We start from the raw sequence: 49,363 nt of genomic DNA, 5'->3' as shown, positions 1-49,363 counted from the left end.
AAAATCAGAATCCTAAATTCAAAACCTAATTAACTTTTAAGAAAATGTCCGCAAAAACTGAAGAAATTCTTGAATCATTAAAATCTCTATCACTTTTAGAAGCATCTGAGCTTGTAAAGCAAATTGAAGAGGCTTTTGGTGTATCTGCTGCAGCTTCTGCAGGTGTAGTAATGGCAGCTCCAGGAGCAGCTGGCGGTGAGGCAGATGGTGGCGCTGCTGAAGAAAAAACTGAATTTGATGTAGTTCTCGAAAGCTTTGATGCAGCTGCAAAGATTAAAGTCCTTAAAGTTGTAAGAAATGCAACTGGTCTAGGTCTTGGCGATGCAAAAGCACTTGTTGAATCAGCACCAAAAACAGTTAAAGAAGGAATTGCCAAAGCAGATGCTGAAGCTTTAAAGAAAGAGATTGAAGAAGCTGGCGGTAAAGTTACACTGAAGTAAGAATAGATTTTTTTAAGCCGATAACCTTTATGTCGGCTTCAAAAATTATGAATAGTGATAGTATTGCAATTGAAGCTGCAACAGATGGAGCCTGCAGTGGTAATCCAGGTCCAGGTGGTTGGGGTGGTCTAATAATTTTTGATGACTACAGTCAATTAGAAATAGGTGGTTCCGAGCAAAATACCACTAATAATAGAATGGAACTCACTGCGGCTATAAAAACTCTTGAGAAATTAAAAAGCTACAAATTAAAAGAGAAGTTTAAATTAAGAACTGATAGTAAATATGTAATAGAGGGTTATACAAAATGGATTATTAATTGGAAGAAGAATGGATGGAAAACAAGTTCAGGGAAACCAGTTCAAAATCTTGATCTATGGCAAAAAATTGATCAATTAAGAATTAATGGCCTAATAATGGAATATGTTAAAGGTCATAGTGGGGATAAACAAAATGATAGGGTTGATAAAATTGCAACTAATTACAGCAAAGGTATATCTTTAGAAAGTAACTTAAAAAAAATAGAATCCTCAGTTGATTTTTTTGAAAAAAATGCACCTGTAGAAATTCAGGAATTATTTTCCCGCAATGAATTAATTCAAAAATTTGCAGAAAAAAAGTACTTGTTAAGTTCACCTGAACTAGAAACCTTATTAGGTGATGAAAACCACTTAAAGATAAAACAATATTCACTTTTTGAATGGCGTAATTGGAGATTGATTCCTAAAGATAAAAAATATTGGATAATAGAAAAAAAAGAAGCCTAATTTTTTATGAATGATAAGAAGGGGGGATTTAAAAATCTTTATAAAAACTTGATTACCCCTGTATTAAAAAAAGACTCTGGCATTGATGCAGAATACTTAACTAATTTATCTCTTAGTCTCCTATCATTCAGTTCAAGAAAATATAATTGGCCTATAGTATCTTCTATCTTAAAAAATCTAAATGAAGAATTTTCTGTAGTTGATAAAAGGTTAACTCAGAACATATGTGGAATAAATTTTTGTAATCCAGTTGGTTTAGCTGCGGGTTTTGACAAAAATGGAAATGCCGCAAATATATGGAAAGATTTTGGTTTTGGATTTGCTGAGCTTGGTACAGTAACTAAATTTGCTCAGAATGGGAATCCCAAACCAAGGTTATTTAGATTGGCAGAAGAAGAAGCAGCATTAAATAGAATGGGTTTCAATAATAATGGTGCTGAAAATCTAGTTAAAAACTTTGTCGAACAAGGTATTGAGTTTAAAAAAAACAGGGAGAATATTTGTTTAGGGATAAATTTCGGGAAGTCAAAAATTACAGGTTTATCTCAAGCAAAAGATGATTATTTAACTTCTCTAAAATTATTAATTCCATATTGTGATTACGCAGCAATAAACGTTAGTTCTCCAAATACTGAAGGACTAAGAAAATTACAAGATCCAATTCTTCTAAAAGAACTTCTTAGAGAAATTAAAAACTTACCTAATTGTCCACCATTATTTGTAAAAATTGCGCCAGATTTAGGCCTTAAAGATATTGAAGATATTTGCCAATTAATAATCGAGGAAAACATCGATGGAATAATTGCTACAAACACCAGCATTGATAGATTAGGTCTTGAAAATAGAAAAATCAGGCAAACTGGATTATTACTCTCTCAAGAGAATGGAGGATTAAGTGGGAGGCCTCTCCAAACAAAAGCAAATCAAATAATAAAATATATACATAATATTGATAAAAAGATTATTTTAATTGGGGTTGGTGGAATAGATAGTCCTGAGTCAGCTTGGGAAAGAATTTGTTCTGGAGCATCATTAATTCAACTTTATACAGGATGGATATATAAAGGTCCACAATTAGTACCAGATATACTTGAGGGAATTATAAAGCAACTCAATAGCCATCAATTATCTAGTATAAAAGATGCAATTGGATCAGAATTAAAATGGGTTGAATAAAATTAGAGCATGAATAATGAACCTGATGATTACTCAACGTTAGCCATACAAGGATCAAACTTGAAGCACGGTGGAAATGTATATGCAATTGCGAAAAAATTAAATTTATTACCATCCGAAATCATTGATGCAAGTGCATCATTAGTACCCTTTGATCCCCCTCAAATACTAATAGATTCAATAAATGCGGAAATTAAGAATCTTGGCTTTAGATATTACCCAGAAAGAAACTTGAGTGATCTGAAAGAAATAATCGGCAAATTTCATGGGATAAATCCAGAGAATATATTGCCTGGGAATGGAGCTTCTGAATTAATAACATGGGCAGGTTATGAAGCATCCAAATTCGGAATAAGTTGTATTCCTTCTCCATCATTTGTTGATTATGAAAGATCTTTAAATTGTTGGAATAGCAATTTTATACATTGCGAATTACCAAAAAACTGGAGTGATATTTTTCCTCAATCATTTCCGCTTCATCCAAAAGGTGATGTTATTTGGATAACAAATCCACATAACCCTACCGGCCAATTATGGGAAAAGAATTCATTGGAGGAAGTTGTGAAAAAATATAAATTAGTTATCTGCGATGAAGCTTTTTTATCCATAACACCTAATGGAGACAAAGAATCTTTAATACCATTAACCAAAAGATTTGATAATTTACTAGTCTTGAGAAGCTTGACCAAAATCTTCAATATTCCAGGGCTTAGATTAGGGTACGTTATTGGCTCATCGAAAAAACTTAAACAATGGGAAATAAATAGAGATCCTTGGCCTTTAAATTCATTTTCTATTAAAGCAGGGATTGATCTACTAAGTAATAAGAAATTCTATGAACAGTGGACAAAACAGATTCACAGCTGGATAAATATTGAAAAAAAGAGAGTATTTGAAAAATTATTAAAAATAGAGAACCTTAAAATTCATAACTCTTCAACCAACTTTTTTTTAATAGAAAGTGAAACATCCTTGTCGCCAAATATAAAATACTTAGAAAATAAGGGAATATTGCTTAGAGAATGCACTTCATTTAGATTTCTTGACGAAAAGTGGGCAAGAATAAGTCTACAGAATAGAAAAAATAACACTCTTTTATGTGAAGAAATTCAGAATTCCTTTAAAAAATAATCAATATACTTTTTAATCTCATTTTTAGATTTAATTTTATTATTATTTTCCATATTCTTCTTCATGAGATCTAATATTTCATAATGTTTTTTTCCCTTTTTTGATTTTATTTTAAAAATTCTTTCTAGAGTTTCTTCAAAAACTTCTTTAGACATATTATTCTGATTGATTAAAACTGAGCCTCCACTTGCAGCAAGAATCATGGCATTTTTCTCCTGATGATTATTTTTAGAATATGGATATGGAATTAAAATTGAAGGTTTTTCAGCCTCCATTAATTCATTGATTGTTCCTGCGCCAGATCTCGATATTACAAGATCACAGTTTTGAATTAAAGCTGCTATTTCATTAGTAAATTTCTTTTGTATATAATTTTTGGAGTTTTTTACATGAAAAGGTTTTAGATTAGATTCGCCAACAATATGAACTATCCGAAATTGTTTTTTTATTAAAAACGCTAAAGATTCATAAAGAATTTGATTTATAGCTTTTGCTCCTTGACTACCTCCCATAACAATCAAAAGAGGTCCATTTCCTTTTGGAACCCATTCTGGCAATAAATTAAATTTATAGAATTGCTCTCTTAAAGGTGTCCCAGTGAAAATAGTTTTACAATTTTTTAAATAAGAATTTGTTTCTTTAAATCCTAAAAGAACATAGTTACATAAAAAACCAAAATATTTCGTGACCATTCCAGGAACTACATTTGATTCATGAATAATGATAGGTATCTTTAGAAGTTTTGAAGCAACAATAGTAGGGGCAGATATATAACCTCCAGTCGTAAAAACCAAGTTAATTTTTTTTTCTTTTAAGATCCTAATTATTTGGAAAGTTGACATTAAAATTTTTATATATTGATAAAACAAAAAAATATTTTTTCTTGGTGTCTTTAAATTCAAAGTCTTCAAATTATATTTTTGGGGAATCAAATGCGCATCAAGTCTTTGCTGAATACCCAACCAATGAATATTCCACTCATCTTCCACCTCTTTAGAAACTGCTAAAGCTGGAAAAATATGGCCTCCTGTTCCACTAGCTGCAACTAATAAATTATTTTTTTTAGACATAAAAACTTAAATTAGTAGAATGAAAATAATAAATAATAAATATGTTGAATTTAAACTTATTCAGAAATATAGGATTCCCTCTCTACTTATTTATTTATCTCATTCTCCCCTATTCAGCAATAACGCAAACTTTAAAAGTTGATTTTATAAGAAATTTAGAAACCTCATTAAATAAGCGAGACTTAGAGTTTATTAAAAAAAATTTTAGAAATGATGAAAACCAAAATATTCCAAAACAATTTTCAAAGATTATTAATGATTTCCCGAACAGCAAATGGAAGATCAAAAGATTAAAATCTAATATTCCAGATGAAGATATTTTGCGAATAAAAGTTTCTGGGGAAAAAATAGTTAACGGAGAAATATATATACTCGAATCCAAATTTGATTATTTATTTTCAATCGTGAATGGAAAAATAAGTGAAGGGATTATCAAAAATTTATTCACCACAATAAGAAACGATAATAAAAAAATAGATATTAGTTTTAAAATTCCTGATAGAGTTCTTACTGGTTCAAAATACGATATCGATATAATTCTAAATAAGCCTCTTGAAGAAGTGATTATTGCTGGAGCTATAAAACCTCATCAATTTAATTCATTGTTTGAACAAGAAATATCATTGGAACCATTGGCGTCTGGAGGGATTTTTAAAATTACAAGAGCCCCTTCAAAACCAGGGATGCAAATTTGGTCAGGAATCATAGCTCATCCCGAGGGAATGATTACTTTCACAAAGAGCATTAATATTGTTGATGAGATATAGCCTAAGCGTCGTTTAACGCAGCTACACCTGGTAAAGTTTTACCTTCTAAAAGTTCCAAACTAGCCCCACCTCCGGTAGATATATGAGACATTTTCTCAGCTAATCCTGCTTTTTCAACTGCTGCAACTGAATCTCCCCCACCAATTATTGTACAAACTTCTGAAAAAGCACTTAAGTCCGCAAGAGTCGTAGCTATTGCATTTGTACCATCTGCAAATTTATCAAATTCAAAAACTCCCATTGGACCATTCCAAATAATTGTCTTACATTCTGCAAGAGCATTCTGAAAAACTTTAATGGAATCTGGACCAATATCTAGCCCCATCCAATTCCCACTAATTGCATCAATTTGAGATATTTTACTATTGGCGTCAGGAGAAAATTCATCAGCCAAAACAACATCGGTGGGTAATAATAACTCTACTCCTTTTGCTTTTGCTTTTGCTTCTAAATCTTTAGCAAGCTCGAGTTTATCTTCTTCTACAAGGCTCTTGCCGACATCTAAACCTCTAGCTTTATAAAAAGTGAAAATCATACCTCCACCAATCATGATTTTGTCACACTTATCTAGTAAAGAATCAAGTACTCCTATTTTGCTACTAACCTTTGACCCTCCAACTATTGCTGCCAATGGACGATTTGGGGAATCTACTGCTCCTTGTAGGTATTTCAATTCTTTTTCTAAAAGGAATCCAGCTACTGAGGGACTTAAATAATTTGTAACACCCTGAGTTGAAGCATGCGCTCTATGAGCAGCACCGAAAGCATCATTTACATACATATCTGCATGTGATGCTAATTTTTCAGCAAACTCCGGGTCGTTCTTTTCCTCTTCACCAAAAAAACGAACATTCTCAAGTAACAGAACATCTCCATTAGATAAGCTATTTGATTGTGCAACTGCTTCATCACCAATACAACTGTTAGTAAGAGCAACATTTTGCCCTAACAATTCACTTAATCTTGCTGCTACTGGAGTTAATCTCATTTTTTCATTTACCTGACCCTTCGGTCTACCAAAATGAGCAGCTAAAATGACTTTTGCAGAATGATTAATAAGATATTCAATAGTTGGGATCGCTGCACGAATACGCGTATCGTCTGTTATTTGACCGTCTTCATTTAATGGAACATTAAAATCTACTCTTACAAGAACTTTTTTTCCTTCTAAATTTGTCTTATCAAGACTGGAAAGAGATAATTTTGACATTAAACAAGCTATATTTATAATCTCAAGACCCTAACGTTAATTTGGGCTTATTGGGTTAAAAAGTAGTTACTGTTACCTATGCCTTAATAAATTTTAAGAATTAACGACTATAAAAATTTTTAGTTATGAAATTTATACTAAAATTTAGAAGTAAATACTTTTGAAACTTATAAAAACTAAAGGAATACAAAATTTTATTTGATTTATTGAAGTGGACATACCCAAAATCCAATGGTACCCAGGCCATATCGCAAAAGCAGAAAAGAAATTATCTGAAGTTATCAATAAAGTAGATTTAGTTATCGAAGTGAGAGATGCACGAATTCCTTTGTCAACAGGACATCCACACTTGAATAAATGGATAAATAATAAAAAACATATTCTTGTCATTAACAGATCAGATATGATCTCCCCGAATACAATCAATAGTTGGAATAAATGGTTTAATTCTAAAGATCAATATCCTCTTTGGTGTGATGCTAAAAGAGGAATAGGGATTAAAGAAATTTGTAAGTCAGCTAAAGATTCTAGGTCGTCAATCGACGATAGAAGACTCTCTAGAGGAATGCGAATTAGGCCAATTAGAGCCCTTACACTTGGTTTTCCAAACGTAGGGAAGTCGGCTTTAATTAATAGAATCGCAAAAAAAAGAGTTGTAGATAGCGCTAGGAAAGCAGGCGTGACCCGTAATTTAAGATGGATAAAATTAGAAAGTGGTATAGATCTGCTAGACGCTCCTGGTGTTATACCTCCAAATTTAGAAGATCAAAAATCAGCACTTAATCTTGCACTGTGTGACGATATTGGAGAAGCTGCTTATGAAATAGAGAGTGTCGCAATTGGATTTATCAAAATTATATCCACTCTCAACAAAGATAAGAATGCGAATATCTCAATTAAACAAATATCTAATAGATATGGAGTTGATATTACTAAAGGCTTTAAGAGTCCTTCTGCTTGGATCGACGAAGCAGCTTCAAAACATACCTCTGGCGATAAAAGGAGAATGTCTCATAAGTTATTGGAAGATTATAGAAATCAAATGCTGGGTAAAATTGCTTTAGAAGTCCCACTATGGAATTAAATAATCAAAATTCTTTCGGCATTGGAGAAGGTGAGCTTATAGAAATTATTTATGAGCTACCTCTTCCTATGAGGCTAGACAGATGGTTGGTAAGTAAAAGGCCAGAACAAAGTAGAGCAAGAATTCAACATTTTATAAATTCAGGTTTAGTACTTGTAAACTATAAGACTGCGAAAGCAAAGACCCCATTAAAAAATGGCGACAATATTCAAATATGGATGCCTCCTCCAGAACCTCTTATTTATTTGAAACCTGAAAAAATGGATTTAAATATCCTTTTTGAAGACGAGCACATCATAGTAATTAATAAACAATCAGGACTAATTGTTCATCCAGCCCCTGGCCACAAGTCTGGAACTTTAGTGAATGGATTACTTTTTCACTGTAAAGATCTACCTGGAATTAATGGGAAACTAAGACCTGGGATTGTTCACAGATTAGATAAAGATACCTCCGGATGTATGGTTGTTGCAAAAAGCCAAGAGGCATTAGTAAATCTCCAGAAACAAATTAAAGAAAAAATAGCATCACGCGAATATATTGCAGTAATTCATGGAGCACCTAATTCTGAAGAAGGCCAAATAGTGGGAAATATTGGCAGAGATAAAGTAAATAGATTGAAATATAAAGTAGTTGAAGAAACTTCAGGAAGGTATGCCTGTACCTATTGGAAATTAGAAGAAAGATTTGGCAATTACTCATTAATGAGTTTCAAACTAGATACCGGGCGAACGCATCAAATAAGAGTACATTGCGCTCATATTAATCATCCAATTGTGGGTGATCCGTTATATGGAAGATGTAAAAAACTACCATGTAAATTAGATGGCCAAGCTTTACACGCCATTAAGCTTGGACTTATACATCCAATAAAAGGTAAAGAAATGATATTTGAATCAGAATTACCATTAGATTTTCAAAAATTACTAGGTGTTCTTAAAGTTAAATAAGATTTAAAGAGGAATTTAGAAGCGATTTTGTATACGTGTTTTGAGTTTTATTGAATATTGTAGAACTTTCTCCTTCCTCAACTATCTTTCCATGATTCATAACTAGCAACCTATCACAAAATCTTTTAGCAATGCCTAAATCATGAGTAATAAAGATAATCGTTAAATTCATTTTTTCTTGCAAGACTCTAATTAATTCAAGAATCTCTATTTTTACTGAAGCATCCAACATATTAACACTCTCATCACAAATCAAAATTTTTGGTTTCAACAATAGCGCTCTGGCTAATGAAATTCTTTGCAATTGACCACCAGATAATTGGCTAGGATAAGAATTAAAAAAATCATTATTTAAGGGAAGATTTAAATTTCCCAACATTAATTTTATTTCTTTTTCGATTTTTCTTTTATCTGAAATTTTTTGAATAAAAAATATATCTTCCAAAATATTTTTAATTGTCATTTTCGGATTCAAACTTGAAAACGGATCTTGAAAAATTATTTGCACATTATTGTTCTTTTTAAAAGATTTATTTTTTTTCAATGCATGATTTTTATCATAGATCTTTATTTCACCACCTCTTACTTTAAGCAGTCCAATTAAAGCCCTACATAATGTACTTTTACCGCTTCCTGAAGAACCAACAATTCCGAGAGTCTCATTCTTATATAACTTGAAACTAACTTCATTTAAAGCCTTATTCCATTTATTAATGAAAATTGAAGAATTTAATTTATACCAATGTCTTAGGTTATTCACCTCTAGAACGACCTGATCTCGAGCATTATTCTTAGTATTTGGCTCTAATAATATTTTTGAAGCATTTACTAACTTTTTCCCGATATCTGATTTTGGTGATTGAAAAATATCTAATATATTCCCTTTTTCAACAATCGATCCCTTTTCAATAATTGCGACTTTTTTACACCACTTTGCTGCAAGATTAATATCATGACTAATTAAAATTAAAGTAGTATCAAATTCATCACATAGATGAATTATTTCTTGCATAATCTCAAAACTTGTTTTGGTATCTAAGCTTGTTGTAGGTTCATCAGCTATTAATAATTTAGGTTTTAAAGCAAGTGCCATTGCTATAGAAACTCTCTGTCTCATTCCACCGCTAAATTGATGTGGGAAAGAATCAAGTCTACTTTCTTCAATTCCTACTTTTTGAAAAACTTCTCTTACTAATTTTTTAATAGCTGTAGATGATTTAGTTTGATCATGTGTTTTAAATAATTCATATAAATGATCCCCAACTCTCATTAACGGATTAAGTTTTTTTATAGAGTCTTGATAAATAAATCCAAAATTCTTTCTTCTAAATAATTGTGCATCTTTGTTATTTATTTTCCTAGGATCTACACTAGAAATCGATAGATACCCTTTAGAAGTAGCCTTTTCAGGCAATATATTTACTAATGTTTTTGCAAAAGTGGTCTTTCCACATCCAGAAGGTCCTATTATGGCCAAATGATCGCCACTATCTATTTCCAAATTAAAATTTTTGATAATAGGTTGCTGTTTTAGACCATATTTAACAGTAAGATTTTTAACTACAATAATTTTTTTTTTATTTTTTTCCATGATTTATAGCCAATTTTTCTAGACCTAAATAAAATATATCTAAAGCAATATAAAATGTCCGAGGCAGCTGCAAATTCAAAAGAAAAAAACGAAATTGAAGTTTCCAAAACTATTTTGCCTGAAAATAAAAAATATGAAAGTGAATCTTTGAATAATCAAATAAACATTCCCGATTGGCTTCTTAAAGATATTCATAATTTTGAAAAATCAAATAAAGAAAATGATGAGAATCAAAACCTCATAGCAAAGGCTTTTAAACTTGCATATAAAGCTCATGATGGACAATTCCGCGCGAGCGGCGAGCCATACATTATCCACCCGGTCGCTGTTGCAAATCTCCTCAAAGAAATAGGTGCTAGTTCATCTGTTATTGCTGCAGGCCTTTTACATGATGTTGTTGAAGATACTGGCATTGATTTAACCGAAATAGAAACAAATTTTGGATTAGAAGTAAAAATACTTGTAGAGGGCGTAACAAAATTAGGCGGCATCCACTTTAACAACAGGACTGAAGCACAAGCTGAAAATCTTAGGAAAATGTTTTTGGCTATGGCTAGCGATATCAGAGTTGTCTTAGTAAAACTTGCAGATCGACTTCATAACATGAGAACAATTGAATGGCTAAATGATGAGAAAAAACTAAGAATAGCGAGAGAAACAAGAGAAATTTATGCACCATTAGCTAATCGACTAGGAATAAACAGATTTAAATGGGAATTAGAAGATTTAGCTTTTAAATTCCTAGAGCCTAAAGAATATCTAAATCTTAAAGATCAAATCGCTGTTAAAAGAAGTGATAGAGAAAAAAGATTAAAAGTAACTTTGAATCTTATGAAGGAAAACTTGGTTTCAGCCGGTTTGAAAAATTTTGAAATAACAGGAAGGCCAAAACATCTTTATGGCATCTGGAGCAAAATGGAAAGACAGCAAAAGCATTTTCACGAGATTTATGATGTTGCTGCCCTAAGAATTATCGTGGATAATTCAGATAGTTGTTATCGGGCTTTAGCAGTCGTTCATGATACTTTCAAACCAATTCCAGGTCGATTTAAAGACTATATAGGATTACCAAAACCCAATGGATACCAGTCCTTACACACTTCTGTGATTGGAAGACATCGACCTATTGAAGTTCAAATTAGAACTACTTCGATGCATCAAATTGCTGAATATGGTATTGCCGCTCATTGGCAATACAAAGAGGGTGGTTCTCCCGCCAAAAGTAATGCCGAGAGATTTAATTGGCTAAGACAATTAGTAGAATGGCAACAAGAAGGTAATGAAAGGGATCATAATGATTATTTAGCTTCAATTAAAGAAGACTTATTTGATGAAGAAGTATTTGTGATCACTCCAAAAGGAGATGTTGTTGGTTTAAGGAAAGGATCTACCGCGATAGATTTCGCCTACAGAATTCATTCTGAAGTTGGAAATCACTGTAATGGAATAAGAATTAATGAAAAGCTTTCTCCATTATCTACAGCACTTCAAAATGGTGACTTCATAGAAATTTTGACAAGTAATAATGCTACTCCAAGCTTGGATTGGCTGAACTTTGTAGTTACGCCAACTGCTAAAAATAGAATTCGCCAATGGTATAAGAAAAGCCATCGTGATGAAACGATTAAAAGAGGTAGAGATTTACTTGAAAAAGAAGTAGGTAGGAACGGTTTTGAAGCATTACTTTCTAGTGAAGCCATGAAAAAAGTTGCAAATCGATGCAATTTAAAAACTACTGAAGACCTTCTTGCATCTCTTGGTTTTGGTGGTTTAACTTTGCATCAAGTATTAAACAGACTAAGAGAAGAAATAAAATTACAGACAGAAGATGTAAAAAATGATTCTGACTCTGAAATAGCAAAATCTCTTAAAAGTAATTCTAATTTATCCACTAATCAATCTAATACAGCAGCTAAATCGCCAATTTCCGGGATAGAAGGCCTTGATTACAGAATAGGTAAATGCTGTAGCCCGCTGCCAGGCGAGGATATTATCGGAACTGTGTCGCTCGGCAACCATGGGATAACTATACATAGGGAAGATTGCGAAAATGTAATACCGATTCCAATAGAGAGAAGATTACCTGTCGGTTGGAATCAAGATAATAAAACTGGCGATAATAAGTTTCCAATTCAGCTAAGAATAGAAGTAATTGATAGAGTTGGAGTCCTTAAAGATATTCTTATGCGGTTATCTGACAAAGGTATAAATGTTAGCGATGCCAATGTTAAAACTGCTTATGGTAAACCAGCTATTATAAATCTTTGTGTAGGTCTTGAAAGTTATAATCAACTTCACAAAACAATTGAACAAATTAAATCAATGGCAGATGTTTTAGATATTGCCAGAGTTGGACAAAGTTAATTTTAAAATCAGATCAATTTATTTTTTTTTTATCTTGTAGATAAAGAAAACAATACTGCCGCAAATTAAAGCTAGTAAAATACCCACACAAGATGAACCTAAGAGTAATTTTAAAGAAAAAACTCTACCTTGTTTCCATAAGTCATCAATATCTAAACTTTTTTCAAGAATTTTATTAGAAGAATTATTTAAAAAAAACGAACCAACTTTATAGTTAAAATAATAAAGTGGAATATAAGTAAAAGGGTTGCTTATCCAGGTACCGATTGCAGCTAGAACAATATTTCCATTGGCTATTTTTGCAAAAAAAACCCCTATTAAAGTCTGAAACCCAAAAAAAGGAAAGCAGCCACTAAATACCCCTATAGCTAAACCTTTAGCATTAAAGAAAGGACTTCCATTCTGATTCCTAAATAATGATAGAATTTTCTTATAGGTAATATCTCTTTTAAATCTCATTCAGAAAGAAAATTTCAAAATTCTTGATAATCTTACTTAATTATCCATAACAAAGCGAGAGATGGATTCAATATTTACTACAGAAGATACGATAGCCGCAATTGCATCAGCTATAAGTGTAGGGAAAGGAGGAGTTGCGATAATAAGAGTATCAGGGCAAGACGCAATAAATTCTTGCAAAAAGATTGTTCAAACTAAATCTAAATATGCATGGGAATCACATAGAGTTTTTCATGGTTTTATTCAGGAAAATAAACAAAATAAATTTATAGATGAGGTTTTAATTTTAGTAATGAAATCACCAAATAGCTTTACAGGAGAGGATGTTGTTGAACTTCATTGCCATGGCGGAATTATCATAGTGAATAAAGTTCTTCAGAGATTATTATCTAGTAATTCTAGAGTTAGACTTGCAAACCCAGGAGAATTTAGTCAAAGAGCTTTTCTTAATGGAAAAATAGACCTCACTCAAGCCGAGTCGATTAATCAATTAATTAATGCAAGCAATACAAGATCAGCAGAGTTAGCTTTTAGTGGGATTCAAGGAGAAATTAAGAAAACAATTAATGATATTAAAAATGACCTTATAAATCAACTTTGCGAAATAGAAGCGAGAGTTGATTTTGAAGAAGACTTCACAGATTTTGATTACACCAAATATCTAAAAAACATTAAAAAAGTAAAAGAAAAAATAGAATTACTAATAGAAAATGCAAAAAGAAATTCATATATTCACAATGGAATATCCATTGCACTTATAGGTAAAACAAATGTTGGTAAAAGCTCTTTACTAAATTTGCTTGCTAAAAAAGAGAAAGCAATCGTAACTAATATTCCTGGAACAACTAGAGATGTTATTGAAGTTAATTTAACTATTAATGATATGCCAATGAAAATAATTGATACTGCTGGCATAAGAGAAACTTATGAACAAATTGAAAGTATTGGAATTAAAAAAAGTTTTGAGAAAATTAAAGAGTCAGATTTTATAATTTATATTTATAGTCTTGAAGAAGGATTTAATGAAGAAGACAAAAAAATAATAGAAGAAATCCCCAAAGAAAAATTAATTACTATTTTGGGCAATAAAAAAGATTTAATTGATTGCAAAAATATTAATTCAAATGAATTAAACAATACAATTCTTATGAGCATTAAGAATAATGATGGTGAAAGATTATTAATCGACACAATCATAAAAAAGTGTGGATTAAAACAAGTAGAAAATATCAATATATTTTTAAACGAAAGACATCTTACAAATTTGTCTGCTTGCCTATCTAATTTAAATGATACTGATGAAATCATTAAAAATAAATTGCCATTTGATTTGTTATCAATAGAACTAAGAGATGGAATACAAAACTTATCTAAAATAACTGGTCAAGAATTAACGGAGGAACTTCTAGATAATATTTTTTCAAAGTTTTGTATTGGTAAATAAATTTGAGTTAAATTACATAGTGATATATAGTTGGGTCTCTAACTTCAGTTGAATTTTTATTAATTAATTTTTTTTAGTTTAGTGAATTTAAATACTCCAATAATAAGTAAGATCATTGATACTTGGATCGATGAAGATATAGGAAGGGGAGATCTTACAAGTCCTTCTATAACGAAAGAGAATGGTAATGCATATTGGATTGCAAAAGAAAGTGGTATATTTTGCGGTGTCGCAGTTATAAAAGAAATTTTTAAAAAAATTGATTTAAAACTCAGTGCAAAATTTAATATCTCTGATGGAGATCAATTTGTTAAAGATCAAAAACTCCTGGAAATATATGGACCCTCAAAAAGTTTGCTAGCTAGCGAAAGAATAGGCTTAAATATAGCAATGCATTTATCTGGAATATCTACATATACAAAGAATCTGGTAAATAAGTTAGAAGGTACAAATATTAAATTAGTAGATACTAGGAAAACTACTCCTGGCTTAAGAATATTTGAAAAATATGCATTCAAATGCGGAGGTGGAGTGAATCATAGAATGGGCTTATATGATGCGGCTATGATAAAAGAAAATCACATTGCATGGACAGATAATCTTAATAATGCAGTAAAAAAAATTCGACTAAATTCGCCTTTTACAACTCATATCATAATTGAAGCTGAGAATATCGAACAGGCAAAAGAAGCAATATTAGCAGGAGCAGATAGTATCTTATTGGATGAACTTAGCCCTGAAATAATAAAAAAAAACGTACAAGAATTAAGAGATTTATCAATGAATACCTTAAAGAGAGAAGTCAATAAAAATTTGATAATAGAAGTTTCTGGAATTAACCCTGAAGAAATTAGTAAATATCTAATAAAGGGTATTGATTTGATTTCAACAAGTTCTGCGATCACCAAAAGTAATTGGATTGATTTGAGTATGCGTTATATTAATTAACTATATAGATAAATAATTCCATAATTAATGCTAATCATTTTTAAAGAATTAACAAAACAATTTGAACAAGCTCTTTTAGATAGTCTTGAAAAAAATGATCAAAAAGGAGAATTCAAAATTCTTAGAAAAAATTTAATTACACAATCATCAAAAGAGGAATTTGGTGATTATCAATGTAATGTTTGTTTAAGTTTATCTAAAATATATAAAAAGAAACCAAGAGATATTTCTAATGAATTTATTAACCTTTTAAATAAAAATGAAAGCATAGCAAACTTATGTAAAAGTCTAGAAATAGCTGGACCTGGATTTATAAATATAAAATTAAAAGATGAAGTTCTAATAAATGAAATTAAATCAAATATTCAATGTCAAAGGGGTGGAATACCTCAAATTCAAGAAGATTTAGATAGTGGCTTATCAAATAAAGTAATTGTAGATTTTTCTAGTCCTAATATTGCCAAAGAAATGCATGTAGGGCATTTAAGATCAACAATAATAGGAGATTCAATATCCAGAATTTTCGAGTTAAGAGGTTATCAAGTATTAAGACTAAATCATGTTGGCGATTGGGGAACGCAATTTGGAATGCTGATTACTCAGCTCAAAGATTTATATTCAAATGATTTAGAGGAGATAAGCAAAATTAAGATAAGTGATTTAGTTGAATTTTATAAAGAATCAAAAAAAAGATTTGATAATGAATCTGAATTCCAAAAAAGATCTAGACAGGAAGTAGTTAAGTTACAAAGTGGAGATATAAAATCGATTAAAGCTTGGCAATTATTATGCGATCAATCTAGAAAAGAATTTGATGAAATCTATAAAAATTTAAAAATAAAAATAGAAGAAAGAGGAGAATCTTTTTATAATCCATTCTTAAAATCCGTCATTGAGGATTTAAATTTAAAAAAAATATTAGTAGAAGATCAAGGAGCAAAATGTGTATTTTTAGATGGGATGACTAATAAAGAAGGCAAACCTTTACCGCTAATTATTCAAAAAAAAGATGGAGGTTTTAACTATGCCACGACAGATCTTGCTGCTATAAGATACAGATTCAATAAACCTCCGAATGGGGATAATGCTTCGAGAATTATTTATGTGACTGATCATGGACAAGCAAATCATTTTGCTGGAGTTTTTCAAGTTGCAAAAAAAGCGAAATGGATCCCAGACAATTGTCAAGTAGACCATGTTCCTTTTGGTTTAGTTCAAGGAATTGATGGCAAAAAGCTAAAAACGAGAGAAGGTGAAACAATACGTTTAAAAGATTTATTAGAAGAAGCAGTTAGAAGAGCAAAAGAAGATTTATTAAATAGATTAAAAAATGAAAATCGTTATGAGACAGAAGATTTTATTTCAAATACTTCAAGAATCATTGGATTAGGAGCTGTTAAGTATGCAGATTTAAGCCAAAATAGGATTACTAATTATCAATTTAGCTTTGATAAAATGCTTTCTCTAAATGGTAATACGGCTCCTTATTTGTTATATACACTTGTAAGAATTGCAGGAATTAAAAGAAAAAATGATTTTGTATATGACTTTGAAGATTTTCAATATTTCAATTATGAACATAAATCTGAGTGGAAACTCATCAGAAAATTACTTAAGTTCGATGAAGTCATAATTTCTATTGAAAAGGACTTAATGCCAAATAGATTATGCAATTATCTGTTCGAGCTATGTCAGACTTTTAATAGATTCTATGATCAAGTTCCAATCCTCAAAGAAGAAAAAAATATAAAAATTTCTAGGCTTAATTTATGTGACCTAACTGCAAAAACACTAAAATTAAGCTTAGAGCTTTTAGGAATTGAAACTTTAGAAAGAATGTAATGAATGATTTTGATCCATTAAATAATCTTTTCCCCAAACCGAGAGAAGAAATAATAAATATGCAATCTTACTCTGCACCTTTAGAAAATAGAAGAAGTTTACTCCGCTTAGACTTTAATGAAAATACTTTAGGTCCAAGTCCTATGGTTTTAGAGGCATTACGAGCGATAAAATTAGATGAGATTTCAATTTATCCAGAATATAATTTTTTAAAAAAATTTTTATGTGATAAATATCTTGATTCAAGAAAATTTGGTAATGATGAAATTGGAATTTTCAATGGAGCAGATGCAGCAATAAATGCAATTTTCAATTGCTTTGGAGAAAAAGATCAAATATTTTTAACCACAAATCCAACTTTTGGTTACTATTCTCCTTGTGCAGAAATCCGAGGAATGAAAAAAATAAGTTGTTCTTACATTGGAGAAAATTTTCTATTCCCCATCGAAGAATTTAGGGAAAAAATAATAAAATATAATCCAAAGTTGATATTCATTTGTAATCCAAATAATCCAACAGGAACTGTTCTAAGTTCTCACGAAATAATTAATTTAGCCAATATCAATAAAGATTCATTAATAGTCGTTGATGAACTATATGAAAAATTTAATGGAGATAGTCTTCTTGAATCTATAGATTTTGAAAAGAATCAAAATATAATAATAATCCAATCTCTCTCAAAAACTGCAGGTCTAGCTGGTTTAAGAATAGGTTTTACTTTTGGCAATAAAAGTTTAATTCAGTACATTAATAAAGTTACAGGACCATATGATGTAAATAGCTTTGCTATAACAGCTGCTTTAGCAGCACTTAAAGACAAATCATATATTGATAATTATGTTTTAGAAGTAAAAAAGGCGAGGGAATGGATTTTAAATAAATTTAAACCAACAAAAATCAGAACTCACTTTAGTGGAGGTAATTATTTCTTAATTTGGCCCAAAAAAGAGCCTAAAATCTTAATACAACAGATGAGAGAAAAAGGTATTCTTATTAGAAGTATGGAAAACAAAAAAGATATCGGTAATTCAATAAGAGTTAGTATTGGAACTAAAGAACAAATGATCTTTTTCTGGGACAATTACAAGACATTAGATTTAAAAAATTAATTACTGAAAATATAAATTGTATTTTGATCGATTCTTTTAGGTTTTATTTGAAAATCATTTCCAACATACTTCACTTTAAAATCTTTCATATTTTCGATAAATAAATCAGCATTTGAGAAATCACATTCTTTACTAATTTGTTTGCCGCGTTGAAAGTGAACAGGAATAACTACTTTAGGTTTTAAGATCTTAACTATTTTTGAGGCTTCTTTACCATTGTAAGATTTTATTCCTCCTCCAATTGAAATAAATAATATATCTGGACTAGACAAAATAATTTGACTATTTATATCAATATCACCAGCAGCTCCTCCCATATGAACAATTTTAAGATCATTCTGCTCCCAACTCCAAACAGTTGCCATCCCAAATCTTCTTCCATCTACTCTGTCATGTGGTACAGAAATTCCATTTAATAAAATATCCTCAAATTGATAGATTCCTGGCTCAACGAACATTAATTGATCATTAGGGTTATATCCTTCATCTAGAAGCCTAGAACTAGCCAAAATAAAATCTACATTAACTTCTTTTGGCTCCTTTAAATTACTTGCACAACCTATTGATTTAAAGGGATTTACAAGAATAGATTTATCTGCACTTGTAATTAAAAAACTACTATGTCCCAAACTTTTTATTAATAAATTCCTTGCCAATAATGAGGTAGGTAAAAAAAAGCTAACTAGTATCAAAAATAAAAGGTTTTTAATTTGAGAAATCATAATATTAATTTTTTTTTATTTTACTTTTGTTCAGCCATTTTTAGAAAATTACTAATTAATTTATGACCAAATTGCGTCAACACACTTTCAGGATGAAACTGTACGCCATGTAAATGTTTATATTCTTTATGAGAGATAGCCATAATTGTTGAGTCTTCTAAAGTCGCAGTTACGTCGAAACAAGATGGTAAAGAACTTGAATCAACTATAAGACTATGGTATCTAGTAGCCACAAATGGAGTCTCAATATCTTTAAACAATCCTTTTTGATTATGAAATATTTTGGATGTCTTACCATGCATAAGTTCTTTCCCAACTATAACCTTACCTCCAAAAGCTTGGGCCAAAGCTTGATGACCTAAACAAACTCCCAATGTCGGAATATTTTTAGATAATTTTTTTAGTATTGGCAGACAAATTCCAGATTGATCTGGATTGCCTGGACCTGGAGATAATAAAATTCCTCCAGGATTTAGTTTGATAATTTCTTCTAAAGTAATTTCATCATTTCTTTTAACTATTAATTCTTTAGTTATTTCATGCTCAACTGAAAGTTCTCCTAAATATTGAACAAGGTTATAAGTAAAACTATCGTAATTATCAATAACAAGAAACATATTTGTATGGATTTAAAATAACAACTTTATTTTAGGAACAAAGATATATAGAGCAATAATAACAGAATTAATGGAAGCTAATAATACTGCTCCAGCAGAAGTATCTTTTGAAATTTTAGCCAAAATACTAAATTCTTTTTTTACTAATAAATCAACGATTGATTCAATAGATGTGTTAATCATTTCTAATATTAAAACAGACATTATTGTTGCAATCAAAATAACATAATTACTTAGGCTAATTTTGAGTAAAAAACCAATTATTAAACTTGTAACTGCAAAAATTAATTGAATTTTAAAATTTCTTGAAGTTTTTAATACATAACTAATGCCATTGAAAGCATACTTAAAACTTATAAATACATTACTGGAAGTTTTGTATGATTCTTTTCTATTTTCTAAATAGTTTATTTTTTTTTTCATTGATTTTTAATCTAATCGAGTAATTAAATATTCTTGGAAATTTAACATATTTTCTAAATCACGCTCATTATTATGTTCCCATCCCAAAAGATGTAAAAATCCATGACTAGCCAACCAGATCATCTCTCTATAGATTGAATGTTTATATTCAAAAGATTGCTCAAGTGCCATCTCTAATGATATAAATATATCTCCCAACTCTATATGATCTAAATTATTTAGAGATTCATCAGAAATAATTGGAAAAGATAGAACATCTGTTGGACCATTTTTTTGCATCCATTTCTTATTCAAAGAAGCAATTTCTTGATTAGATATTATTTGTAAGCCTAATGAAAAAGATTTTTTTTCAAAAATATAATTTGGTAATTCATAATCCTTTTTTTTTAATATAGTATTTATCCAAGATAAAAAAACTTTCTCCCAAAAAATAGATTCAAAAATAAGCTTTGTTTTAGTATCTTTTAACTTATTTGAAAATTGCGAAAAATCATTAAATTGAAAAACCAAATCTAAATTTATTTCAGAAATAATTTTTTCTTTCATACATTCTTAAACTGGAATATTGGGCTTACCTATCGTGGCCACAAGTATTAATATCCCAATTAAAACTAGAAAGGTTATTGAAAAATGAGAAATACTTTTTGAGCCTTTCCTTACCATATTTCTCATAGCAAGCTTTATAAAGCTTGGAGGAGAAACTTTTTTTTCTAAAATTTCGTTTTTATTTTCCATTAGTTATTCAATAGATTCCTTAGAAGAAATATTCATACGTAATAATTGATGAATAAATGGATCAAGTCCACCATCTAAAACACTATCTAACTCGTTAGTCTCCTGCATAGTCCTAAGATCTTTTACCATTTGATAGGGATGGAAAACATAATTTCTGATTTGATTGCCCCATGCTGCTTCCACGATATCACCTTTAATATCAGCGACTTCTGCAGCTCGTTGTTCTTTAGCAATTACTAATAGTTTAGACTTTAGAAGTAACATAGCTTTTTCTTTATTTTGTAATTGAGATCTTTCTTGAGTACATCTTACTGAAATCCCTGAAGGCAAATGAACAATTCTCACTGCTGTTTCTACTTTATTAACATTTTGACCTCCAGCCCCACCGGATCTACTCGTTGTAATTTCTAAATCTTTTTCAGGAATATCAAGCGAAATATTATCATCTAATTTTGGCATAACCTCTACCCCAGCAAAGCTGGTTTGCCTTTTGCCATTGGCATTAAAAGGGGAAATTCTTACTAATCTATGAGTTCCTTTTTCATGTTGCAGATAGCCGTATGCATATTTACCATCAATTTCAAACGTTACACTTTTAATACCTGCTTCTTCTCCTTGAGATAATTCATTAATAACAAGGCTCATTTGATTATTATCGGCCCATCTTGAGTACATTCTTAATAATATTTCTACCCAATCCTGCGCATCTGTTCCACCCGCACCTGCGTTAATAGAAACTACTGCTCCCTCCTTATCGTATTCACCACATAACAATCTTTCAAATTCCCATTTATCTAAATTCTCTCTTAATTTCTTCAATCCCTCCTGGGATTCTAAAATCATGTCCTCTTCAGGTTCTAATGAATAAAGCTCAAGAGAGGCATTAGCATCAGAAATAAAAGTTTTCCATTTATCTAACAATTCTAGTTGTGCTTTGACATCATCAAGGATTAACATTTGCTTTTTAGCTTCTCCCTGATTTTCCCAAAATTCAGGCTGAGCAGAAACTTGCTCTAACTCTTTTCTTTTCGCTTTTAACCTTGGAACGTCAAAGACAATCCTGGGCATTACCCAGGCGCTCTGTTAGTTCCGAAAGATCTTTTTTGAAATCTGTAATATCTATCAAAATAGAATTTAATCGTTATTTATAATCTAACAAGCACTTTTGTTTAATAGTATAAACTAAGTATTATTTTAAAAAAATGTCCAAAGTTGAAATTTATACTTGGCAATATTGCCCATTCTGTATTCGAGCAAAATCATTACTCAAGAAAAAAAATATAAATTTTACAGAATATAAAATAGATGGCGACGAAGATGCCAGAGCATTGATGATTGAAAGAGCTGATGGTAGAAGAACATTACCACAAATATTTATAAATAATGAGGGTATCGGAGGCTGCGATGATCTCTACGCACTAGAAAATGAAAATAAATTAGAAGCATTATTAAACTAGATCTTATGAAATTTCTATTCGTAATAGATCCAATTAAAAATATAAATCCCTTAAAAGATTCAACTGCTGCTTTAATGCAAGCATCATCAAAAAAAAATATTGAAATCTGGAGTTGTACTCCCCAAGACCTTGAAGCTAGAGGTGATGAAGTATGGGCATCTTCCGTAAATGTTGAAGTAAATCCCTGGATTTCTTTCAAAGAAAATGATTGCATACCTCTCGCCGAATTTAATTGCATTTGGATGAGAAAAGATCCTCCTGTAAATGAGGCTTATTTATATGCAACCCATCTTTTAGAAGTTGCAGAAAGAAAAGGAGTAAAAGTAATTAACAAACCCTCATCGTTAAGAGCATGGAATGAAAAGCTAGGTGCTTTAAGATACAGCCACCTAATGGCACCTACAATAGTTGCGAGTAAGGTAAAAGATCTTATTAATTTTGCAAATATAAATAATGAAGTAGTTATAAAACCTCTTGGAGGAAAAGGTGGTCAAGGTGTTATTAGGATAAATAAAAATTCTCCAGGAATTAAATCAATCATTGAATTAATCACTTCTCAAGAAGAATTACCCGTTATGATGCAAAAATTTATTCCTGAAGTCATAGAGGGTGATAAAAGAATAATTATCGTAAACGGAGAAGCGATTGGATCTATAAATAGGATTCCTCAAGGAGGCGATTTTAGGAGTAATTTAGCGATGGGAGGGAAGGCTGAACCCACATTATTAACAGAAAAAGAAAAAAGTATATGTTCAGAATTATCTCAACACTTCAAAGATGAAGGTTTATTTTTTGTGGGAATTGATGTAATAAATGGAATGCTTAGCGAGATTAATGTAACCAGCCCAACAGGTTTAAGAGAAATAGAAAATTTATCCAATAAGAATGTTTCAGTGGAAGTTATTGAAAAATTAGTAGAAATTATCTAGGATTTTTAGCGCAAAATATCTGTTTTACTATAGATTCAAATTTTAATTTAATCTCATCTATTTCTTTCTCTAAAACGGAGCCTGAAACTATACCTGAACCTGCAGTAAATTCAATATTTTCTTCAATACACCTTGCACCTCTTATTGCTAAAAGAAATGAAGAATTACCTGATGAATCAACCCAACCCATTGGAGAAGCATAATTTCCTCTTGGAAAAGACTCAAGAGTATTTATCCAATCCAATGCTGCATTTTTTGGATATCCACAAACAGCCGGAGATGGATGTATGTTTTTAAGCAATTCAAAAGGACAAATATTTTCAACTTTAGAGAAAATAAGTGTTTGCAAATGAGAAATATCTCCAAATGAATTTACCTTGATATCACTTTTTTTAAAGTTTGTTATTTTTGAAATTTCTAAAGATTTAATTAGATACTGAATTACATAATTATGTTCCTTTAAGTCTTTAGTACTTTTTAGTAGTTTCTTAAAATTTGAATTAGTAGAGATAGTTCCAGCAAGAGCCTCTAAAGTTAAATTAGGTTTAGAAAAAGAAAATAATTTTTCTGGAGATGCTCCAAACAAAATATCCTTACTATTCCTTTTCCAAACGTATCTACATGTATTTGGTTGCTTCTTTTTAAATCTTTTTAAAATTTCTAATAAATCTAATTTATTTTTAAGTTTTATTTTAATCCTATTTGCTAAAACTATCTTTTCGAGGATACCTTTCTCCACTAATTGAATTCCTCTATTTACTACTTTTTTCATATCTGTTTTAGAGGTCTCTAAGGAGCGTGAGAAATCATCAATAAAAGGGGAATCAAAACTAGTTTTTAAGCCAGATGATTTTATTAATTCTGAGCCAGAATTAATAACTTGATTTCTAATTGTCCATATTTCTTCAATTAATGTTCTTAATGATGATTTACCCTCAACATGACCATTGATTCTTAACCAGCAATTATTATCACTTTTAGTAATTAATATTTTTGGCAAGATGGCTTCCAAGCTAGGTACATCTGAAGGTAAATTCTTATTATTCAAATTTTCAGAGAAAGAAAATAAATAAATTATTTTTGAAAATGCAGAATTATGAGATTCATTAGTTAAGTTAATTAAATTTTTAAAATTCTCAGAATTAAACTCTTTTGCTACTTCAAATCTTTTTGGACCATCCAGAGTAACATATTTACACTTCTCGAAGGCTATATATGAAATGCCATCAGATTCCTCCCAAAATGAAGAAAACGAATATTTATTTATTAACAATTCATAAACTTGAAATAAATCAATACAAGGAATCTCAACACAAATACTTACTAATCCAGAATTTTCTACTTTCTTATCGAAAGAGGAAAATACATCTTTTAAAAAATCTGTTAAGTTTAAATCATTTTTCATCACTTATTGAAAATAACTAAAAATCATGCAATAAAGTAAAAAATGTAACTCAATTTATAAACTACATTAAATAATTATCTAATTTTAAGTATTAATTAAAAATGGACGAAGATAAAAAAAAATTATGGAAACAAGCAATAAAATGGCCTCTTTATTCAGTTGCCATACTTCCAGTTTTCATAACAGGGGCTTATTTACTCAATAAATATGAAAAGGTAAAAATTTATAATTTGATTGCATTTACTTTGGCTGCAATATTGATATTACTTTGGGAAAATCTAACTAATGATTTATTCGACGCAGAAACAGGAATCGATGAATTTAAATTCCATTCAATTGTAAATCTTGTAAAAAATAAAGAAATAATTTCATTTATTGCATATTCATCTTTAGTTATTGGTTTATTAATAATTTCAATTATTTCAGTATCAACAAGTATAAACATTTTGATTTTGGTAGCAGCTTGCTGCTTCTTAGGATATTTATATCAAGGTCCTCCTTTTAGATTTGGCTATCAAGGTTTAGGAGAACCATTATGCTGGCTTGCATTTGGACCTTTTGCTTACTCTGCAGTCTTAATTGCGTTAAATCCATCTAATATTTTCTTTGAAGATATTCCCTGGAAAGTTTCTTTATTACTTGGTTCAGGACCTTCCTTGGCAACAACTCTTGTATTATTTTGTTCTCATTTTCATCAAATTTCTGAAGATAAAAAGCATGGGAAAAATTCACCTTTAGTTCGCTTAGGGGCAAAAAAAGGTTCTCAATTTGTGCCGTGGATAATTTTTACAATATATAGTTTTCAACTATTCACTATAGTTAATGGATTTATTCCAGTATTTTGTATCCTTTATTTGATTAGTTTTCCTCAAGCAATAAGACTTATAAATTTATTAAGATCTTCATATAAAAACCCTAGTGCAATAAAAAATTGTAAATTCATCGCAATAAAATTTCAAACTCTTAATGGAGTTGGCTTAATCACAGGATTAATATTTAATTACTTGCTTAATAAATGAACTTAATATTTCAAAAAAAATCTTATAGCTTTAAGTTATCCGCCAAAGTAAAAAATTCTAAAACCACTTACCATACAAAATCGGGTTGGATAATTAAATTAACAAGTAATGAGAATAAAATTGGGTTTGGAGAAGTTTCACCTCTTCATAAAGAAGACTCAAAAAAGTGTGCGAAACAACTAGATATGATCCCTTCGTATGTAGAGTTATTTAATTTATCTGAGCAAATAAATATTTTACACCCATGCATTCAATCAGCAATAAATTCTGCATTAGCCGAAATAAATGGAAAAATAATTTTTAAAGAAAACTACTACTTTGATGAAATTGATAAAACCGCCATATTGTTAAATCATAAAAATGTAGTTTCAGATATAAATGAAATTAAAAAAATACAATTTAATATTGGAAAACCATTAACCATAAAATGGAAAGTAGCATTAAAAAATAATCATGAGGAAGAAGCAACTTTAGAAGAAATTTTAAGCCATTTAGACAATAATATTAAGTTAAGAATAGATGCTAATGGTTCTTGGACAAGAGCGATAGCTAATAGATGGGCTGATATTTTGAAGGATAACAAAAATTTAGATTGGTTAGAACAACCTCTCTGTGTTGATGATATTGATGGACTGACAGAACTCAACAAAAAAGTCCCTATAGCCTTAGACGAATCACTTTTAAAATTTCCAAATTTGATTGATGAGTGGAAAGGTTGGCAAATTAGAAGGCCTTCTCAAGAAAATAATCCAGTTAAGCTTTTAAGAGAATTAGAAAATAAAAAAGCTTTAATATCTATAAGTACGTCATTTGAAACTGGTATAGGGAAGAGATGGCTGTATCATTTATCGTCTCTACAATTACAAGGACCAACTCCAAAAGTTCCTGGTATAGCAATGAATAAATTCCCTAATTCGTTTCTATTTTTAAATGAAGCAAAAAAGATATGGGATCAACTATGAAAAATAAAATTTATATTATTGAAGTTGAAAATAACGAAACTCAATCCGTAGAGAAAATTATTAAAAAAATTAGAGAGAATAAAATTATTTATGTAAAAAACAAATTTTATCAAGACAAAGATGTATTAGATTCAATTAATGAAAATGGTCCAGCAATTATCTTAAACAGTAGTGGGAGTTCTGGAAAACCGAGACAATGTTTTCACCATTTAGATAATATTAAATTGTCTGCGGCTACATCAGGTCAATGGCTAATGGAGCAAGGATTTGAATTGCAAAACTGCTTAATTTTAAATACTTTACCCCTGAACCATATAAGTGGATTAATGCCAATTTTTAGAAGTCAAACTTGGGGATGTGATTGTATTAATATTTCTCCGAATTTGATTAAAAAAACTCGAGAACTTTTACTTTTTACAATTAAATTTAAAAAAAACAAAAAACACTTAATTACGTCATTAGTACCTACCCAATTACAAAGACTTTTAGCTCAAAAAGATGGAATTAGTTGGCTAAAAATTTTTGATCTAATTTGGGTAGGTGGAGCTGCAATTTCAGATGAAACTGCAAAACAATGTATAAAAGAAAAAATAAAATTAGCGCCTTGCTACGGCTCAACTGAAACAGCAGCAATGGTTACGAGTTTAAAACCAAAAGAATTCTTAATGGGTTTTAAAAATGTTGGAGAAATTCTACCTGATACAAAAATAAGAATTAACGCACAAGGATTAATCGAGATAAAATCAGCTAGAATCGGGACTGAAATAATAGACTCTTTAAAAACTGAAAATTTCAAAAATAAAAATGGGTGGTGGCAAACATCTGATTTAGGTGAAATTCATCAAATCAATAATTCTTTGTATTTAAACTTTGTTGGAAGAAGTGATAATGCCTTTAATTCAGGAGGAGAAATCGTTTTCCCTGAAGTAATTGAATCTAGATTAAATGATTTCATCATGAAAGAAAATATCCCAATTAATACATTCAATATTTCAAAAGTATCTAACAAATTATGGGGTAATAAAATTAAAATAATAGTTGAATTTAGAGAACTTACAAATAATAAAAATATTGAAATTTCTTTAAATTTATTAAAAAAATTTTCTCAAAGTTGGCCTAAACATGAAAAGCCTGAAAAGTGGATTGTTAAAAACAAAAATAGCATTACAGAAAAAACAAACTATAAATTTAAAAAATAATAATTAGCATTCTTTTAAATTTGTACTTACATTAGAAGCCTCTATCCATCTTTCTAACTGATCGGGAAGTTCAATTTTGTTTCTCGAATCAACATCTAAAGAACAATGTATAATTTTGCCTTCAGCTACTTTATTTCCATTTTTTATAAAAAAGCTATTTACTTGAAACAAATGAGTATTAATTTTATGAGGGGCGATTTTTACTTTTAATAAATCTCCAATTTTTATAGGCGCAATAAAGTTTGCTTCGCAATTAACTATTGGAAAAATAATTTGACTTTTACGTATAGAAAAATCTGGAAAAATATCTTGAGAAGGAATCCCATAAATTTCAATACTTTCTTCCCAAGCTTCATGCGACCATTTTAATAAGTTATGAAAATGAATTACACCTGCAGAATCACAATCACCAAATCTTACCTTCTTCTGCAATATTAACCAATCAGCAGGTTTCATTTAAAGAAATTATCTATCAACAGATCCCATAATGACATCTATTGAACCAAGGATTGCCATAATATCAGCGATTTTGGCACCTTTAAGAATATGAGGCAATATTTGCAGATTATTTAAATCAGCTGCTCTGATTTTAAATCTCCATGGGGTAACTTCATTATTTCCTTGAATAAATACACCTATTTCTCCTTTACCGGACTCTAATCTTGTATATAATTCTCCGTTAGGAATTTTAAAAGTTGGAGCAACCTTCTTAGCTACATATTGATAATCAATACCAAATATTTCACTTTTCTTATCTTCAGTCGCCATTCTTTGAGCTTCTAAATTTTCTGTTGGACCTCCTGGAATCATTTTGCAGGCTTGACGAATGATGCTTAGTGATTGTCGCATCTCTTCAACTCTTACTCGATATCTCGCATAACAGTCTCCTTCTTTTTCTGAAGCAATCTGCCAATCAAAATCGTCATAACATTCATAACTATCGACTTTCCTTAAATCCCAGGAAACTCCCGAAGCTCTAAGCATTGGACCAGACAAAGACCAATTAATTGCCTGGTCCTTTTGTATTGTCCCAAGACCTTCAATTCTTTTTCTAAAGATTGGATTATTTGTTATTAATTTTTCGTATTCATCTATCTTAGGGCCGAACCAATCGCAAAAGTCTATACATTTTTCTAACCATCCGTATGGGAGATCACATGCGACACCTCCTATCCTAAAGAAATTATTATTTATTAGCCTTTGCCCAGTAGCAGCTTCCCAGAGATCATAGATCATCTCTCTTTCTCTAAAAATATAGAAAAATGGAGTTTGAGCTCCTACGTCTGCTAAAAAGGGGCCAAGCCATAAAAGATGATTAGCAATACGATTAAGTTCGAGCATAAGAACTCTGATGTAACTAGCTCTTTTGGGAACTGGAATATTAGCTAATCTTTCAGGAGCATTTACTACAATAGCTTCATAAAACATTCCTGCTGCATAATCCATTCTGCTTACATAAGGGACATACATTACATTTGTCCTATTTTCAGCTATCTTTTCCATTCCTCTATGTAAATATCCAATTACTGGCTCACAATCAATGACATTCTCCCCATCAAGAGTTACAACTAACCTTAAAACCCCATGCATTGAGGGATGGTGAGGGCCAAAATTGACCACCATTGGTTCTGTTCTAGTCTCTAGCTGAGCCATTCGAAATTTAACTTCTAAATAAATCTTAGTCGAAAGTTATGCAAACTGACCCATCTGATTCATCTTTTTTCAATCATCAATCGGTTATGACAGATGAGATTATGGCCTCATTAGAGAATTACCCACTTATACATAACAATCAACTTAAGGGAATAGACGCAACTTTAGGCGGAGGCGGGCACTCTTATCATTTATTGAGAAAATATTCGGATTTAAATATAATTGGACTTGATCAAGATCCATTCGCAAGAAAATCAGCATCAAAAAAACTTGATGAGTTTAAAAGTAGGATTGATATAAGGGCTTCAAATTTTGCGGATTTTGTACCAAAAGAAAAAGTTTCTTTTGTGATTGCAGATCTTGGAGTAAATAGCAACCAAATTGATGACCCTAAAAGAGGATTTAGTTTCCAAAAAGATGGTCCGCTTGATATGCGCATGAATCCTTATCTTGATGTTAATGCAGAGAAATTAATTGAGGCTTTAAATGAAAAAGATCTAGCTAACCTAATTTATAAATATGGAGATGAGAGATTATCAAGAAAGATTGCTAGGAAAATAAAATTGGATTTGAAGGAAAATGGAAAATATTCTGGGACAAAAGAGTTAGCTTATTCTATTGCAGGCTGCTTCCCACCAAAACAAAGATATAAAAAAATACATCCAGCAACAAGAACATTTCAAGCACTAAGAATTGCTGTTAATAAAGAAATTGAAGTATTAGAAAAATTTTTGCAAGTTGTACCTGAATGGCTTTTGCCAGGGGGTATTATTTCTATTATTAGTTTTCATTCCCTTGAAGATAGGTTAGTTAAAAGTTGTTTTAAGAATGATCCAAGACTTAAAAGCCTTACAAAAAAGCCAATAACTCCTTCCGAACAAGAAGTCGAACTAAATAAAAGAGCTAGAAGTGGAAAATTAAGAATTGCTCAATTAAATTAAAAGCCAATAACTTCTATCTTAATGATCTGATCGTATCTGTAAGAATATGAATTGCTTGTTTTATATCTTTTGAATTAGTACTTAATCCAATACTTAACCTTATTGAAGATTCTGCTTCTTTAATAGATCTACCTAAGGCTAGTAAAACATGAGATGGTTCGCCATTACTACATGCAGATCCAGTAGAACAAATTATTTTAGATTTTAAAAGTTTATGAAACTTTGTTCCGTTTAAATCCAATACAGTCAAATTTAAATTGTGAGGTAATCTTTTTTCTATTGAGCCATTAATTAATAAACCAGAATTATTTTTTAACAACCCTTCTAAAAGATTATTTCTATAAAAAAGTAATTTCTCAGCATTATTTTTTTGATTAAAAACTGCTATCTCTATTGCTTTAGCAAAGCCAACTACTAAAGGAAGAGGTAATGTGCCAGACCTAAGACCATATTCCTGACCTCCTCCAACAATTAAAGGCTCAAGATTAATTTCTTCATCAATCAAAAGAAGTCCTATCCCTTTAGGACCATATATTTTGTGAGAACTTATCGTTGTCATGTTTACATCTGATAAAAGATTGTCTAACGCCATATAACCTAAACATTGTGCAAAATCAGAGTGAAATGTTATTCCTCTCGATTTACATATTTTTGAAATATTTTCTATTGGCTGAATAACTCCTATTTCGTTATTTGCCAACATGACACTAACCAGAAATGTATCTTCTCTTATATTTTTTTTGAATTGTTCTTCTGAAATTAAGCCATCTTTCTCAGGATTAATTTCTGTAACCATAAATCCCTCTTTTTTTAGTTGGTTTAAAGGCTCCAAAACAGCTTTATGCTCCGTTTTTAAGGTAATAATATGTCCAAAATTTCCTGTTTTCTTATAGAAATTTCTAGCAAAACCTAGTAAGGCTAAGTTATTAGATTCAGTTGCTCCACTTGTAAAAATAACTTTTTTATTCTTAAGAAATAAACTTTGTTCTATTTTTTCTCTTGAGGCTTCCAATATAGCGCTTGCGTTAATCCCCGCCAAATTAGATTTGCTTGCAGGATTAGAAAATATCTCACTCCAAAAAGGTTTCATAGAATCAACGACATCTTTAGAGCAAGGAGTCGAAGATTGATAGTCTAGTAGTATTGGAGTTGATAGCATTATATTTAGTATATAAAATTCTGTTTATTACTAGAAAATCAAATTAAAGAATTAAAAAAAATGAATGCAATTAATCAAATAAATAATGAACCGGTAAAAAAATCAAGAATTTTATTAGTTGATGATGAGCCTGGTTTAAGAACAGCTGTTAAAACATTTCTAGAAGATGAAGGCTTTGAAATATTTATTGCTGTTGATGGAGAGGATGGTTGGGAAAAAGCTCAAACAATTTTCCCCGATTTGATAATTAGCGATATTATGATGCCCCGAGCCAACGGTTATGCTTTATTAGAAAAAATTAGAGAGGATGAAAAATTAGGAGGAACTCCAGTTATTTTTCTAACTGCAAAAGGGATGACACTAGACAGAACAGAAGGTTATCTTGCAGGAGTTGATGATTATATTTCCAAACCTTTCGATCCCGATGAATTAGCTGCAAGAGTTAAAAATGTAATCAACAGACAAGAACGATTATTAAAAGAAGCTGCACGATTCGCAGATATTGACGTAAGCAAAATGGCGAAGCAAATTACTGAAATAAAATCTATGCTCACAGACCAAAATCCGACTGATACAGAAAATAAAATAAATATTCCTAGTTTTACTCCAAGAGAAGCAAGTGTACTTCAACTAGTAGCAGAGGGTCTAATGAACAAGGAAATTGCAAGACAGCTTGAAACATCTATTAGAAATGTTGAAAAATATGTAAGTAGACTTTTTATCAAGACAGGTACATCAAGCCGAACCGAATTAGTTCGTTATGCACTTGAAAATCATTTAGTAAAGTAAGTTATTTAATTTTTTCGAATTCAATTAGTTTTGAAAAATAAAAAGGAGCTTGATTTAATTTCTTTTTAACAACTTTAAATCCTCTTTTTTTAGCAGCATCAATAATACCCTTTTCTTTCAATGTATATGCTCTTGTAGTTTTACTTGGCCCCGGAAATAATTTTCCAATATTTTTTAGAACAGCAAGAACTGGAGTATAAGGAGCAAAGCTAACGATTAGTTTTTCTTTACTTAAATCACATAAATGTTGAACCATTTCTTCTGCGACCAGTTGAGGATAATGAATAAATACATCTAAACAAACTACAACATCAAATAATCCTTTTAATTTTTCGAGATCACAGACTTCATATTTAACTTTACCTTGATTCAAACCCAATTCATGAATGCGTTTTTTTGTTTCTTTAATCATTTCAGAAGAAATATCGCTCATCTGCAGTTCTTTTATACCGAGTCTTAGTAAAGGTATGGAAAGACTTCCTACACCACAGCCTGCATCACAATAACTTTTTTTTGTTAGTTCAGGATAATTTTTAATGTATGAGATTACATCATCTACAGTTTTTTGATGTCCTTTCCTAATATTTTTCTGAACTGTATTAATTTCATCAGATTTGCTATAAATTTTATTCCATCTTTCAAAGCCAGTTCCATTAAAATACTCTCTGACTTCACTTTTTTCGATAATCTTATTTGACTTCATAATATTCTATGAAAATTTATTCATTTCATATTAACTAACTGGCGCCAAATTAATTGCGCGCCATTATAGGAAAGAATTGATTTGTTATTTTGTCAGAATTGAATTCTAAAGATATTTATAAAATTGCTGTCGTAATGGGTAGTGATTCAGATCTAAATACATTAAAACCAGCCGTTGATATTTTAAGAGAATTTGGGATAAAAACTGAAGTTTGTATACTTTCTGCTCATCGTACACCTATCGAAATGATGGAATATGCAAAAAATGCAGAATCAGAAAACATAAAAGTAATAATTGCCGGTGCTGGTGGTGCTGCTCATCTTCCTGGAATGCTAGCATCCATAACTTGCATTCCTGTAATTGGAGTACCAGTAGAGAGTAAGACACTGAAGGGAATTGACTCTCTTTTATCAATCGTTCAAATGCCCGCTGGAATTCCAGTTGCAACAGTTGCAATTAATGGAGGACAGAATGCTGGGTTATTAGCAATAGAGATGATCAGTTTATTTGATGAGTCCATAAAGAAAAATTTAAAAGAATTCAGAGAAAATCTACATACAAATGTAAGAAATAAAAATAATAAGTTATCAACTATTGGACCTGACAATTATCTTCGTAATTAATAAACTAATATTTTTCTATTAGACCTTATCAAGAAGGTTTTCTTTTTTAAGGTAGTTAATAACTTTTTCAACGGAATCATTTAAATCTAACGAACCTGTATCAACAACAAGTTCGGGATTATGAGGAGCTTCATATGGACTAGAAATCCCTGTAAATTCCTTAATTTCACCCAAACGAGCTTTCTTATAAAGACCTTTAGTATCCCTATTTTCGCAAACTTTGATATCAGCAGAACAATAAACTTCAATAAAATCCTTGGATCCAATAATTTTTCTCACCTTATCTCTATCGCTAATAAATGGCGAAACGAAAGCTGTAATAGTTATTATCCCAGCATTCATAAATAAATTCGCGACTTCGCCAATTCTTCTTATATTTTCTTCTCTATCTTCATCCGAAAAACCAAGATCTTTACATAAACCGTGTCTAATATTATCTCCATCCAACACATAAGTTGAAAAACCATCTAAGTGTAAAATTTCATTTAAAGCGTTGGCTAAAGTACTTTTACCAGAACCAGATAAACCTGTAAACCAGATAACCATACCTTTATGACCTCTCATTTTCTCTAACTTTTCTCTGTCAATAGTTAAGTTATGCCACTTTATATTGGTTGACTTTGTTTGATCTTGTTCTTTCATTTTTTGCATCATCAAAATTAAAAACCTATCCTAACCTTTGCTTCATAAATTATGAAATCCTTCTTTACGAAGAAACTCAATTGATTTCGATACCATATCACCCTGTAACTGGATATTTCTATCAATCAATGTTCCACCAGTCCCACAAAAAACTTTAATTTTTTTTAGTAATTCTTTTAATAAGATTTCATCCTCAGTGCCTAAACCTCTAATTAAAGTTACAGTCTTTCCCTTTTTACCTTTTTTTTGTTTTGAAATATTTATTTTTGATCTTTTATTAACAGTATCTACCTTGGCTACTTCTTCAGATTTTTTTTCTTGATTATCAAATTCTATCCAATTCCCTTTTCCCATTATTTTAAATATAATCTATAGTTAGTTAATACTTATTCTATAGAAAAAGTGGTAAGTACATTTTCTCGCAATGATCAAAACTATAAAAATGACGATTTAAATCAACCCTCCAAAGAGGGAAGATTTGGAAAATATGGTGGTCAATATGTTCCTGAAACGCTAATGCCTGCTCTTTTTGAGCTTGAAACAGCTGCATCTAATGCATGGAAAGATAAACTTTTTGTAGAAGAATTAAATCATCTACTTAAGACTTATGTAGGAAGAGAAACACCACTTTATGAAGCCAAAAGACTTACTGAACATTATAAAACTAAACAAGCAACTCCTAGAATATGGCTTAAAAGAGAAGATTTAAATCATACTGGGGCTCACAAAATTAATAATGCCCTTGGACAAGCATTACTGGCAATAAGAATGGGCAAAAAAAGAATAATTGCAGAAACTGGAGCAGGTCAGCATGGAGTTGCTACTGCTACTGTTTGTGCGAGATTTGGCTTGAAATGTATTATTTACATGGGTGCTGAAGACATGAAAAGGCAATCCCTTAACGTTTTCAGAATGAAACTTCTAGGAGCTGAAGTTAAAGTTGTAAATTCTGGAACTGCAACACTTAAGGATGCCACTAGTGAAGCCATTAGAGATTGGGTTTCTAATGTTGAAACCACACACTACATTTTAGGATCTGTTGCAGGTCCACACCCTTTTCCAAAGATTGTGCGAGATTTTCATGCAGTTATAGGTGAAGAAACTAAAAAACAATGTTTGGAATCATTTGGATCTTTTCCCGATATTTTGCTTGCTTGTGTAGGTGGGGGATCAAATGCAATGGGGCTTTTCCATCCTTTTGTTAAAGAAACTTCTGTGCGTCTTATTGGAGTTGAAGCCGCAGGAAGCGGAGTTGATACTGACAAACATGCTGCCACTATCACTAAAGGTTCAGTTGGAATTTTGCATGGATCAATGAGTCTTCTCTTACAAGATAATAATGGTCAAGTGCAAGAAGCTCACTCAATAAGTGCAGGTTTAGATTACCCTGGAGTAGGTCCTGAACATAGCCATTTAAAAGATATAGGTAGAGCAGAGTATGGGTCAGTTACAGATCAAGAAGCATTAGATGCTTTAAGACTGGTAAGTGAATTAGAGGGAATTATACCTGCACTTGAAACTTCCCATGCCTTTGCTTGGTTAGATAAATTATGCCCTACTCTTGAAAAAGATACTCATATAGTTATCAATTGCTCTGGCAGAGGAGACAAAGATGTTAATACTGTTGCATCTTTATTAGATATTTAATCAGTACCTTGGAATCGATGGGTCAATATATTTACTCCATCCATCAATACCCTCCTCTAAATTCCATATTTCGCTCACAATATTATTATCCAAGCACCATTGAGAAAAGTTATAACTTCTGATTCCTGCATGACACGCAACTACAATTTCTCTATCTAATAAACTTGCAAATATTTCTTTAACATATTCAGATGTGACTTTACTAATTGGTATATGTAAAAATTGTTTTGAGAAACGAGCTATTTCAAGCTCTGACTGTTCTCTTACATCAATCAAGACTGGATCTTCTTTCTCAGAATTAAACCAATCATTGAGACTAGAAGCATTTATAGATTTAGGATAACTTCCCAATTTGTAGGATAAATTATGTGTTATTTACAATTTAATAAATTAAGTTGCAGTAGAAAGTTTATTGTTAAAAATAAAAATAAACATTGATAATGAAATTTAGAGTAGTAGCAATAATACTGTTATTATCTTTATTACTTTTTTTGGGTTTTAAAAAAGTTTATATTAATAAAAATAAGGAGCAAAGTACAAGTATTGAGCAACTAAATATCCTAAAATACATACCTGAAAAAAATAAATTATTATTTATTTCAAGTTTAGATAATTTTAATATTTTTAATAATAATGAAAAAGTAAAAAATCGAATAAGTCAAGATAAATTTGTTTTAATAAAAGACTCTATATTAGATTACTTAGGTATAGATCTAGGCAACAATAAATTAGAAGATATCTATGATAATGAAATTATAATCTCAACTTTTGAAAATAATAAAAAGCTTAAAGATGATATTTTGATAGTTTTTAAAATTAAGCCAGAAAAAACAATAGATGATTTATTAAATTTGCCTAATAAAATTGATCAGATTGATGAAATAATTTCAATTAATAGAGAAAACAAAATAAATTTCCTTAACTTTATATACCGAACCAATGATAACTATATAATTGCTTCATCAGAAAAAACATTGATCAAGAATATTATTAACCCTAGTAATGATTTTAAAGAAAAAAAATTTCAATATGAAGGAGAACTTTTTGGACTCAAAAATCAAAAAAATATTTTATTCACAAAGAAATTTGGAGACAGTATATTTTTTGATAAAGAAATTTTTACTGAGAAAAATGAGGATATTGTAGCTACAACATTTGACTTAAAAAATAAACATCTAATTTTAAAATCATATTTACTAAATAATAAAAAGAATATTGATATTCTTGCTTATGATAAGTTTATAAATAAAGAAAATACGAATAAAGATAACCCTCAAGTTTCAATTTTTAGTGAAATTAAAAATTTTGAAAAATATCTTAAACCTTTTATAAACAATTTTGAACTAAGTTTTCTTGAAGATTTCAACCAAAATACAAATCAAAACATTTTAATTATCAATTCAAAAAAAGATTGGCTTTTTACATTTGAAAAGAATGCTGAAAATCAATTTGATTTAAGTGATTTAAAAAAACTAAAAGATTTCAACAAATATACTTTGCAGCAGAATGAAGATATTTACTCAATATATTCCAAAGATATTCTTGAAGAAAAAAATGATGCAATACAACAATTAACTTTTGACAATATCTATTCAATAGAGTCAAGAGGTTTGCAATTCATTAGTAATTTTTTAATAGATAGTAAAAAACTAGAAAAAATCTCAAAAAAATTTTTCAACCTAAAAAGTAATAAAGAGAAATCTACTTTCCTTTATGCAAAAGTTAATATCAAAGATGAAACTTCCAATAAAATCAGATATTTACCTGATTTGGAAGATCTTAATTTCCTCATTAAAAATATTTTAAAAATATCAAATGAAGAATATCTAGAAATCATAAGTCAATCTATTCCAGAAAAAAATCCAATTCTCTACACAGAAACAAGTTTAAAAATACATTAATAAAGTTATTCAAATAAGCTTCAAAGACAATCATTTGAAATTTTTATGAAGTTGATAACTTGTGGTTAATTAAAAATTATTTGACTATCTTTAATCTATAAGTATTTGATATTGAATTAAGCAATTGGATAGTAAGAAACTTGTTTTAAAACCAGGCTTAGAAGGTGTCCCAGTTACTAATTCATCCATCTGTGATATTGACGGCAACAAAGGTAAATTACTATATAGGGGGTACTCCATTGAGGAACTATCCAAAAAAAGCAGTTTTTTAGAAACTGCTTACCTATTGATTTGGGGCGAATTACCCACGGCTATTCAACTAAGAGATTTTGAACAAGAAGTTCAGATGCATCGAAGATTAAGTTTTAGAGTCAGAGATATGATGAAATGTTTCCCTGCGACAGGTCATCCTATGGATGCTCTTCAGTCTAGTGCAGCTTCTTTAGGACTCTTCTATTCGCGTAGGGCAATAGATGATCCTAATTACATCTACAACGCAGTCATAAGACTTATAGCAAAAATACCCACAATGATTGCTGCATTTCAACTTATTAGAAAAGGGCAAGACCCAATTCAACCAAGAGATGATTTAACTTACTCATCAAATTTTCTTTACATGCTGACTGAAAAAGAACAAGATCCTATAGCTGCAAAAGTTTTTGATAGGTGTCTAATTCTACATGCCGAACATAGTTTAAACGCAAGTACATTTAGCGCTAGAGTTACTGCAAGTACTCTTACAGACCCATATGCTGTTATCGCCTCTGCAGTAGGAACCCTGGCTGGCCCTCTGCATGGAGGAGCAAATGAAGATGTGATCGCAATGTTAGAAGATATTAAAACCCCTGAAAATGCTGGGTCTTTTTTAGATAATGCAATAAAAAATAAACGTAAGATAATGGGCTTCGGCCACAGAGAATATAAAGTTAAAGATCCAAGAGCAATAATTCTTCAAAAACTAGCCGAAGAGCTTTTTATTAGATTTGGAGCAGATGAAATGTATGAAGTTGCTAAATCACTTGAGGCAGAGGCGATACCAAGACTTGGACCTAAGGGTATATTCCCTAACGTGGATTTTTATTCTGGTCTTGTCTATAGAAAACTTGGTATTCCTCGTGATTTATTTACTCCAATTTTTGCTATATCACGAGTGGCTGGTTGGTTAGCGCATTGGAGAGAGCAACTTGGAGCAAATAGAATTTTTAGACCATCGCAAATCTATACAGGTTCGGCACCTAGAGATTGGATTATCTTAGAAAATAGAGAGTAATATTTGCAGCTTTTCCAAAAAAAAACACACATATCGTTTACGAAGAGTTAATCTATTAAGTAAATAACTTAAAAAACTTTGGAATACGGTTTAGATCTCGAATATAGTTTTAATGAATTCTTAAAAGGTTTCGGCCTTTCTAGTGAGATCGCTCATATAATTTGGCTCCCTCTACCTATGCTTTTGGTATTAGTAGCAGCAGTTGTTGGAGTTTTAGTAACAGTTTGGCTTGAAAGAAAAATATCTGCTGCTGCTCAACAAAGAATAGGCCCCGAATATGCAGGTGCGCTTGGAGTACTCCAACCAATTGCAGATGGTCTTAAGCTACTTGTGAAAGAGGACATTATTCCCGCCAAAGCTGACGGTATTCTCTTCACTGCAGGGCCTATTTTAGTTCTTGTCCCAGTGATTCTATCCTGGCTAATTGTCCCTTTTGGTCAAAACCTCTTAATAAGTAATGTTGGTATTGGAATTTTCTTATGGATCGCTTTAAGCAGTATCCAGCCAATTGGACTTCTTATGAGCGGATATGCATCAAATAATAAATATTCATTATTAGGTGGATTAAGAGCAGCAGCTCAATCTATTAGTTACGAAATACCTTTGGCTTTATCTGTACTGGCTATCGTACTAATGACAAATTCTCTAAGTACTATTGACATTGTTAACCAACAAAGCGGTGCGGGAATCTTAAGTTGGAATATTTGGAGGCAACCAGTTGGTTTTATAGTCTTTTGGATTTGTGCTCTTGCAGAATGTGAAAGACTTCCATTTGACTTACCTGAAGCTGAAGAAGAATTAGTTGCAGGATATCAAACTGAATATGCAGGGATGAAATTCGCTTTGTTCTATCTTGGTAGTTACATCAATTTAATACTTTCAGCATTATTAGTATCAATACTTTATTTGGGAGGATGGGGTTTTCCTATTCCAGTTGAATTAATAGCTAAGTTTCTGAATTTACCTGTTAATGCGCCCCTCATACAGGTTTTCACTGCATCAATTGGAATTGCAATGACTGTATTGAAGGCATATCTTTTAGTTTTCATTGCAATATTATTACGTTGGACAACCCCTAGAGTAAGAATAGATCAACTTTTAGATCTTGGTTGGAAGTTTCTTCTTCCAATTTCTCTTGCTAATCTTTTGATAACTGCAGGATTAAAACTTGCTTTTCCCCAATTCTTTGGTGGTTAAATTTAAGTAAAAATACTTAAATTTAAAATTAATCCACTAAAATAAAATAACTGAGTAAATTCTTCAAAATGAAAAATTTCCTTCAACAAATTAATAGCTATATTAAGGAGGCATTTAATGCTGGCAAATATTTATACAATGGCCTATCTGTAACGTTTGATCATCTTCGAAGAAGACCTGTTACAGTCCAATATCCCTATGAAAAATTAATACCTTCTGAAAGATATAGAGGAAGGATACATTATGAATTCGATAAATGTATTGCTTGTGAAGTTTGCGTAAGAGTTTGTCCCATAAATCTACCAGTAGTTGATTGGGTGATGAATAAAGAAACCAAAAAAAAAGAACTTAGAAATTATTCAATTGACTTTGGAGTATGTATATTTTGCGGAAATTGTGTTGAATACTGTCCAACTAATTGTCTATCAATGACCGAAGAATATGAGTTAGCTTCCTTTGACAGACACAATCTAAACTTCGATAACGTTGCACTTGGTAGACTACCTACAAACGTAACAACAGATCCTTCAGTAAAACCTTTAAGAGAACTTGCTTATCTTCCTAAAGGAGTCATGGACCCACATGAAATCCCAGCTTCCGATACGAGAGTTGGTAAATTACCTGAAGAAGTTTATGATTGGATGAGACCTGAATCCAATGAAAATAAAGATAAAGTTTCTAATCCAAATAATTAATTTCAACTAATTTATGTCCATTGCAATAACAACTCAAATTATTTGTTTTACAATTCTCTCTCTTATCATTCTTATTGGAGCACTTGGTGTTGTATTGCTAGAAAGCATTGTCTATTCAGCCTTTCTTCTAGGAGGAGTTTTCATGAGTGTGGCAGGATTATATCTTCTTTTAAATGCAAGTTTTGTTGCTGCAGCTCAAGTTTTAGTTTATGTGGGTGCAGTTAATGTACTAATAATTTTTGCAATAATGCTAGTCAATAAAAAAGAAGACTTAAAGCCAATAAATGACATTAAATCGAGAAGAATCATATCAACGTCGATATGTTTAACCTTATTAAGCCTTTTAATAAGAGTTGACTTGACCAATGTATGGAGCCTATCAAGTCCTCAAAACTCTATAGGAGAAGAATCAACTATCAGAATTGGTGAACATCTATTTAGTGATTATTTACTCCCATTTGAAGTTGCTTCAGTTTTACTTTTAATGGCAATGATTGGGGCTATCGTTTTAGCTAGAAGAGATGTCATGAATAAGGATATTTCAACTGGATTACCTGTTGATCAAGCGTTAATTGAAAAATCATCAGAACCATTGCTCTCAAATAAAAATTAACCTCTAAACTTTCTTATCATGAATTTAGAATCAATTCCTATTCAAGCTTTTCTGATAGTATCTTCAGCACTATTTTGTATTGGTATTTGGGGACTTTTAAATAGCAGAAATGCAGTAAGAGTTCTTATGAGTATTGAACTAATGCTCAATGCGGTAAATATAAACTTAATGGCGTTTTCTTCCTATATTGATAATAATCTAATTCAAGGACAAGTTTTTACAATTTTTGTGATTACTGTTGCTGCCGCAGAAGCAGCAGTTGGATTAGCTATATTATTATCTCTTTATAGGAATAGGGTAACTGTAGATATGGAAAGTTTTAATTTATTAAAATGGTAAAAGCATTTAATGAAACTTGCATTAGTGCTTATCTTATATCGTTCAGATAGCTCTACAGCTTCAAAGGCTTCAAAATTCTGTGAAGATGTCCTTAAAGCTAGAAATATTAAATCAAACAGGATAGAAAGTGATTTTCATAAAGATGAAATTGATAAATATCTTTGTAACTCAGAATCAAAACCAGACATTGGCATAGTACTTGGTGGGGATGGAACCTTCTTGAAATGTGCAAATGTATTAGCAGATTATGATATTCCTTTATTAAGTTTTAATATTGGAGGTAATTTAGGATTTCTCACTCAAGAAAAAGATTTTTTATTTGACAAATCTTTTATTGAAATCCTTGAAAACGAAAAATATATCATCGACTCTCGTAATAGATTAAATTGTAATGTCTTTATTAATGGGAACAATTCTGAAAAAGAAATTATAAAAAGTTACGATGCTTTAAATGATTTTTATTTTAAATCTGTTGAAGAAGATATTTCTCCGACCAACCAAATACAAATTGAAATAGATAATGAGAAAGTAAATGAATATAAAGGTGATGGATTGATTATATCTACATCAACTGGTTCAACGGCATACTCAATGGCCGCAGGTGGCCCTATTGTACACCCTGCTCTAGATGCAATGATCATCAACCCAATATGCCCAATGAGCTTGGCTAGTAGGCCGATAGTAATTCCTAATACAAGCAAGGTGATCATTAAACCAGTCAAAAAAAATAAAGGAGAAATTAAATTATGGAAAGACGGTTCAAAATGTATGAGTATTAAAGAAAATTATTATTGTGAGATCAAAAAAAGTGAATCTCCCTGCAAAATAATAAAATTTAAAAAAAGCGCTACCTACTACAGCACTTTAATAAAAAAACTAGATTGGAAAGGAGATCTATCTTTAAAAAAAACAAACAATTAAATGGCCCTAGAAATAGAAAGAAGATTTCTTATAAAAAATGATAGTTGGAAAGAATTTATTACGAAAAAAATTTCTATTGAACAAGGATACTTATCAAATAGTTTAGATGATTGGATTATTAGGATAAGGTTTACTGACAATGACTTTAAAATTGCATTAAAAAAACATATCGAAAGATTTACCAGCTTTGAATTTGAGTACTCCATTCCACGAAAAGATGGTGAAACGATAATGTCAAATCTTTCAAATACAATTAAAAAAGATAGATTCTTTTTAAAAGTTGAAAAAAAAATCTGGATTGTAGATTGCTTTAAAGAAAATAATTATCCGCTTGAAATTGCCGAAACTGAACTCTCCAAAGAAGAGGAAGATTTAAGTCTTCCTCCATTCATATCTAAAGAAATTACTGGGTTAAGCTATTACTCCAATTTTAGTCTTTCCAAGAATCCTTTTTCAAAATGGAAAGAAGACTATTTGACAACTTTCAAAAGTAACTAGTCAAAGAAGCCACCCATCCTTTATATTTTCTTTATATTTAATAATACAATTTTCTCCTTTTAAAATGTACGGGCTTTACGATAAAGAAGGAATATTGAGATTTGTTGATTCAGACAAAGACGCATGCATTGCGTATGCTGAGCTTTTCGAACTATGTTCTACAAATTATTGTTTAATAGATTTAGCTAATAATACAAAAAAAGTAAAAGGTACTAATCTTGATCAGAGTCTGGGAGTGAACAACAATTAAACCCATCTCTGCAAATCTTTCCATTATCCATTGCCCAATTCAAAAGTGCTACTCTATTTTTTGAGCCTGTTTTTGTAAACATATTACTTACATGATTATCAACAGTTCTTTTACTAATAGTTAGTTTTACTGCAATTTCTTGATTTGTAAGCCCATCAGCTACGAGATCAATGATTTCCATCTCTCTTGTTGAGAGACCCATCATATCAATGTTGTTTACTTCTTCTTCAACCATTTGCATTTAAACAGTTCCTTTTTTATATTAGTTGAGTTTAGCAATCTCACTACACTTGTTAACCTATAAGGAAACAAAAGCAATTGAAAACAAAACTTCAGCAAACTTTAGAAAAAAAATCCAAAGTAATAACGGCAGAGTTAATGCCGCCAAGAGGTGGAGACCCCATAAGATCTCTTAACATAGCACAACTTTTGAAAGATAAGGTACATGCTGTTAACATTACCGACGGAAGCAGGGCTGTAATGAGAATGTGCAGCTTGGCAATGTCCAAACTATTACTGGAAAATGGAATTGAACCAATAATGCAAATATCTTGCAGAGATCGTAATAAAATTGCTTTACAATCAGACATTCTCGGAGCAAATGCTCTAGGAATTCAAAACATCTTATGTATTACAGGTGATTCAGTAAAAGCAGGGGATCAACAAGATGCTAAAGCAGTTCACCAGTTTGAATCAGTAAGATTGCTACAACAAATTCAAGCCTTCAATAAGGGAATTGATCCGACTTTTGGGGAACTTCCCGATAAAAAAACATTTATATATGCAGGAGCTGCTGCAGATCCAAGTTGCAGAAATCAAAGAAGTTTAGAAAACAGAATGAGAAAGAAAAAAGAGGCTGGAGCTCAATTCATTCAAACTCAAATGGTTATGGAAAAAGAAAATTTAATAGAATTTTGCGAAAAAATAGCCAAACCTCTTGAAATTCCTGTTATTGCTGGTGTATTCCTATTAAAGTCTCACAAAAATGCTCTCTTCATAAACAAAAATGTCCCGGGTGCGAACATCCCTGAAAATATAATTAATCGCCTTAAAGATGCCAAAAATCCATTAGAAGAAGGTATTCAAATTGCAGCTGAACAAGCGCAAGACTATTTTCACATAGCGAATGGCATTCATTTAATGGCAGTTAAGACAGAACATTTAATCCCTGAAATTCTTAAAAAAGCTAATCTTAATCTGGAATATTAATTAAATCAGTACCTAACAATTCTGCCATTGCCTTCTGCTGAGGGGATGGCTCGGTCATATCAGATCTTCTAGAATCCGTTATCAACCAATCCAAAGATGCATCTTGCAAATCAAAATGATCTCCATTTTTGCCCACACAGTAACGGCCAAATACTAATTTATCTACTAGTCGAACACCCTTACCAATTTTAGAATAATCAAAAATAATTGAATTATCAATTGTTGCACCTTCGCAAATACAACAACTTGGACCAATCATTGCAGGTCCAATAATTGTTGCACCATCTTCTATTCTTGTCATGCCACCAATGTATACTGGCCCAGTAATATCGACTCTGTCCCAATTAGCTGCAACATTCAATCCCGTAAAAACACCAGGTTTAATTTCTTTACCAGGTATTTCAACTTGTCTTACCTTACCTTGTAATACATTACGAATAGCACTCCAATAATCAGGAACTTTTCCAATATCTACCCATTCAAAATCCATTGGAAGTGCAAAAAATGGCAAATCCATCTCAACAAGTTTAGGAAAGAGATCAGCACCAATATCAAATTTCTCACCTGACGGTATGTAATTAAAAATTTCAGGTTCAAAAAGGTAAATTCCTGTATTTATCGAGTCACCTAAAGCATCATCTACAGATGGCTTTTCTTGAAAAGCCTTTATTCGACCGTTACTATCTGAGACTACTACGCCATAACTTGATACTTGATCTCTAGTTACTTTTTTAGTTATTAAACTTGCAATCGCTCCCTTTTCCTTATGTTTCTTAACTGCTTCAGTCAAATCTAAGTCAACTAAAGCGTCGCCACAAAGTACAACAAAGGTTTCATCAAAAAAATTTTGAAAATCTTGAATTTTTTTTAATCCTCCTGCTGAACCTAAAGCATCTCCAATTAATTCCCCATCTTCAATTCTACCTTCGAAACTATATGCTATCTCTACTCCGAATCTCTGACCATCACGAAAGTAATTTTCAATTTCTTCAGCAAGGTGTGAAACATTAACCATTATTTCTTTAAAGCCATGCTCTTTTAAGAGTTCTAAAAGAAACTCCATTACAGGTTTTTGTAAAATCGGTATCATTGGTTTTGGAATAATATGAGTTATGGGCTGAACACGTGTGCCTTTTCCTGCCGCAAGTATCATTGCCTTCATGAATTCAAAACCTCTTTTTAAAGATTATACGTTATTACTATTAAGCTACTAAACAGCAGAGGGATAGGTATTTTTTACCTCAAGATTTTCTATAGGCAATTGTGCTATACCCCCATCAGGAATTATTCTTTTAATTTGAATTGGACCATATAAAGAATTAATTTGTTTAATTTCTATTTTGTTTTCAGATGATAAAAATAACAAAGCCCAAAAAACCCCAAGACGATCTTTATCTAAATCATTTTTTACAACTTTTTGCCATATCTCAACTAAATATTCAAAATCTGTCCACTGTAATGCTTTTTCCCACCCATCAATAAATTTACCTAATTCTTTTGTAGTTTCAGGTAGTTTCTCGCGATGTGCTAGAGATTTAACTTGAGATACTAAGTCCCTATTAGAATATTTTTTATTTCTTTTTCTCTTCATTAATAGTAGATCTTGGCTTTCTATAACTTCAGCAATAGACTCTAATTGACTAACAAGTTCTCCCAAAGTTGTGGTACGTTTTAAAATTGGTTGTGCTGTTGATCTTCTCCTTAGATATTTTTCAGGATATTTTGGAATATCAAATTCTTGATCAATCCAGTCCTGATCATCAACATCGAAATGATCTTCAAAATCTGAAGAATTTTCTTTAAAAACATCGGCTTCTAAAACTTGAGCTTTTAAATTAACTAGTACAGAAGCAGCAAAAAATGCCTCGCTTGTCTCTGATAAATCCTTTTGATATGAATTCTTGCTATTCGAAGTTTTTTTGAGAGTATGTGCATATTGTTCTAAAAAACTATCAATTACACTAATTACATCAATATCCCATGGATCAAGATCGCCTTTACCAGCAGCGTCTTGAAGAAATTTAATCAACAATCTAGGACCTAATTGTTGACTATCAGGAGAATTTATATGAGGTATTTTTAATTATCTAATAACTACTCATAAGATATCCTCTTATTTATGTTCCGCCAAACAATATTGCATTAGTTTAAGAAACTATATTGTTGGAGCCTTTAAAATCTCATTTTTTTTAGTTCCTGAAAAAATATTTGTTTTCATAGAAGTTTTGACGGCCATTAAATCTCTGTCAACTAAATTATTAATAGATGCAAGATAACTTTCAGTTACTAATCTTGGATATAAACCTATTCCAATTATGGGCAAAAGTAAACAAGCAATAATATAAACTTCTCTAGGCTCTGCATCGATCAGTTTTCGTTCTTCGCTTAATTTAGGATTTTCTTTACCAAAGAAAATTTCTCGTAACATTGAAAGTAAATAAATAGGAGTAAGTATTACACCTACAGCAGCTAAAGAAGCCATAACTATCCTAAAAGGAAGAGTATAAACTTCGTCGGTAACAAATCCCGTGAATACCATTAATTCGGATACAAATCCACTCATACCTGGCAAAGCAAGCGAAGCCAGGGAACAAGCAGTCCATAAGGCAAACATGATTCTCATTTTTTGACCAACACCACTCATTTCGTCAAGCTTAAGAGTCTTTGTTCTATCATATGTAGCTCCAACAAGAAAAAATAAACTAGCTCCAATTAATCCATGACTAACCATTTGTAGCATTGCTCCGCTTGTTCCAAGGCTGCTAAAACTTCCTATTCCAATAAGAACGAAACCCATGTGACTTATTGAACTGTAGGCAATTTTTCTCTTTAAATTTCTTTGCGCGAAAGAAGTCAATGCAGCATAAATTATATTTACTACTCCAAGAACTATTAATAATGGGGCAAATTGAGCATGCGCAACGGGTAATAATTGTGCATTAAATCTTAAAAGAGCATATCCCCCCATTTTTAATAAAATTCCAGCTAGAAGCATATGAACAGGAGCTGTAGCCTCACCATGAGCGTCAGGAAGCCAAGTATGAAGAGGTACTATAGGAAGTTTTACTCCAAATGCAATTAAGAGCCCCACGTAGCATAATATTTGGAATTTTTGACTAAAATCTTGGGTTGCTAAATGAGAAAACTCAAAATTAGGAATTTCTGTGCCATAGAAACCCATTGCTAATGCAGCTAGAAGGATAAATATGGAACTCCCAGCTGTGTAAATAATGAACTTTGTTGCTGCATATTGTCTATTTTTTCCACCCCATATTGCTAATAATAAATAAACAGGAATTAATTCAAGTTCCCAAGTAAGAAAGAATAAAAGCATATCTTGAACAGCAAACACAGCTATTTGCCCACCATCCATAACTAATATCAAAAAGAAAAATAATTTTGGTTTAAACTTAACAGGCCATGCGGCTAAAACTGCTAAAGCAGTTATAAAACTGGTTAACAATATTAATGGCATCGAAATGCCGTCAGCTCCTACAGACCAAGTAAGTCCTAGATTAGGAAGCCAACTAATCTTTTCTCTAAGTTGAACACTGTCATTATCAATATTAAAACCATTTATATATGAACCTACAGTTATTAAAAAAGTTATTAATGCAATAGACAAAGCAAACCATCTAACTTCTTTCCCATCTCCTTTATCTGGGAAAAAAGGTATTACAAACGCACTACCAATTGGAAATAAAATTGAAGCAGATAGCCAAGGGAAAGTAGATAATCCAGCTCCCAAAGTTCCTAAAATTTGTGTCGCAAAATGTGTAAAAAAATAAGTACTCAATTTAATAAGAAATTTATCTTAAATAAAGTCTAGAAATTATCTGTATTTTTTCACCCCAATGGACAGTGAAGACACACAATTGTAATTAAGTTACTTGAGGAGATTGAAAACCAAATATAGCAACTAATAGAATCACTCCTCCAAAAACAATAAGCGCATAAAATTGAGCTCTTCCAGTCTCAAAATATTTTAAACCCTCTCCACTACCTAAAGTTACAAGTCCAGTAAGATTGACAACTCCATCAACAACCTTAGAGTCAACTTCTAAAACTTCTTTAGCTAGTTTTCTGCTACCTTTAACAAAAAGTTTCTCATTGATATCATCCAGATACCATTTATTTGATAAAAATTGATTAATTGTTGGAAACTTTTCTGCAAATAATATTGACAAATTAATTTTCTTAACAAAATATGCTTGATAAGCAATAATGATTCCAGCTGATGCAATAAAAACTGAAGCTATAGCTAAAGGCAAAAATTCTTTGAGTTCGAAAGCCTTTGAAGCAACCTCTGCTTCCTCTGGATCTAATAAATTTGCAAATTTACTATCCCATGGGAGTCCTATAAAACCGATAATTAAAGAGGGTACTGCGAGAAATACTAAGGGAAATGTCATTGACCATGGAGACTCATGAATATAGCCATGTTCTTCATGCTGTTCTTCATGCTGTTCTTCATTTTCTTGATCTAGATTTAT

At 31.0% G+C, this 49,363-nt stretch carries 52 protein-coding genes and 1 pseudogene; 30 read left to right on the top strand and 23 right to left on the bottom strand.

Going from position 1 to position 49,363, the window contains the following annotated elements:
* Positions 1-44: 44 nt before the first annotated feature.
* From rplL to EV01_RS05625, 4 genes are read left to right on the top strand one after another with little or no spacing between them, the layout of a single operon-like run.
* On the top strand, positions 45-440 hold the full coding sequence (gene rplL / locus EV01_RS05610) for a 50S ribosomal protein L7/L12 (protein ID WP_032518532.1): 396 nt from the start codon (positions 45-47) through the stop codon (positions 438-440).
* Between the two features lie 47 nt (positions 441-487).
* Entirely contained in the window at positions 488-1,207 is a 720-nt protein-coding gene (gene rnhA, locus EV01_RS05615; RefSeq protein ID WP_032518531.1) for a ribonuclease HI, read from the top strand.
* A 6-nt stretch (positions 1,208-1,213) separates the two neighbouring features.
* Entirely contained in the window at positions 1,214-2,383 is a 1,170-nt protein-coding gene (locus EV01_RS05620) for a quinone-dependent dihydroorotate dehydrogenase (protein ID WP_032517317.1), read from the top strand.
* Positions 2,384-2,392: 9 nt separating this feature from the next.
* Positions 2,393-3,514 carry a pyridoxal phosphate-dependent aminotransferase gene (locus tag EV01_RS05625; protein WP_032517315.1) on the top strand — a complete coding sequence of 374 codons (1,122 nt, stop codon included), beginning with the start codon at positions 2,393-2,395 and terminating at the stop codon, positions 3,512-3,514.
* Here the strand turns inward: EV01_RS05625 and murG are convergent.
* On the bottom strand, positions 3,493-4,584 hold the full coding sequence (murG, locus tag EV01_RS05630) for an undecaprenyldiphospho-muramoylpentapeptide beta-N-acetylglucosaminyltransferase (RefSeq protein WP_032517313.1): 1,092 nt from the start codon (positions 4,582-4,584) through the stop codon (positions 3,493-3,495). The two genes, EV01_RS05625 and murG, sit on opposite strands and share 22 nt — an antisense overlap.
* Before the next feature lie 41 nt (positions 4,585-4,625).
* On the opposite strand from murG, the gene EV01_RS05635 reads away from it, so the two are divergent.
* Positions 4,626-5,351, top strand: a complete 726-nt coding sequence (locus EV01_RS05635) for a hypothetical protein (protein ID WP_032517311.1) — start codon at positions 4,626-4,628, stop codon at positions 5,349-5,351.
* A gap of 1 nt (position 5,352) precedes the next feature.
* Here the strand turns inward: EV01_RS05635 and EV01_RS05640 are convergent, their stop codons facing one another.
* Positions 5,353-6,561: a phosphoglycerate kinase gene (locus EV01_RS05640; protein WP_032517310.1), complete on the bottom strand. Its 1,209-nt coding sequence runs from the start codon at positions 6,559-6,561 to the stop codon at positions 5,353-5,355.
* Positions 6,562-6,772: 211 nt separating this feature from the next.
* Between EV01_RS05640 and ylqF the strand changes: the two genes are divergently transcribed.
* Positions 6,773-7,645 carry a ribosome biogenesis GTPase YlqF gene (gene ylqF, locus EV01_RS05645; RefSeq protein WP_032517308.1) on the top strand — a complete coding sequence of 291 codons (873 nt, stop codon included), beginning with the start codon at positions 6,773-6,775 and terminating at the stop codon, positions 7,643-7,645.
* Entirely contained in the window at positions 7,636-8,595 is a 960-nt protein-coding gene (locus tag EV01_RS05650; protein ID WP_032523288.1) for an RluA family pseudouridine synthase, read from the top strand. Before ylqF ends, EV01_RS05650 begins: the two co-directional genes overlap by 10 nt.
* On the opposite strand, the gene EV01_RS05655 is transcribed toward EV01_RS05650, so the two are convergent.
* Entirely contained in the window at positions 8,588-10,186 is a 1,599-nt protein-coding gene (locus tag EV01_RS05655) for an ABC transporter ATP-binding protein (RefSeq protein WP_032517306.1), read from the bottom strand. The two genes, EV01_RS05650 and EV01_RS05655, sit on opposite strands and share 8 nt — an antisense overlap.
* A gap of 54 nt (positions 10,187-10,240) precedes the next feature.
* Between EV01_RS05655 and EV01_RS05660 the strand changes: the two genes are divergently transcribed.
* Positions 10,241-12,550 (top strand): RelA/SpoT family protein, encoded by a 2,310-nt coding sequence (locus EV01_RS05660; protein WP_032523287.1) that lies wholly within the window; start codon positions 10,241-10,243, stop codon positions 12,548-12,550.
* Between the two features lie 18 nt (positions 12,551-12,568).
* On the opposite strand, the gene EV01_RS05665 is transcribed toward EV01_RS05660, so the two are convergent.
* The gene (locus EV01_RS05665) at positions 12,569-13,009 is read right to left on the bottom strand and encodes a DUF2062 domain-containing protein (RefSeq protein ID WP_032517302.1); all 441 of its coding nucleotides are present in this window, start codon (positions 13,007-13,009) and stop codon (positions 12,569-12,571) included.
* A gap of 61 nt (positions 13,010-13,070) precedes the next feature.
* Here EV01_RS05665 and mnmE point away from each other — a divergent pair, with 61 nt between their 5' ends.
* The 4 genes from mnmE (at position 13,071) to EV01_RS05685 (ending at position 18,352) form a co-directional block, all read left to right on the top strand.
* Positions 13,071-14,453, top strand: a complete 1,383-nt coding sequence (mnmE, locus tag EV01_RS05670; RefSeq protein ID WP_032517300.1) for a tRNA uridine-5-carboxymethylaminomethyl(34) synthesis GTPase MnmE — start codon at positions 13,071-13,073, stop codon at positions 14,451-14,453.
* 81 nt (positions 14,454-14,534) lie between these two features.
* Positions 14,535-15,401, top strand: a complete 867-nt coding sequence (nadC, locus tag EV01_RS05675; protein ID WP_032517297.1) for a carboxylating nicotinate-nucleotide diphosphorylase — start codon at positions 14,535-14,537, stop codon at positions 15,399-15,401.
* A gap of 27 nt (positions 15,402-15,428) precedes the next feature.
* Positions 15,429-17,243, top strand: coding sequence for an arginine--tRNA ligase (gene argS, locus EV01_RS05680; protein ID WP_032517295.1), 1,815 nt, complete (start codon positions 15,429-15,431; stop codon positions 17,241-17,243).
* Positions 17,243-18,352 (top strand): pyridoxal phosphate-dependent aminotransferase, encoded by a 1,110-nt coding sequence (locus tag EV01_RS05685; RefSeq protein WP_032517294.1) that lies wholly within the window; start codon positions 17,243-17,245, stop codon positions 18,350-18,352. The genes argS and EV01_RS05685 overlap by 1 nt, the downstream gene beginning before the upstream one ends.
* On the opposite strand, the gene EV01_RS05690 is transcribed toward EV01_RS05685, so the two are convergent.
* From EV01_RS05690 to prfB, 6 genes are all read right to left on the bottom strand, one after another.
* Positions 18,349-19,074 carry an MBL fold metallo-hydrolase gene (locus EV01_RS05690; RefSeq protein ID WP_032517293.1) on the bottom strand — a complete coding sequence of 242 codons (726 nt, stop codon included), beginning with the start codon at positions 19,072-19,074 and terminating at the stop codon, positions 18,349-18,351. The genes EV01_RS05685 and EV01_RS05690 overlap by 4 nt on opposite strands.
* Positions 19,075-19,094: 20 nt before the next feature.
* Positions 19,095-19,691 (bottom strand): anthranilate synthase component II, encoded by a 597-nt coding sequence (locus EV01_RS05695; protein WP_032517292.1) that lies wholly within the window; start codon positions 19,689-19,691, stop codon positions 19,095-19,097.
* A gap of 12 nt (positions 19,692-19,703) precedes the next feature.
* Complete coding sequence (locus tag EV01_RS05700; RefSeq protein WP_032517291.1) at positions 19,704-20,114, bottom strand: diacylglycerol kinase family protein; 411 nt, start codon at positions 20,112-20,114, stop codon at positions 19,704-19,706.
* Between the two features lie 6 nt (positions 20,115-20,120).
* Positions 20,121-20,660, bottom strand: a complete 540-nt coding sequence (gene ybeY, locus EV01_RS05705; RefSeq protein WP_032517290.1) for an rRNA maturation RNase YbeY — start codon at positions 20,658-20,660, stop codon at positions 20,121-20,123.
* 6 nt (positions 20,661-20,666) lie between these two features.
* Positions 20,667-20,849: a DUF3285 domain-containing protein gene (locus tag EV01_RS05710; RefSeq protein ID WP_011817674.1), complete on the bottom strand. Its 183-nt coding sequence runs from the start codon at positions 20,847-20,849 to the stop codon at positions 20,667-20,669.
* Between the two features lie 3 nt (positions 20,850-20,852).
* A protein-coding gene (gene prfB, locus EV01_RS05715) for a peptide chain release factor 2 (RefSeq protein ID WP_152556191.1) occupies positions 20,853-21,975 on the bottom strand; the annotation gives its coding sequence in 2 pieces (ribosomal slippage) (positions 20,853-21,899 and positions 21,901-21,975; 1,122 coding nt in all).
* A gap of 76 nt (positions 21,976-22,051) precedes the next feature.
* Here prfB and grxC point away from each other — a divergent pair.
* Entirely contained in the window at positions 22,052-22,306 is a 255-nt protein-coding gene (gene grxC / locus EV01_RS05720) for a glutaredoxin 3 (protein ID WP_032517287.1), read from the top strand.
* A 5-nt stretch (positions 22,307-22,311) separates the two neighbouring features.
* Complete coding sequence (gene gshB, locus EV01_RS05725; RefSeq protein ID WP_032517285.1) at positions 22,312-23,235, top strand: glutathione synthase; 924 nt, start codon at positions 22,312-22,314, stop codon at positions 23,233-23,235.
* Here gshB and EV01_RS05730 read toward each other — a convergent pair.
* A complete protein-coding gene (locus tag EV01_RS05730) occupies positions 23,228-24,640 on the bottom strand; it encodes a chorismate-binding protein (RefSeq protein ID WP_032517284.1) in 1,413 nt (470 codons plus the stop codon). The two genes, gshB and EV01_RS05730, sit on opposite strands and share 8 nt — an antisense overlap.
* A 101-nt stretch (positions 24,641-24,741) precedes the next feature.
* On the opposite strand from EV01_RS05730, the gene menA reads away from it, so the two are divergent.
* The 3 genes from menA to EV01_RS05745 are packed head-to-tail and all read left to right on the top strand — an operon-like array spanning position 24,742 to position 27,820.
* Positions 24,742-25,659 (top strand): 2-carboxy-1,4-naphthoquinone phytyltransferase, encoded by a 918-nt coding sequence (menA, locus tag EV01_RS05735; protein ID WP_032517283.1) that lies wholly within the window; start codon positions 24,742-24,744, stop codon positions 25,657-25,659.
* Positions 25,656-26,621, top strand: coding sequence for an o-succinylbenzoate synthase (locus EV01_RS05740; RefSeq protein WP_032517282.1), 966 nt, complete (start codon positions 25,656-25,658; stop codon positions 26,619-26,621). Before menA ends, EV01_RS05740 begins: the two co-directional genes overlap by 4 nt.
* Complete coding sequence (locus EV01_RS05745; RefSeq protein ID WP_032517281.1) at positions 26,618-27,820, top strand: AMP-binding protein; 1,203 nt, start codon at positions 26,618-26,620, stop codon at positions 27,818-27,820. Before EV01_RS05740 ends, EV01_RS05745 begins: the two co-directional genes overlap by 4 nt.
* 3 nt (positions 27,821-27,823) lie before the next feature.
* On the opposite strand, the gene EV01_RS05750 is transcribed toward EV01_RS05745, so the two are convergent.
* Positions 27,824-28,276 carry an acyl-CoA thioesterase gene (locus tag EV01_RS05750; RefSeq protein ID WP_032517279.1) on the bottom strand — a complete coding sequence of 151 codons (453 nt, stop codon included), beginning with the start codon at positions 28,274-28,276 and terminating at the stop codon, positions 27,824-27,826.
* A gap of 9 nt (positions 28,277-28,285) precedes the next feature.
* Positions 28,286-29,473 carry an NAD(P)H-quinone oxidoreductase subunit H gene (locus EV01_RS05755; RefSeq protein ID WP_032517278.1) on the bottom strand — a complete coding sequence of 396 codons (1,188 nt, stop codon included), beginning with the start codon at positions 29,471-29,473 and terminating at the stop codon, positions 28,286-28,288.
* 38 nt (positions 29,474-29,511) lie between these two features.
* On the opposite strand from EV01_RS05755, the gene rsmH reads away from it, so the two are divergent.
* Positions 29,512-30,414: a 16S rRNA (cytosine(1402)-N(4))-methyltransferase RsmH gene (rsmH, locus tag EV01_RS05760; protein WP_032517277.1), complete on the top strand. Its 903-nt coding sequence runs from the start codon at positions 29,512-29,514 to the stop codon at positions 30,412-30,414.
* Between the two features lie 13 nt (positions 30,415-30,427).
* On the opposite strand, the gene EV01_RS05765 is transcribed toward rsmH, so the two are convergent.
* A complete protein-coding gene (locus EV01_RS05765) occupies positions 30,428-31,573 on the bottom strand; it encodes a cysteine desulfurase family protein (RefSeq protein ID WP_032517276.1) in 1,146 nt (381 codons plus the stop codon).
* Positions 31,574-31,633: 60 nt separating this feature from the next.
* Between EV01_RS05765 and EV01_RS05770 the strand changes: the two genes are divergently transcribed.
* On the top strand, positions 31,634-32,362 hold the full coding sequence (locus EV01_RS05770) for a response regulator transcription factor (RefSeq protein WP_032517275.1): 729 nt from the start codon (positions 31,634-31,636) through the stop codon (positions 32,360-32,362).
* Position 32,363: 1 nt separating this feature from the next.
* Here the strand turns inward: EV01_RS05770 and bchM are convergent, their stop codons facing one another.
* Positions 32,364-33,065 (bottom strand): magnesium protoporphyrin IX methyltransferase, encoded by a 702-nt coding sequence (bchM, locus tag EV01_RS05775; protein ID WP_032517273.1) that lies wholly within the window; start codon positions 33,063-33,065, stop codon positions 32,364-32,366.
* Between the two features lie 89 nt (positions 33,066-33,154).
* Here bchM and purE point away from each other — a divergent pair, with 89 nt between their 5' ends.
* A complete protein-coding gene (purE, locus tag EV01_RS05780) occupies positions 33,155-33,688 on the top strand; it encodes a 5-(carboxyamino)imidazole ribonucleotide mutase (protein WP_032517271.1) in 534 nt (177 codons plus the stop codon).
* A gap of 18 nt (positions 33,689-33,706) precedes the next feature.
* On the opposite strand, the gene cysC is transcribed toward purE, so the two are convergent.
* Together cysC and EV01_RS05790 are read right to left on the bottom strand one after the other, a co-directional pair.
* Positions 33,707-34,330 (bottom strand): adenylyl-sulfate kinase, encoded by a 624-nt coding sequence (cysC, locus tag EV01_RS05785; RefSeq protein WP_193741395.1) that lies wholly within the window; start codon positions 34,328-34,330, stop codon positions 33,707-33,709.
* 42 nt (positions 34,331-34,372) lie between these two features.
* Positions 34,373-34,684: a translation initiation factor SUI1 gene (locus EV01_RS05790; protein ID WP_032517269.1), complete on the bottom strand. Its 312-nt coding sequence runs from the start codon at positions 34,682-34,684 to the stop codon at positions 34,373-34,375.
* Between the two features lie 48 nt (positions 34,685-34,732).
* Between EV01_RS05790 and trpB the strand changes: the two genes are divergently transcribed.
* Positions 34,733-35,977, top strand: coding sequence for a tryptophan synthase subunit beta (gene trpB, locus EV01_RS05795; RefSeq protein WP_032517268.1), 1,245 nt, complete (start codon positions 34,733-34,735; stop codon positions 35,975-35,977).
* Here the strand turns inward: trpB and EV01_RS05800 are convergent, their stop codons facing one another.
* Positions 35,978-36,328 carry a rhodanese-like domain-containing protein gene (locus tag EV01_RS05800; protein WP_032517266.1) on the bottom strand — a complete coding sequence of 117 codons (351 nt, stop codon included), beginning with the start codon at positions 36,326-36,328 and terminating at the stop codon, positions 35,978-35,980.
* Between the two features lie 89 nt (positions 36,329-36,417).
* Here EV01_RS05800 and EV01_RS05805 point away from each other — a divergent pair, with 89 nt between their 5' ends.
* The 8 genes from EV01_RS05805 to EV01_RS05840 all read left to right on the top strand — a co-directional run bounded on the left by EV01_RS05805 (position 36,418) and on the right by EV01_RS05840 (position 43,411).
* Entirely contained in the window at positions 36,418-37,878 is a 1,461-nt protein-coding gene (locus EV01_RS05805) for a hypothetical protein (RefSeq protein ID WP_032517265.1), read from the top strand.
* Positions 37,879-38,002: 124 nt separating this feature from the next.
* Positions 38,003-39,148, top strand: coding sequence for a citrate synthase (locus EV01_RS05810; protein WP_032517264.1), 1,146 nt, complete (start codon positions 38,003-38,005; stop codon positions 39,146-39,148).
* A gap of 78 nt (positions 39,149-39,226) precedes the next feature.
* A complete protein-coding gene (gene nuoH, locus EV01_RS05815; RefSeq protein WP_032517263.1) occupies positions 39,227-40,345 on the top strand; it encodes an NADH-quinone oxidoreductase subunit NuoH in 1,119 nt (372 codons plus the stop codon).
* Positions 40,346-40,413: 68 nt separating this feature from the next.
* Positions 40,414-41,040: an NAD(P)H-quinone oxidoreductase subunit I gene (gene ndhI, locus EV01_RS05820; RefSeq protein ID WP_032517262.1), complete on the top strand. Its 627-nt coding sequence runs from the start codon at positions 40,414-40,416 to the stop codon at positions 41,038-41,040.
* Between the two features lie 13 nt (positions 41,041-41,053).
* Complete coding sequence (locus EV01_RS05825; RefSeq protein ID WP_032517261.1) at positions 41,054-41,653, top strand: NADH-quinone oxidoreductase subunit J; 600 nt, start codon at positions 41,054-41,056, stop codon at positions 41,651-41,653.
* A gap of 18 nt (positions 41,654-41,671) precedes the next feature.
* Positions 41,672-41,992 carry an NADH-quinone oxidoreductase subunit NuoK gene (gene nuoK, locus EV01_RS05830; RefSeq protein WP_032517260.1) on the top strand — a complete coding sequence of 107 codons (321 nt, stop codon included), beginning with the start codon at positions 41,672-41,674 and terminating at the stop codon, positions 41,990-41,992.
* Positions 41,993-42,001: 9 nt separating this feature from the next.
* The gene (locus tag EV01_RS05835; RefSeq protein WP_032517259.1) at positions 42,002-42,913 is read left to right on the top strand and encodes an NAD(+) kinase; all 912 of its coding nucleotides are present in this window, start codon (positions 42,002-42,004) and stop codon (positions 42,911-42,913) included.
* A complete protein-coding gene (locus EV01_RS05840) occupies positions 42,914-43,411 on the top strand; it encodes a CYTH domain-containing protein (RefSeq protein ID WP_032517258.1) in 498 nt (165 codons plus the stop codon).
* A 212-nt stretch (positions 43,412-43,623) separates the two neighbouring features.
* On the opposite strand, the gene EV01_RS05845 is transcribed toward EV01_RS05840, so the two are convergent.
* The gene (locus EV01_RS05845) at positions 43,624-43,902 is read right to left on the bottom strand and encodes a helix-turn-helix domain-containing protein (RefSeq protein WP_025914016.1); all 279 of its coding nucleotides are present in this window, start codon (positions 43,900-43,902) and stop codon (positions 43,624-43,626) included.
* 77 nt (positions 43,903-43,979) lie between these two features.
* On the opposite strand from EV01_RS05845, the gene EV01_RS05850 reads away from it, so the two are divergent.
* Positions 43,980-44,870, top strand: coding sequence for a methylenetetrahydrofolate reductase (locus tag EV01_RS05850; RefSeq protein WP_032517257.1), 891 nt, complete (start codon positions 43,980-43,982; stop codon positions 44,868-44,870).
* Here EV01_RS05850 and EV01_RS05855 read toward each other — a convergent pair.
* The 4 genes and pseudogenes from EV01_RS05855 to EV01_RS05870 form a co-directional block, all read right to left on the bottom strand.
* On the bottom strand, positions 44,854-46,032 hold the full coding sequence (locus EV01_RS05855; RefSeq protein ID WP_032517256.1) for a nucleotidyltransferase family protein: 1,179 nt from the start codon (positions 46,030-46,032) through the stop codon (positions 44,854-44,856). The two genes, EV01_RS05850 and EV01_RS05855, sit on opposite strands and share 17 nt — an antisense overlap.
* 48 nt (positions 46,033-46,080) lie before the next feature.
* A complete protein-coding gene (locus tag EV01_RS05860) occupies positions 46,081-46,902 on the bottom strand; it encodes a segregation/condensation protein A (RefSeq protein ID WP_032517255.1) in 822 nt (273 codons plus the stop codon).
* 123 nt (positions 46,903-47,025) lie between these two features.
* Positions 47,026-48,630, bottom strand: coding sequence for an NAD(P)H-quinone oxidoreductase subunit 4 (locus EV01_RS05865; RefSeq protein WP_032518539.1), 1,605 nt, complete (start codon positions 48,628-48,630; stop codon positions 47,026-47,028).
* A 121-nt stretch (positions 48,631-48,751) separates the two neighbouring features.
* A pseudogene (locus EV01_RS05870) lies at positions 48,752-49,363 on the bottom strand (NAD(P)H-quinone oxidoreductase subunit 5); the annotation flags it as partial.

This window comes from Prochlorococcus marinus str. MIT 9401 (genome assembly GCF_000760095.1).
Classification (GTDB): Bacteria; Cyanobacteriota; Cyanobacteriia; order PCC-6307; family Cyanobiaceae; genus Prochlorococcus_A; species Prochlorococcus_A marinus_I.
Note: the sequence above shows the minus strand (reverse complement) of the source record. Positions and strands in the feature narration are given on the sequence as shown.

What these genes read in the sequence shown, in the direction of transcription:
- nuoK (WP_032517260.1), top strand. Translation starts at nt 41,672, where the DNA reads ATGAATTTAGAATCAATTCCTATTCAAGCTTTTCTGATAGTATCTTCA.
- gshB (WP_032517285.1), top strand. Translation starts at nt 22,312, where the DNA reads ATGAAATTTCTATTCGTAATAGATCCAATTAAAAATATAAATCCCTTA.
- EV01_RS05790 (WP_032517269.1), bottom strand. Translation starts at nt 34,684, where the DNA reads ATGGGAAAAGGGAATTGGATAGAATTTGATAATCAAGAAAAAAAATCT.
- murG (WP_032517313.1), bottom strand. Translation starts at nt 4,584, where the DNA reads ATGTCTAAAAAAAATAATTTATTAGTTGCAGCTAGTGGAACAGGAGGC.
- EV01_RS05805 (WP_032517265.1), top strand. Translation starts at nt 36,418, where the DNA reads ATGAAATTTAGAGTAGTAGCAATAATACTGTTATTATCTTTATTACTT.
- mnmE (WP_032517300.1), top strand. Translation starts at nt 13,071, where the DNA reads ATGGATTCAATATTTACTACAGAAGATACGATAGCCGCAATTGCATCA.
- rplL (WP_032518532.1), top strand. Translation starts at nt 45, where the DNA reads ATGTCCGCAAAAACTGAAGAAATTCTTGAATCATTAAAATCTCTATCA.
- menA (WP_032517283.1), top strand. Translation starts at nt 24,742, where the DNA reads ATGGACGAAGATAAAAAAAAATTATGGAAACAAGCAATAAAATGGCCT.
- EV01_RS05755 (WP_032517278.1), bottom strand. Translation starts at nt 29,473, where the DNA reads ATGGCTCAGCTAGAGACTAGAACAGAACCAATGGTGGTCAATTTTGGC.
- cysC (WP_193741395.1), bottom strand. Translation starts at nt 34,330, where the DNA reads ATGAAAGAACAAGATCAAACAAAGTCAACCAATATAAAGTGGCATAAC.
- EV01_RS05750 (WP_032517279.1), bottom strand. Translation starts at nt 28,276, where the DNA reads ATGAAACCTGCTGATTGGTTAATATTGCAGAAGAAGGTAAGATTTGGT.
- EV01_RS05640 (WP_032517310.1), bottom strand. Translation starts at nt 6,561, where the DNA reads ATGTCAAAATTATCTCTTTCCAGTCTTGATAAGACAAATTTAGAAGGA.
- EV01_RS05635 (WP_032517311.1), top strand. Translation starts at nt 4,626, where the DNA reads ATGTTGAATTTAAACTTATTCAGAAATATAGGATTCCCTCTCTACTTA.
- grxC (WP_032517287.1), top strand. Translation starts at nt 22,052, where the DNA reads ATGTCCAAAGTTGAAATTTATACTTGGCAATATTGCCCATTCTGTATT.
- EV01_RS05855 (WP_032517256.1), bottom strand. Translation starts at nt 46,032, where the DNA reads ATGAAGGCAATGATACTTGCGGCAGGAAAAGGCACACGTGTTCAGCCC.
- EV01_RS05770 (WP_032517275.1), top strand. Translation starts at nt 31,634, where the DNA reads ATGAATGCAATTAATCAAATAAATAATGAACCGGTAAAAAAATCAAGA.
- EV01_RS05655 (WP_032517306.1), bottom strand. Translation starts at nt 10,186, where the DNA reads ATGGAAAAAAATAAAAAAAAAATTATTGTAGTTAAAAATCTTACTGTT.
- EV01_RS05840 (WP_032517258.1), top strand. Translation starts at nt 42,914, where the DNA reads ATGGCCCTAGAAATAGAAAGAAGATTTCTTATAAAAAATGATAGTTGG.
- EV01_RS05690 (WP_032517293.1), bottom strand. Translation starts at nt 19,074, where the DNA reads ATGATTTCTCAAATTAAAAACCTTTTATTTTTGATACTAGTTAGCTTT.
- EV01_RS05730 (WP_032517284.1), bottom strand. Translation starts at nt 24,640, where the DNA reads ATGAAAAATGATTTAAACTTAACAGATTTTTTAAAAGATGTATTTTCC.
- EV01_RS05660 (WP_032523287.1), top strand. Translation starts at nt 10,241, where the DNA reads ATGTCCGAGGCAGCTGCAAATTCAAAAGAAAAAAACGAAATTGAAGTT.
- EV01_RS05745 (WP_032517281.1), top strand. Translation starts at nt 26,618, where the DNA reads ATGAAAAATAAAATTTATATTATTGAAGTTGAAAATAACGAAACTCAA.
- EV01_RS05665 (WP_032517302.1), bottom strand. Translation starts at nt 13,009, where the DNA reads ATGAGATTTAAAAGAGATATTACCTATAAGAAAATTCTATCATTATTT.
- rnhA (WP_032518531.1), top strand. Translation starts at nt 488, where the DNA reads ATGAATAGTGATAGTATTGCAATTGAAGCTGCAACAGATGGAGCCTGC.
- EV01_RS05625 (WP_032517315.1), top strand. Translation starts at nt 2,393, where the DNA reads ATGAATAATGAACCTGATGATTACTCAACGTTAGCCATACAAGGATCA.
- EV01_RS05835 (WP_032517259.1), top strand. Translation starts at nt 42,002, where the DNA reads ATGAAACTTGCATTAGTGCTTATCTTATATCGTTCAGATAGCTCTACA.
- EV01_RS05710 (WP_011817674.1), bottom strand. Translation starts at nt 20,849, where the DNA reads ATGGAAAATAAAAACGAAATTTTAGAAAAAAAAGTTTCTCCTCCAAGC.
- EV01_RS05825 (WP_032517261.1), top strand. Translation starts at nt 41,054, where the DNA reads ATGTCCATTGCAATAACAACTCAAATTATTTGTTTTACAATTCTCTCT.
- EV01_RS05620 (WP_032517317.1), top strand. Translation starts at nt 1,214, where the DNA reads ATGAATGATAAGAAGGGGGGATTTAAAAATCTTTATAAAAACTTGATT.
- rsmH (WP_032517277.1), top strand. Translation starts at nt 29,512, where the DNA reads ATGCAAACTGACCCATCTGATTCATCTTTTTTCAATCATCAATCGGTT.
- bchM (WP_032517273.1), bottom strand. Translation starts at nt 33,065, where the DNA reads ATGAAGTCAAATAAGATTATCGAAAAAAGTGAAGTCAGAGAGTATTTT.
- EV01_RS05740 (WP_032517282.1), top strand. Translation starts at nt 25,656, where the DNA reads ATGAACTTAATATTTCAAAAAAAATCTTATAGCTTTAAGTTATCCGCC.
- EV01_RS05700 (WP_032517291.1), bottom strand. Translation starts at nt 20,114, where the DNA reads ATGAAAAAAAAAATAAACTATTTAGAAAATAGAAAAGAATCATACAAA.
- EV01_RS05765 (WP_032517276.1), bottom strand. Translation starts at nt 31,573, where the DNA reads ATGCTATCAACTCCAATACTACTAGACTATCAATCTTCGACTCCTTGC.
- ybeY (WP_032517290.1), bottom strand. Translation starts at nt 20,660, where the DNA reads ATGAAAGAAAAAATTATTTCTGAAATAAATTTAGATTTGGTTTTTCAA.
- ndhI (WP_032517262.1), top strand. Translation starts at nt 40,414, where the DNA reads ATGAAAAATTTCCTTCAACAAATTAATAGCTATATTAAGGAGGCATTT.
- EV01_RS05695 (WP_032517292.1), bottom strand. Translation starts at nt 19,691, where the DNA reads ATGTTTCTTGTTATTGATAATTACGATAGTTTTACTTATAACCTTGTT.
- argS (WP_032517295.1), top strand. Translation starts at nt 15,429, where the DNA reads ATGCTAATCATTTTTAAAGAATTAACAAAACAATTTGAACAAGCTCTT.
- EV01_RS05845 (WP_025914016.1), bottom strand. Translation starts at nt 43,902, where the DNA reads ATGCAAATGGTTGAAGAAGAAGTAAACAACATTGATATGATGGGTCTC.
- EV01_RS05685 (WP_032517294.1), top strand. Translation starts at nt 17,243, where the DNA reads ATGAATGATTTTGATCCATTAAATAATCTTTTCCCCAAACCGAGAGAA.
- EV01_RS05650 (WP_032523288.1), top strand. Translation starts at nt 7,636, where the DNA reads ATGGAATTAAATAATCAAAATTCTTTCGGCATTGGAGAAGGTGAGCTT.